57 protein-coding genes (2 of these 57 only partly in view) are annotated in these 57671 nt (G+C 41.3%); 38 read left to right on the top strand and 19 right to left on the bottom strand.

Features of this window, described 5'->3' with window-relative positions; translation table 11 throughout:
• A protein-coding gene (gene ctpA, locus V7L01_RS18115; protein ID WP_335036993.1) for a carboxyl-terminal processing protease CtpA crosses the window boundary here: on the bottom strand, positions 1 to 21 show its start. It extends 1224 nt beyond the left edge of the window; only the first 21 of its 1245 coding nucleotides appear in the window; it begins with the start codon at positions 19 to 21; its stop codon lies beyond the left edge, outside the window.
• A gap of 458 nt (positions 22 to 479) precedes the next feature.
• Here ctpA and petB point away from each other — a divergent pair, with 458 nt between their 5' ends.
• The 6 genes from petB (at position 480) to V7L01_RS18085 (ending at position 6077) form a co-directional block, all read left to right on the top strand.
• Positions 480 to 1127, top strand: a complete 648-nt coding sequence (petB, locus tag V7L01_RS18110) for a cytochrome b6 (RefSeq protein ID WP_094332660.1) — start codon at positions 480 to 482, stop codon at positions 1125 to 1127.
• Positions 1128 to 1385: 258 nt separating this feature from the next.
• A complete protein-coding gene (gene petD, locus V7L01_RS18105; protein WP_334708485.1) occupies positions 1386 to 1868 on the top strand; it encodes a cytochrome b6-f complex subunit IV in 483 nt (160 codons plus the stop codon).
• A gap of 588 nt (positions 1869 to 2456) precedes the next feature.
• Complete coding sequence (locus V7L01_RS18100) at positions 2457 to 2900, top strand: ATP-binding protein (protein WP_335036991.1); 444 nt, start codon at positions 2457 to 2459, stop codon at positions 2898 to 2900.
• A gap of 532 nt (positions 2901 to 3432) precedes the next feature.
• Positions 3433 to 4446 carry a GDP-mannose 4,6-dehydratase gene (locus V7L01_RS18095; RefSeq protein WP_335036989.1) on the top strand — a complete coding sequence of 338 codons (1014 nt, stop codon included), beginning with the start codon at positions 3433 to 3435 and terminating at the stop codon, positions 4444 to 4446.
• Positions 4447 to 4456: 10 nt separating this feature from the next.
• Positions 4457 to 5647: a glycosyltransferase family 4 protein gene (locus tag V7L01_RS18090; RefSeq protein ID WP_335036987.1), complete on the top strand. Its 1191-nt coding sequence runs from the start codon at positions 4457 to 4459 to the stop codon at positions 5645 to 5647.
• Positions 5648 to 5705: 58 nt separating this feature from the next.
• Positions 5706 to 6077: a hypothetical protein gene (locus V7L01_RS18085; RefSeq protein WP_100900598.1), complete on the top strand. Its 372-nt coding sequence runs from the start codon at positions 5706 to 5708 to the stop codon at positions 6075 to 6077.
• Between the two features lie 32 nt (positions 6078 to 6109).
• On the opposite strand, the gene V7L01_RS18080 is transcribed toward V7L01_RS18085, so the two are convergent.
• Entirely contained in the window at positions 6110 to 6541 is a 432-nt protein-coding gene (locus V7L01_RS18080; protein ID WP_335036985.1) for a hypothetical protein, read from the bottom strand.
• A gap of 390 nt (positions 6542 to 6931) precedes the next feature.
• Between V7L01_RS18080 and V7L01_RS18075 the strand changes: the two genes are divergently transcribed.
• The 10 genes from V7L01_RS18075 (at position 6932) to proB (ending at position 16167) form a co-directional block, all read left to right on the top strand.
• On the top strand, positions 6932 to 7276 hold the full coding sequence (locus V7L01_RS18075; protein WP_335036983.1) for a hypothetical protein: 345 nt from the start codon (positions 6932 to 6934) through the stop codon (positions 7274 to 7276).
• A gap of 182 nt (positions 7277 to 7458) precedes the next feature.
• Positions 7459 to 9618, top strand: coding sequence for a pentapeptide repeat-containing protein (locus V7L01_RS18070; protein WP_335036982.1), 2160 nt, complete (start codon positions 7459 to 7461; stop codon positions 9616 to 9618).
• Between the two features lie 201 nt (positions 9619 to 9819).
• Positions 9820 to 10311, top strand: a complete 492-nt coding sequence (locus V7L01_RS18065) for a hypothetical protein (RefSeq protein WP_335036980.1) — start codon at positions 9820 to 9822, stop codon at positions 10309 to 10311.
• A 145-nt stretch (positions 10312 to 10456) separates the two neighbouring features.
• Positions 10457 to 10663 (top strand): hypothetical protein, encoded by a 207-nt coding sequence (locus V7L01_RS18060; RefSeq protein WP_335037015.1) that lies wholly within the window; start codon positions 10457 to 10459, stop codon positions 10661 to 10663.
• 223 nt (positions 10664 to 10886) lie between these two features.
• Positions 10887 to 12125 (top strand): GNAT family N-acetyltransferase, encoded by a 1239-nt coding sequence (locus tag V7L01_RS18055; RefSeq protein ID WP_335036979.1) that lies wholly within the window; start codon positions 10887 to 10889, stop codon positions 12123 to 12125.
• A 2-nt stretch (positions 12126 to 12127) separates the two neighbouring features.
• Complete coding sequence (gene ruvX / locus V7L01_RS18050; RefSeq protein ID WP_335036977.1) at positions 12128 to 12604, top strand: Holliday junction resolvase RuvX; 477 nt, start codon at positions 12128 to 12130, stop codon at positions 12602 to 12604.
• Between the two features lie 140 nt (positions 12605 to 12744).
• Entirely contained in the window at positions 12745 to 13317 is a 573-nt protein-coding gene (locus tag V7L01_RS18045; RefSeq protein ID WP_335036975.1) for a DUF3727 domain-containing protein, read from the top strand.
• Between the two features lie 225 nt (positions 13318 to 13542).
• Positions 13543 to 14169: a hypothetical protein gene (locus V7L01_RS18040; RefSeq protein WP_335036973.1), complete on the top strand. Its 627-nt coding sequence runs from the start codon at positions 13543 to 13545 to the stop codon at positions 14167 to 14169.
• A gap of 54 nt (positions 14170 to 14223) precedes the next feature.
• Positions 14224 to 14763, top strand: coding sequence for a YqeG family HAD IIIA-type phosphatase (locus tag V7L01_RS18035; protein WP_335037013.1), 540 nt, complete (start codon positions 14224 to 14226; stop codon positions 14761 to 14763).
• A 294-nt stretch (positions 14764 to 15057) separates the two neighbouring features.
• Complete coding sequence (gene proB / locus V7L01_RS18030) at positions 15058 to 16167, top strand: glutamate 5-kinase (RefSeq protein WP_335036971.1); 1110 nt, start codon at positions 15058 to 15060, stop codon at positions 16165 to 16167.
• A 154-nt stretch (positions 16168 to 16321) separates the two neighbouring features.
• On the opposite strand, the gene V7L01_RS18025 is transcribed toward proB, so the two are convergent.
• Entirely contained in the window at positions 16322 to 16498 is a 177-nt protein-coding gene (locus tag V7L01_RS18025) for a hypothetical protein (RefSeq protein ID WP_335036969.1), read from the bottom strand.
• 110 nt (positions 16499 to 16608) lie between these two features.
• On the opposite strand from V7L01_RS18025, the gene V7L01_RS18020 reads away from it, so the two are divergent.
• Positions 16609 to 16830 carry a hypothetical protein gene (locus V7L01_RS18020; protein ID WP_335036968.1) on the top strand — a complete coding sequence of 74 codons (222 nt, stop codon included), beginning with the start codon at positions 16609 to 16611 and terminating at the stop codon, positions 16828 to 16830.
• Positions 16831 to 16847: 17 nt separating this feature from the next.
• Here the strand turns inward: V7L01_RS18020 and V7L01_RS18015 are convergent, their stop codons facing one another.
• On the bottom strand, positions 16848 to 17600 hold the full coding sequence (locus tag V7L01_RS18015) for a Mut7-C RNAse domain-containing protein (RefSeq protein WP_335036966.1): 753 nt from the start codon (positions 17598 to 17600) through the stop codon (positions 16848 to 16850).
• Positions 17601 to 18039: 439 nt separating this feature from the next.
• Between V7L01_RS18015 and V7L01_RS18010 the strand changes: the two genes are divergently transcribed.
• Both V7L01_RS18010 and V7L01_RS18005 read left to right on the top strand, forming a co-directional pair.
• Positions 18040 to 18366, top strand: a complete 327-nt coding sequence (locus tag V7L01_RS18010) for a hypothetical protein (protein WP_335036964.1) — start codon at positions 18040 to 18042, stop codon at positions 18364 to 18366.
• A 332-nt stretch (positions 18367 to 18698) separates the two neighbouring features.
• Positions 18699 to 19676 (top strand): sucrase ferredoxin, encoded by a 978-nt coding sequence (locus V7L01_RS18005; RefSeq protein WP_335036962.1) that lies wholly within the window; start codon positions 18699 to 18701, stop codon positions 19674 to 19676.
• Between the two features lie 288 nt (positions 19677 to 19964).
• Here V7L01_RS18005 and V7L01_RS18000 read toward each other — a convergent pair whose 3' ends face one another.
• On the bottom strand, positions 19965 to 21554 hold the full coding sequence (locus V7L01_RS18000) for a helix-turn-helix domain-containing protein (protein WP_335037011.1): 1590 nt from the start codon (positions 21552 to 21554) through the stop codon (positions 19965 to 19967).
• Positions 21555 to 22650: 1096 nt separating this feature from the next.
• Between V7L01_RS18000 and fdxB the strand changes: the two genes are divergently transcribed.
• From fdxB to V7L01_RS17955, 9 genes are all read left to right on the top strand, one after another.
• A complete protein-coding gene (gene fdxB, locus V7L01_RS17995) occupies positions 22651 to 22944 on the top strand; it encodes a ferredoxin III, nif-specific (protein WP_335037009.1) in 294 nt (97 codons plus the stop codon).
• Positions 22945 to 23429: 485 nt separating this feature from the next.
• Positions 23430 to 24449: a cytochrome c oxidase subunit II gene (locus V7L01_RS17990; protein ID WP_335036960.1), complete on the top strand. Its 1020-nt coding sequence runs from the start codon at positions 23430 to 23432 to the stop codon at positions 24447 to 24449.
• A 95-nt stretch (positions 24450 to 24544) separates the two neighbouring features.
• Positions 24545 to 26233, top strand: coding sequence for a cytochrome c oxidase subunit I (gene ctaD / locus V7L01_RS17985; protein ID WP_335036958.1), 1689 nt, complete (start codon positions 24545 to 24547; stop codon positions 26231 to 26233).
• 240 nt (positions 26234 to 26473) lie between these two features.
• Complete coding sequence (locus V7L01_RS17980) at positions 26474 to 27073, top strand: cytochrome c oxidase subunit 3 (protein WP_335037007.1); 600 nt, start codon at positions 26474 to 26476, stop codon at positions 27071 to 27073.
• A gap of 142 nt (positions 27074 to 27215) precedes the next feature.
• Entirely contained in the window at positions 27216 to 27698 is a 483-nt protein-coding gene (locus V7L01_RS17975; protein WP_335036956.1) for a hypothetical protein, read from the top strand.
• Between the two features lie 202 nt (positions 27699 to 27900).
• Entirely contained in the window at positions 27901 to 28512 is a 612-nt protein-coding gene (locus tag V7L01_RS17970; protein ID WP_335036954.1) for a cupin, read from the top strand.
• 56 nt (positions 28513 to 28568) lie between these two features.
• A complete protein-coding gene (locus V7L01_RS17965; RefSeq protein ID WP_335036953.1) occupies positions 28569 to 29054 on the top strand; it encodes an ArsC/Spx/MgsR family protein in 486 nt (161 codons plus the stop codon).
• Positions 29055 to 29392: 338 nt separating this feature from the next.
• Positions 29393 to 34891: a trifunctional serine/threonine-protein kinase/ATP-binding protein/sensor histidine kinase gene (locus V7L01_RS17960; RefSeq protein WP_335036952.1), complete on the top strand. Its 5499-nt coding sequence runs from the start codon at positions 29393 to 29395 to the stop codon at positions 34889 to 34891.
• Positions 34892 to 34980: 89 nt separating this feature from the next.
• Positions 34981 to 35691, top strand: coding sequence for an HAD family hydrolase (locus tag V7L01_RS17955; protein WP_335036951.1), 711 nt, complete (start codon positions 34981 to 34983; stop codon positions 35689 to 35691).
• A 64-nt stretch (positions 35692 to 35755) separates the two neighbouring features.
• On the opposite strand, the gene cysK is transcribed toward V7L01_RS17955, so the two are convergent.
• Complete coding sequence (cysK, locus tag V7L01_RS17950; protein WP_335036950.1) at positions 35756 to 36715, bottom strand: cysteine synthase A; 960 nt, start codon at positions 36713 to 36715, stop codon at positions 35756 to 35758.
• Positions 36716 to 37735: 1020 nt separating this feature from the next.
• On the opposite strand from cysK, the gene V7L01_RS17945 reads away from it, so the two are divergent.
• The 6 genes from V7L01_RS17945 to V7L01_RS17920 all read left to right on the top strand — a co-directional run bounded on the left by V7L01_RS17945 (position 37736) and on the right by V7L01_RS17920 (position 41234).
• A complete protein-coding gene (locus tag V7L01_RS17945) occupies positions 37736 to 38158 on the top strand; it encodes a hypothetical protein (RefSeq protein WP_335036949.1) in 423 nt (140 codons plus the stop codon).
• A gap of 39 nt (positions 38159 to 38197) precedes the next feature.
• Positions 38198 to 38479, top strand: a complete 282-nt coding sequence (locus V7L01_RS17940) for a hypothetical protein (protein ID WP_335036948.1) — start codon at positions 38198 to 38200, stop codon at positions 38477 to 38479.
• A 2-nt stretch (positions 38480 to 38481) separates the two neighbouring features.
• On the top strand, positions 38482 to 38793 hold the full coding sequence (locus V7L01_RS17935; protein ID WP_335036947.1) for a hypothetical protein: 312 nt from the start codon (positions 38482 to 38484) through the stop codon (positions 38791 to 38793).
• Between the two features lie 570 nt (positions 38794 to 39363).
• Complete coding sequence (locus V7L01_RS17930) at positions 39364 to 39726, top strand: hypothetical protein (protein WP_167407650.1); 363 nt, start codon at positions 39364 to 39366, stop codon at positions 39724 to 39726.
• A gap of 136 nt (positions 39727 to 39862) precedes the next feature.
• A complete protein-coding gene (locus tag V7L01_RS17925; RefSeq protein ID WP_335036946.1) occupies positions 39863 to 40870 on the top strand; it encodes an LLM class flavin-dependent oxidoreductase in 1008 nt (335 codons plus the stop codon).
• Positions 40860 to 41234 (top strand): hypothetical protein, encoded by a 375-nt coding sequence (locus V7L01_RS17920; protein ID WP_335036945.1) that lies wholly within the window; start codon positions 40860 to 40862, stop codon positions 41232 to 41234. Before V7L01_RS17925 ends, V7L01_RS17920 begins: the two co-directional genes overlap by 11 nt.
• A 388-nt stretch (positions 41235 to 41622) precedes the next feature.
• Here the strand turns inward: V7L01_RS17920 and hypB are convergent, their stop codons facing one another.
• From hypB to V7L01_RS17885, 7 genes are all read right to left on the bottom strand, one after another.
• Positions 41623 to 42453, bottom strand: a complete 831-nt coding sequence (gene hypB, locus V7L01_RS17915) for a hydrogenase nickel incorporation protein HypB (protein WP_335036944.1) — start codon at positions 42451 to 42453, stop codon at positions 41623 to 41625.
• A complete protein-coding gene (gene hypA / locus V7L01_RS17910; RefSeq protein WP_190940092.1) occupies positions 42444 to 42785 on the bottom strand; it encodes a hydrogenase maturation nickel metallochaperone HypA in 342 nt (113 codons plus the stop codon). Before hypA ends, hypB begins: the two co-directional genes overlap by 10 nt.
• Positions 42786 to 42798: 13 nt before the next feature.
• Positions 42799 to 43902 (bottom strand): hydrogenase expression/formation protein HypE, encoded by a 1104-nt coding sequence (gene hypE / locus V7L01_RS17905; RefSeq protein WP_335036943.1) that lies wholly within the window; start codon positions 43900 to 43902, stop codon positions 42799 to 42801.
• 59 nt (positions 43903 to 43961) lie between these two features.
• The gene (hypD, locus tag V7L01_RS17900) at positions 43962 to 45140 is read right to left on the bottom strand and encodes a hydrogenase formation protein HypD (RefSeq protein WP_335036942.1); all 1179 of its coding nucleotides are present in this window, start codon (positions 45138 to 45140) and stop codon (positions 43962 to 43964) included.
• A gap of 188 nt (positions 45141 to 45328) precedes the next feature.
• Positions 45329 to 45589, bottom strand: a complete 261-nt coding sequence (locus tag V7L01_RS17895) for a HypC/HybG/HupF family hydrogenase formation chaperone (RefSeq protein WP_335036940.1) — start codon at positions 45587 to 45589, stop codon at positions 45329 to 45331.
• A 78-nt stretch (positions 45590 to 45667) separates the two neighbouring features.
• Positions 45668 to 48016 carry a carbamoyltransferase HypF gene (gene hypF / locus V7L01_RS17890; protein WP_335036939.1) on the bottom strand — a complete coding sequence of 783 codons (2349 nt, stop codon included), beginning with the start codon at positions 48014 to 48016 and terminating at the stop codon, positions 45668 to 45670.
• The gene (locus tag V7L01_RS17885) at positions 48006 to 49223 is read right to left on the bottom strand and encodes a hypothetical protein (protein WP_335036938.1); all 1218 of its coding nucleotides are present in this window, start codon (positions 49221 to 49223) and stop codon (positions 48006 to 48008) included. The genes hypF and V7L01_RS17885 overlap by 11 nt, the downstream gene beginning before the upstream one ends.
• Positions 49224 to 49422: 199 nt before the next feature.
• On the opposite strand from V7L01_RS17885, the gene V7L01_RS17880 reads away from it, so the two are divergent.
• Positions 49423 to 49665: a hypothetical protein gene (locus V7L01_RS17880; protein WP_335036937.1), complete on the top strand. Its 243-nt coding sequence runs from the start codon at positions 49423 to 49425 to the stop codon at positions 49663 to 49665.
• Positions 49666 to 49827: 162 nt separating this feature from the next.
• On the opposite strand, the gene V7L01_RS17875 is transcribed toward V7L01_RS17880, so the two are convergent.
• The 4 genes from V7L01_RS17875 to V7L01_RS17860 all read right to left on the bottom strand — a co-directional run bounded on the left by V7L01_RS17875 (position 49828) and on the right by V7L01_RS17860 (position 52242).
• A complete protein-coding gene (locus V7L01_RS17875) occupies positions 49828 to 50673 on the bottom strand; it encodes a NifU family protein (RefSeq protein WP_335036935.1) in 846 nt (281 codons plus the stop codon).
• A 35-nt stretch (positions 50674 to 50708) separates the two neighbouring features.
• On the bottom strand, positions 50709 to 50933 hold the full coding sequence (locus V7L01_RS17870) for a hypothetical protein (RefSeq protein ID WP_335036933.1): 225 nt from the start codon (positions 50931 to 50933) through the stop codon (positions 50709 to 50711).
• A gap of 8 nt (positions 50934 to 50941) precedes the next feature.
• Positions 50942 to 51208, bottom strand: a complete 267-nt coding sequence (locus V7L01_RS17865; protein ID WP_335036931.1) for a hypothetical protein — start codon at positions 51206 to 51208, stop codon at positions 50942 to 50944.
• Positions 51209 to 51273: 65 nt separating this feature from the next.
• Positions 51274 to 52242 (bottom strand): hypothetical protein, encoded by a 969-nt coding sequence (locus V7L01_RS17860; RefSeq protein WP_335036929.1) that lies wholly within the window; start codon positions 52240 to 52242, stop codon positions 51274 to 51276.
• Positions 52243 to 52684: 442 nt separating this feature from the next.
• Between V7L01_RS17860 and V7L01_RS17855 the strand changes: the two genes are divergently transcribed.
• The 3 genes from V7L01_RS17855 to V7L01_RS17845 all read left to right on the top strand — a co-directional run bounded on the left by V7L01_RS17855 (position 52685) and on the right by V7L01_RS17845 (position 56666).
• The gene (locus V7L01_RS17855) at positions 52685 to 53464 is read left to right on the top strand and encodes an Rpn family recombination-promoting nuclease/putative transposase (protein ID WP_335036927.1); all 780 of its coding nucleotides are present in this window, start codon (positions 52685 to 52687) and stop codon (positions 53462 to 53464) included.
• A 459-nt stretch (positions 53465 to 53923) separates the two neighbouring features.
• Positions 53924 to 54886 carry a hydrogenase small subunit gene (locus V7L01_RS17850; protein WP_335036925.1) on the top strand — a complete coding sequence of 321 codons (963 nt, stop codon included), beginning with the start codon at positions 53924 to 53926 and terminating at the stop codon, positions 54884 to 54886.
• A 184-nt stretch (positions 54887 to 55070) separates the two neighbouring features.
• Complete coding sequence (locus tag V7L01_RS17845) at positions 55071 to 56666, top strand: nickel-dependent hydrogenase large subunit (RefSeq protein WP_335036923.1); 1596 nt, start codon at positions 55071 to 55073, stop codon at positions 56664 to 56666.
• A gap of 267 nt (positions 56667 to 56933) precedes the next feature.
• Here V7L01_RS17845 and V7L01_RS17840 read toward each other — a convergent pair whose 3' ends face one another.
• Positions 56934 to 57515, bottom strand: a complete 582-nt coding sequence (locus tag V7L01_RS17840; RefSeq protein WP_335036921.1) for a hypothetical protein — start codon at positions 57513 to 57515, stop codon at positions 56934 to 56936.
• Positions 57516 to 57604: 89 nt separating this feature from the next.
• Positions 57605 to 57671 carry the final stretch of a type II toxin-antitoxin system HicB family antitoxin gene (locus tag V7L01_RS17835; protein ID WP_335036919.1) on the bottom strand. Its footprint extends 143 nt past the window's final position, so only the last 67 of its 210 coding nucleotides appear in the window; its start codon lies beyond the right edge, outside the window; its stop codon occupies positions 57605 to 57607.

Here is a 57671-nt window from a genome sequence, read left to right as displayed (position 1 = left end):
TTGTTTGTTCATGAACCCCATTATCAATTCCACCTCAACCCAAATTGCCTAGAAATGCTCAGTTCCCCTGTTGTTGATGAAATCTCTCTCTCGATTATGTTACTTTTTTTATAGAAGTGGTGCATTTTTCTCATCAAGTTGTTCAGTCAACTGATGCATCGTATCCACTCACCAAAGGATAAAATCTACTTTGTGTCCACCATTTTCATGTAGGGGCGTAAAGAGATCGCAATATATTCCATCTTTACAGAGTGTAAAGTTTCTGAACTCTCTTAGCACGCTGAAAGCTGACAAGTAAACAAAAAACTCCCCTTTATTAAAATCCCAAAATTGCTAATTGGGAGAGAAGTCTGAGCGAAGGAGAGACAGCGTTGCCGGAGGGTTTCCTCCACAGGTGACTGCGAACCCGAAAGGGCTTCTGCCGATTCAGAACTTCGGGATTTATCAACCGCAACCGACTTTTAGGAACTTGAGATTGTATGGCCAACGTTTCCGACTGGTTTGAGGAACGCCTAGAGATTCAGGCACTCGCTGAAGACGTCACTAGTAAGTACGTCCCTCCCCACGTCAATATCTTTTACTGCTTGGGTGGAATTACCCTGGTTTGCTTTCTCATCCAGTTTGCTACTGGATTTGCCATGACGTTCTACTACAGGCCAACAGTCACTGAAGCTTTCTCCTCAGTGGAGTACATCATGAATGAAGTAAACTTCGGTTGGCTAATTCGCTCCATCCATCGCTGGTCTGCCAGCATGATGGTATTGATGATGATTTTACACACCTTCCGGGTTTATCTGACTGGTGGTTTCAAAAAGCCCCGCGAACTGACCTGGATAAGTGGTGTCATTCTAGCTGTGATTACAGTTTCCTTTGGAGTCACCGGCTATTCCCTACCTTGGGACCAAGTTGGCTACTGGGCTGTGAAAATCGTTAGCGGCGTACCAGAAGCAATTCCCGTAGTTGGCGTTCTGATTTCCGACTTGCTGCGCGGCGGTTCGAGTGTTGGTCAAGCAACACTAACTCGTTACTACAGCGCACACACCTTTGTCCTGCCTTGGTTGATTGCAGTCTTCATGCTGTTTCACTTCTTGATGATCCGCAAGCAAGGCATTTCCGGGCCTTTGTAATCTCAGCTATTAGCGAAAGGCAATGTTTGTCAGTTTTCAGATGAAGTTGTTTGTTCTAAACTTATGAAACACAAGAAATTAATTGTACATAAGTTCCAAAAAACAAACACTTGTATCTGAAGCCTAAAGCTGTAGAAACTCTCCAGGCGGCTGACCGTAAATAGACAAATGCTGTTTGCCGCCTGCTGAGAGTTGCCTAGTAGCTGATAGCTTTCACAAATGCTTTAATTTAACTTAAGCAGGAGAGCACATTTCAAAATGGCAACGCAAAAAAAACCTGACCTGAGCGATCCTCAGTTAAGAGCCAAACTAGCTAAAGGCATGGGTCACAACTACTACGGTGAACCCGCTTGGCCTAATGACCTACTTTACGTCTTTCCAATCGTGATCATGGGTTCCTTCGCTGCGATTGTGGCTCTAGCTGTGCTAGATCCCGCAATGACCGGTGAACCAGCAAATCCTTTCGCCACACCATTGGAAATTTTGCCGGAGTGGTATTTGTATCCAGTCTTCCAGATTTTGCGATCGCTTCCTAACAAACTTTTAGGAGTGCTAGCGATGGGTTCCGTACCAGTAGGGCTAATCCTCGTTCCCTTTATTGAGAACGTCAACAAGTTCCAAAACCCCTTCCGTCGTCCAGTTGCAACCACAGTATTCCTCTTTGGTACCCTTGTCACCCTGTGGCTGGGTATTGGTGCTGCCTTGCCATTGGATAAGTCTTTGACCTTGGGACTATTCTAAATTAGTCACCACAAAGTGCTTTGACGCCTGTGAGTTTCAAGAGCATATGCAAATGTGCTTTTGAAATAAATTTACAGGCGTCAATTTTAACAATAATCCATTAGCGCAGCCTCTTCTAGTCATCATTCAAGGGCGATCGCGCAGCCTCTTCTAGTCTTTCAGCGTCACCCTTACCCCGACGGGGAAGCAAGCTACGCCTAGTGAAGGACTTCGGAATAAACGGTACAACACCACGCTAAATTTAAAATTTGGTGCAAAATAATTTAGTGGCGGGTCTAAGTCCTCTACTAAAAGATTGCTCAGTTCTAAATTTTTTTTAATAGTCCAGCTTGGATTTTGGATTTGAAGTTTTGAATTGAAAAGCTATTCCAAAATCTAAAATCATCATAAGTCACCAAATACAAACATTTTTCATTTACTTAACGTAAGTTGCTAGTTACAACCCTCGGAATGCCAAAATAGTTGATGTTTTGTATTTCGGTACAGAGAATATCTCAATTGAGATTTTTCTATGTCAGAGAAATTTTGCTAATAGTGCAAAATTTAATAAATAGCAACTTGGATTTACTTATATTTAAGTTACAGTTAATGCTTACCATAGTGCAGCAAGACCATCTGACGGTTAAGAGCGAACTCAGTCTCCTAAACCAGGTGCAAGAATGGTTCGAGCAATTTTGTCTGCAACATTTGTCTCAACTTGGTTGGTCAAAAACTCAACTCGATCGCCTCAATTTAGCACTAGCAGAAGGCTTTACCAACGCTGTTCGTCACGCTCATCATGCTTTACCCCCGGAAACAACCATTGAAATTAACGTTTTTCTGTGGGTTGACCGACTAGAGATTAGAATTTGGGATTATGGAAAACCTTTCAATCCTGATGCGATCGCAGAGCCAGAGCCAGGTACACTGCAAGTAGGCGGGTATGGATGGTTTCTCCTCCGGCGGTTGGCTGACCGTGTTGTATACGAACGTGGTGCAGATGGTAGAAATTGCCTCCTGATCGTCAAATACTCTGTAGAAGCACAAAAGTAGGTAAAGGAAGGTAAGAATACTTCTAGAAGCCAATTTTGGGTTTTGAGCAAAGGCATAGCGTAGGGAAGAAGTATCGGCAGGTTGCGAAGGCTTGTCTTCTCTACGAAACGTTGCACGTAGCTTGATTATAATTAGGAGTACAACAAACAAAACTTCTCCTATAGTCGCCGCGCAAGGGATGAAAATTTTGCCCAAAAAAGTTTAACAACTCATTTCAAAACAGAAGCACGAGCGAAAGTAATCTCTGCCCAAATATCTAGTCATTTGATTGACAAAAGTATACTCCGTTTTCAATATTATTAAGATTGGAGTAATATATTTTTTACGTAAAATTGCTTATGTATTATGATTTTTTTGTAAAGGCTCAAATAATACTATTGTATAAAAAGATTTACTGAATACAGTAAAGATAACATTCGAGTTATACTAGCTGCCTTGTTAAGATTTGTCAGCAGTGTTGAGAACCTTATTTTTTGTTCTCCAATAAGTGCCATTTTGTGCTGAAAGAGATAGAGGAAATAGGGGACAAAATATGACTAAGACAGCCCTAATTACAGGAATTACTGGTCAAGATGGCTACTATCTCAGCCATTTGCTCCTCAATCGGGGTTACCGAGTTGTAGGATTAGTACCCCCGAATCGACAACCTAATTTGACAAAACTGGGAACACTGGCAAATCAGGTAGAAATTTTTACGGTTGACTTGAAAGATAATGCAGCACTGTTGACCGCAGTTGAACAACTGCGTCCCCAAGAAATTTACAATTTGGCGGCTCCCAGTTTTGTACCGGACTCTTGGAACGACCCATTGGGAACACTGGATTTAATAACTGGTACGGCTACCAGGCTTTTGGAAGCAGTACGACAGGTTGGTTTGTCTACCAGGTTTTATCAAGCCAGTAGTTCAGAAATGTTTGGTGATGTATTTATTTCGCCTCAAGATGAGGAAACTCCTTTTCGTCCTAAAAATCCCTATGCTGCGGCCAAGATGCACGCCCACTGGACGATGGTGCATCACAGACAGCGCTATGGGCTATTTGCCTGTAGTGGAATCTTATATAACCATGAGTCTCCTCTACGGGCACCTCAGTTTGTTACACGCAAAGTTTCTTTGGCAGTGGCATCGATTAAATTGGGTTTAACTGACACCTTAGAAATGGGTAACCTAGATGCCAAACGCGATTGGGGTTTTGCGGGAGATTACGCAGAAGCAATGTGGTTAATGTTGCAAGTCGATGAACCAGAAGAATATGTGATTGGTACAGGGAAACTGCACAGTGTTAGGGATTTAGTTGCCACAGCCTTTGAGTCTGTGGGATTGGATTGGACGCAACATGTAGTATTAAATACTAACTTATTGCGGCAAGACGAGCATTTTCAACTAGTAGCTAACCCCAGTAAAGCTAAAAGAAACCTCGGCTGGGAACCTCAAGTGAGCTTTGAGGAACTTTTAGAAAAAATGGTAAAAACAGATTTAGAGCGGTTACAGAACGGTGCGTTGGATGCAGCCCTTGCCGCAGGCATCGCGCCCTTACCGCGAGTGTAAATAACCTAACATGCACATTACTACAGTGACAGAAAACCTAAAGTTAGGTGATAAAGTTAACAAAAAAACTAACCATGTCTTCGTGTTTTTAGAAATTTTTGCTCACGAAGGTGGTATTCAATCATATATAAAAGATATTTTTCGCGCCTATCTGGGATTGAGCCAAGTTTACAAAGCAGAAGTCTTTTTGCTGCGAGATAGCCCTGATAGCTTAAATCAGTTTGAAGACGAGAACTTAAAATTTCATTACTTTAAAAATCAGTCTCCCTATTTGGGAAGACTGCAAATGGCCGCAGCTTTACTCAAGTGTCTGTTGCAAAGCCGTCCGCAGCAAGTTTTCTGCGGGCATATTAACTTAGCAGTATTAGTACAAACTCTTTGTCAGCCGTTGGGGATTCCTTACACCGTCCTCACTTACGGCAAAGAAGTCTGGGAACCGCTTAAAAATCAAGAACGTCGCGCCCTGACATCAGCAGATAGAATTTGGACAATTAGTCGCTACAGCCGCGATCGCGCTTGTCTTGCTAATGGTCTAAACCCCAAAATGGTACAGATGATGCCTTGTGCAATTGATGGGGATAAATTCACCCCTGGTTCCAAGCAGCCAGAATTAGTCCAGAAGTATGGCTTAACTGGTGCTAAGGTGTTAATGACAGTAGCCCGGTTGTGGTCAGGGGATATTTACAAAGGTGTAGATGTAACGATTCGGGCATTACCACAAATCGCTCAAGTTTTCCCCGAAGTGAAATATTTGGTAATTGGTCGCGGCGATGACCAACCGCGATTAGCTATGCTAGCAAAAGATTTAGGTGTGAGCGATCGCGTCGTGTTTGCTGGTTTCGTTGCTACAGAAGCATTAATGGAACATTACCGCCTTGCTGATGCCTACATTATGCCTTCGCAAGAAGGCTTTGGCATTGTTTATCTAGAGGCAATGGCTTGTGGAGTACCTGTATTATCCGGTGACGACGATGGTTCAGCTGACCCCTTGCAGGATGGTAAACTGGGATGGCGAGTACCACACCGCAGTCCTGATGCTGTAGCAGCAGCTTGTATAGAAATGCTTCGAGGGGATGACCAGCGATGCGATCGAGAGTGGCTCCGAGAACAGGCGATCGCTCTGTTTGGCATAGATGCCTTCCAACAGCACTTGCAAAAAATGCTTCTATCCCCAGTTTTGAGTCAATTTAAGTCCAAATGACTAATGACCAATGACTAAAATCGCTATCCTAGAAGGAGAGCAGGACGACATTTAAAAAATGAGCTTTAAGTCATTTCAATTGAACCTTTTAAATCTCCGCCCCTGGCTCACCCTGCTGGCAGTTATTTGGTTGCTGGCATCACTGGGCTTGGGTTGGTTGGTTAATTCGTTGCTAATTATTGTCGGGTTGCTGTTTTTGGCACCCATTGTGGCTTTTTTTGGTTTTCGTTGGTGGCTGCAACGCAACTTGGTTGCTGACCAGTGTCCCGTCTGTCGATATGAATTTACAGGTTTAAATAACAGTCAATTGCAGTGCCCTAACTGTGGAGAGTCGTTGTTAGTACAAAATAGTCATTTTCAGCGTTTTACACCAGAAGGCACAATTGATGTCAAAGCTGTGGAAGTCCCAGCCAAATCACTGGAAGATTAGTCATGAGTCATTAGCACAGGACAAATGACTATTTATTTTGTTTGTTTCGAGATTGAGAGGGTGTAGCTATTCTGTCCTTGGGATAGTTCGCCCACATACACTGAGTATTTTCCTGCCTGCCAGTAACCAGAAAGTTCTGGCTTACTTCCAGAGTAACTATCTGGCATTACACAAAAGCGCCCTCCAGGCCCGTCTATCAACAGTGTTGGCTTCCCTTGGCTCTCTACTGTTAATCGCAAGTAAGGTAGTGACTCTGTAACCTGGATAACTTGATTGGGTTCAGTTGTAATATTGCCACAATTACTTTTGACAGTTCCCCCAGACTTTCCCTTCAAAACCAGTGGATCTGGTTGGGAATTCCGATCCATTTGAATTGTTGCTGTCTGTGCCAAAATAGTCTGGGCGAAAACCAAACTCATCGCCAAAGCTGTGGGAACAATTGTCAGTAGCCTAAGCGTTTTCATTTTAATTAGTGCTCCAAATTTTTTCTAGAGCAATATTGTTATATCGTCTGATTTAATAGACGACAGCAATCCGTCTTAGTTCCAAAAAAGGTCGTATAAAGAAATACTATTTACTTAAAGATTCTTTGTGAAGATTTGACGGGTGTAGAGACCATCCATCGTGCAAATTATCTATATTCTGTGGCGCTTTTGCACCCAAATATTTCGCCCTACATGCCGCACTTCAATCTTTAACACGCTAATATTCTAAAAATCATCATAATTTTTTTTATCTGCCCAGAAAGTTCTTGCACGCACAGACATTAGCTAAAATCACTAAGACAACCACCAAAAATAGAATTTGGTTGGTCTATTGTTGAATAAGTGTGCTAGCTGAGGTAGAAAAAATTGATGAATCCTCAACCAGAAGAAGACTTACAGCGTCGCCTCGATAAGCTAGAGGCAGACATTAATACCCCACCTGGGGTGGTTTCCCAACCACAAGAGCAAAAACAAACACCTCAGTCTGTTTTTGCTAACTTGAACTTGCAACTGGAACGATTTCAGATTTGGTTCAACAGCTTATCTGGAACGAAAAAGCTGGTAGTTTCGGGTGTGGCGGTATTAGTAGGCTTGGCGATGTTGCAAGCAGTGTTTAAACTAGTTGCATCTGTAATCACCCTGGCACTTTTGGCAGTGTTGGTGTATGTTGGATACAAATTTTTTGTGTCTAGTAGCTTTCAACGTAAGCAATAAGTTGAGATGCATTTACTTTACACTCTGCCCGGAGTTATGAGAGTCAGGAGCCAGAAGACAAAAGGCTCCTGACTGATGACTCCTAAATTCTATTTCAATATGCTTTTCTTTTTGTCGATTAGCTTAGTCTATTTTAATTCTGCCGATCGCGGCGTAAAAATAATGTCAAAGGGAATTATGCGATGACGACACCAATTGTCAGGAGAACTAGTAACCAATCTGGTCAGTCAAAAGAACCGGAAAAAGCCAATTCGCTGTTGCTAGCAAGTAGGCGTTTTGCTGCTTGGGCAGTTGAAATCACACTAGTGGTTACTAGTGGGTTGATTCCCTTCGGCATTGGTGTGTATGCCAATTCTAGAAGCGATCTGAACCGAGTGCCGCTGAACCCCGTGTTGGTAGTCACAGAAAGAGCGATCGCTAGACCCCTAGCTCTACCTGTGAGCTATGGCATTCGTAACGTAGCATGGCCAACCAATATTTTGTGGACAATTGCCCTGTTAGCGCCTGTAACTCTCTCGTGGTGGCAATTGTATTTACTGGCTAAGACTGGTAGCACAATTCCTAAACGTTGGTTAAAAGTGCGGGTTGTCAACGGGCAAGGGAAGCCGCCTGGTTTAAAGGCAGTTGTGATTCGGGAAGGAGTTGGGCGTTGGACTGTACCCATTTCCATCGCCTATTTGCTGTGGCGCTACAGCTTTGCTTTTCCGAATTTAGGATTATTTACATTTTTGTCTTTGTTAATGATTGTGGGTGAAGGGATAGGCTTACCGTCGCGCCGGGGGCGTCGCTCGCTGCACGATCGACTTGCAGGCACTTATACAATAGATGCGACTCGCCCCTTACAATCCTCACTCTTAGCTAGCAACAGACAAGCTCAGTCTGCTGATGGTAATGATGAAGCAGAAGAATGGCAAGAGGGAGAAGAATTAGCGGCAGCCGAAACCCACCAGTCCTCTAATCTATGGCGGCGGATACAGCAAAATCCTAATCTAACTTTGTTTGGGGTAGGGCTTACGAGTATGACTGCTGTGTTGGCAACATTAATAGGCACTCAAGTTTATATCCAAATTCAACAATCCCAGCGAGCAACTGAGAAAATCAACAGGCAACAGTTCGACGAATTTCGCAACCAATTGAATCCCAACTCTGGGGCAACTAATGAGCAACGCCAAAGTGCAATTCTGGCAATGGGTGGTATTAATGACCCACAGTCCATCAAATTTCTGGCGGGTTTATTAGTTAGTGAAACCAATCCCAGCCTCTTGGATACGATTCAGCAAGCGTTGACAACTGTCGGGCCCAAAGCCATCCCGGAATTAAAAAATAAGAATCAGTTTTTGGTTAGCGAACTGGAGTCTATGGGTAGCACTGCAAGCCAAGAACGGGAATTACGACAAGGGCGGCTACAAAGAAACCAGCGGACAATCAACAAGATTCTCTCTGCTTATAGCGGTAAAATCGATGGCGTTGACCTTAGTAGCACCCAATTAGGTCAAAGTGGTACTCCAGGAAGTTCCTTCTTCAACTTGGTACTAGACAACCTTGATTTATCAGGAGTGAAGTTTAAATCTGCAAATCTTAACCAAGCCAGTTTGAAGGGTAGCCGCTTTCGGGGCGTGGGTGAAGATGGACGCTGGGATACCTACGACGATGTGATGGCCGATTTAAGCCAAGCTCAGTTGCAGCAAGCCAATCTTACTGATGCTAATCTCAGCCGCGTCTTGATGAACCGGATCGATTTGAGCCGCGCCACTCTCAATAGAGCCAACTTATCCAACGCGCGTCTGTTTGAGGCTAAACTCAATAGCACTCAACTAGTAGGAGCCGATCTGCGAAACGCAGTTTTAGAAAGAGCTAGCTTGACTGGAGCAGATTTAGGCGATGCCAAATTGAACGAAGCCAATTTGTACGCTGCGCGTTTAGGTCGCGCCACTGCCATAGGTACGCAATTATCTTTTGCCAACTTAACTAACACTGATTGGCAAGGGGCAGATTTATCAGGAGCCTATTTAGATCGTGCTAATCTCAGCAATGCTAACCTCAGCGCCACTCGTCTAACTGGTGCTGTTTTGCGTTCTGCCCAGATGGAAAATGCTAACTTGCAAAATGCCGATCTGAGCCTTGCAGATTTACGGGGGGCAAATGTCGCAGGAGCAGATTTTAAGGGGGCAATTCTCGCCCCTACCAAACAAGATCCAGCAGATCAATTTGTAGAAACCCCAGATTTAGGCTCAGTATCTGCTGTAGTCCAAGGTGTTGATTTTTCTAAAGCCAAAAATTTAGATCCCAAGCAAATAGCATACATTTGTACTCAAGGAGGTATTCATTCTAGTTGCCCGTAGAATGAGAGGGGAGCAAAGGGGCAGGGAGCAGGGAGCAGGGGGAGCAGGGGAGGCAGGGGAGGATGAGGGAGACAAGGCGAATAATAACCAATGCCCAATACTTCGACTTACCTCGGCTTCGCTCGGCACAAGTCGCTCACTACAAGTGCCCAATGACTAATGACTAATGACTAATGACTAATTGGTGTGAGGATCTGGGTTATGAAATATATTCCATATTTAGTTTCAATTTTGGGTGCTGGCTTGGTCTTGAGTCTGGCGAGTCCGAAACCAGCGCAAGCTCAAGTAGCTTATGGCAGTTATGTCGGTATAGGCCCCGCTATTGGTTTTACCGATGGTATCCAAATCGGGGGGGTTATAGCGGGCCGCTACAAGCTTTTGGAAGCACCGATTTCACTGCGTGCCCAAGTGTTAATTGGCAATAATACGGCAGTTGTGCCAACGGTTTCTTACGATTTCCCCCTTAACTGGCAAGCTGATGCCTACCTGGGTGCTGGGTTAGTGTTGGCCGGTGGTGGTGACTCTTCTCCTGTGGGCGACAAAATTAGTTTTGCTTTACAACCGGGCATTGATTATATGATCCCAAATAGCAATACTGTCCTTTTTGGCAACGCCATTATCGCTTTTGATGCCTACCGTGATAGCGGTGGTACAGCTATCTCTGTACAAGGGGGTGTTGGTTTTAGATTTTAATGGGCAGAAAAAAACTCTGTTGCGATCGCTATCCCGCTATAAGCGTTAAACTTCATTGCGAATTAACAAGTTAGTCCAAACAACGTGATAATTTTTGGTCATGAAGAGAGACAGCACAGGATTAGCACAGGAGAACACAGTGGCAATGGAATCAAATTTATTAACGGATGCGGGCGCAGATGAAATGAATCAAGATTTCAGTGAATATGTCGCCAACCTGCAACTTCACATGACTCTGCAAGCTCGCAATCTTGTTCCAAGCCTGAAGCAAACACTGGTAGATAGTCGCCAGCAATTACTCCATCAAACCCAAGCCCACTTTGAAAAGCTAGTTTCTCGACAAGGGCTATAAATATATACAAATTTTAATCAAAATTCAAATAAAATAAAGGCAGATGTTGTTGGGTCAATGCCAATGGTGTTCTCACAAGGTCTGCTTTTTCTGCTTTTTTAAGTATTAAGTTACTAAAATCACCCTTTTGGCGCAATAGTAAGGGGCAGAAAGTAGTTAATATTATTGCAGCAGTTCCTTTGAAGAGCAGTTAGTTAAGGCTAAATGGCGGCTCGAAATTAAAATGACTTCATTACTTCCCCGAAACCTCAGCGTTGTTATCCGACCAGTCCAATACCGGGATCTGGACGGAATTGAGCGCATAACTCAAGAGTCATTCGCGGCCCTCACTCCCAAGGGAGCAGGTTTTGCCATCAGCCAGATGCTCATACTGCGTCGCTGGTATGGATTACTCAAATTTTTGAGTTGGTTTCCTAACCCGCTCCAGTATCGCCTCTGTGCCTATGTGGCAGAGCAAGGGCGGATACTTCTAGGGATGATTCAAGTGTCACCTTTTAACCGGACACGCAGCACTTGGCGGATCGATCGGGTGCTGTTGGAGCGTGGTGTCGATAAACAAGGAATTGGTTCGCAACTTTTGCGTCATTGCTTTGAATCGATTCTGGAAGCTCGGACTTGGCTACTGGAAGTTAACATCAATGACATTGAGGCGCTGGCACTATATCGACAAAATGGATTTCAGCGTCTGGCAGAAATGACATACTGGGAAATTGAACCAGAATTACTGGCTGAATTGGCACAAGCAGAGCCAGATTTGCCCAATCTTTTGCCAGTGAGCAATGCTGATGCCCAGTTGCTATATCAACTAGATACGGCATCGATGCCACCTCTAGTACGTCAGGTTTTTGACCGCAATACCCGCGACTTTAAAACTAGTTTATTTGGTGCTTTAACTGATGCAGTAATGCAATGGGCGAGCAAAACAGAAGTAGTCAGCGGTTACGTATTTGAACCACAACGCAAAGCTGCGATCGGTTATTTTCAGGTGCAACTCGACCGTAAGGGCGAAGTCCCCCACGTTGCAACGCTGACAGTTCATCCTGCTTATACCTGGCTGTATCCAGAATTACTATCTCAACTGGCTCGCATTGCCCAAGATTTTCCCCAGCAAGGGTTACAACTAGCTTCCTCAGACTATCAGGCAGAGCGAGAAGAGTATTTGGAGCGAATTGGGGCAAAACGCATAGAACATACATTAGTTATGTCTCGCTCTGTGTGGCATAAGCTACGGGAGTCTAAATTTGTCTCCTTAGAAGGAATCCAGTGGACTGATATGCTGCAAGGTTTACAACCGTCACGTAAACCTATACCAGGTGGAATGTCATGGATACAACCAGGAAAACTGCCATCGTCAGATAAACCACTGCAAAGCTTGTCAGAACCAATTAACTTTTCGACCAAAAACCCTAGCATGGAAGCATTGCCGATTCCTGAATCAGCAGATGCACAGCAGGAGAATTAATTGTGATATCCCAAGAGCAACCAAAACCGTTTATTTCAGCTTTGGGGCTAGATTTTGGCCGCAAGCGCATTGGAGTGGCCGGGTGCGATCGCACGGGTTTAATTGCCACGGGGATAACCACAATTGAGCGCACATCTTTTGAGCAGGATGTCGAGCAAATCCGACAAATAGTTAATGAACGCGAGGTGCAAGTTCTAGTTATGGGCTTGCCTTATTCAATGGATGGCTCAATAGGATTTCAGGCGCGTCAAGTTCAGAAATTTACTACAAGACTAGCGAAAGTTCTGAAACTGCCTGTGGAATATGTGGATGAGCGATTAACTTCATTTCAAGCAGAGCAACTGCTGATAGCTGAGAACCGCTCCCCGTCACGCCATAAAGGTTTGATTGACCGCAAGGCAGCCGCTTTGATTTTGCAGCAATGGCTGGATGTTAAGCGTTCCAACTCCCGCAGTTCAGTGGTGGGTATTGAGTATTGATACCTTTTAACATGATATTCTGAAAACGATTCCCCAGCAGTTGTATCTATGTTTAAATCTATTTGCTTGACATATATGTCATTTAATAGTTTAGCGATTTCCAAACTTGCTGGTATTTATTAAATTTCTACATTTCGGCTATGTTTTCCTCTCCATTTCCTGAAGAAAATGATAACGCTCATGCGGGTTCCATCACTTTAACCGATGACAAAGGGCGATCGCTCGACTGTTACATAGAGCATTCCCTGGAAGTAGATGGGCAAGAATACGTTTTACTTCTTCCTGTAGATTCACCTGTAGAAATTTTTTCTTGGGAAGGTGACGGTGAGGAAGAAGAAGCAGTTCTAGTAGAAGACGACAGCATCATTGAGCAAATTTTTGCTACTGCCCAAGCTGTACTATCTGAGCAGAACCTGATACTGAAGAATACAGCCTATGCTCTGACAGTTGCAGGTGATTTACCACCAGTTGAAGAATCAGAACTCTTCACCTTAGAAATAGAAGACGAAGAAGCAGATTTAGAGCCTGAGCAATTACAGCTACTTGCAAGCTTCTATGATGAAGATCAGGAGTATGCAATTTATACACCTCTCGATCCCCTGTTGTTTTTTGCACGCATATCAAAAACAGGTGAACCGGAATTACTTTCTCCAGAGGAATTTCGCAAAGTGCAGCCTCTGTTAGAAGAACATCTTTTTAATGAAGTGGAATAAGATTAAAAATTCAAAATGTTAAATTTTCATTTTGAATTTTTTAATTAGGAATTTTCATTCTCAGCACAATCTACTTAAACTTTTTTCCATGTCCCATTAAATGTGGAAGTAATGAAACATGAACAAGAAATTGGGACAATTAGTATTGTTTAAAATCCTGAAAAAAGCATTTTAGTTGGTAGAGATTTTCAATCAAAAATCAAAAATTAGTATGAGGTGCTGAAAATGGCTTATAGCGATTTTACATTAAGTAAATTTAAAAAGTCATTCAGCATCCATGTTGATGAAGAAACTGATTTATGTGCCGACATAGAACCTTTACAGCCAAGCGAGAAACTCATAAATTCTTTAGAAGAAACGACAGAACTGGCTTTAGCAATTAATACTGAAAAAGCTCGTTCAGAAATGATTATCACTCCGATTTTGTTGGAGGTAAGACGCAGGGCTAATTATCTAATTAGTTTATTTTCAGGAACAGATTTTAATGTAGATGCCGAAAAAGGTCTAAATGGCTATTGTGATTTTATCATCAGCCGTGCTAAAGAGCAATTAACAATTAATGTGCCTGTGGTGGTTATTATTGAAGCTAAAAATGAAAATATTAAAGCTGGATTAGGTCAATGTGCAGCAGCAATGTTGGCAGTACAATTGTTTAATCAACAAGAAGGAAATGAAATTAGGAAAATTTATGGGGCGGTAACAACAGGGGATATTTGGAAGTTTTTAAAGTTAGAAGAAAACAATATTTTTATTGATTTGAGTAATTATTACATTAAAGAGATAGATAAAATTTTAGGGATTTTATCTCAAAGTGTTCAAAGAGATATTCCAGGATGGAGTTCGACTAACTAAACTATATTGAGTTATGCTCATTTGTCTGAAGTTACTTAAATTTGACTGTTGACTATGATCTGGAACAATCTTTTACAGCCTGACTTGATTTTAGAAGGTTCAGTGTTGAACCTAACACCAGATATTATCCAAAAATACGGGCTGAAGGGGCTGGTATTGGATGTAGATGAAACTTTGGTACCCTTTACGGTAGGGATAGCTTCCCCAGAACTACGGCAGTGGGTGGAGAAAATCCGCGCTTGTACTGCACTGTGTTTAGTCAGTAACAACCTCAGTGAAGCGCGAATTGGTGGAATTGCCCGATCGCTTAATCTGCCTTACTACTTAGGTGCAGCCAAGCCTTCCCGACGTAAAATTAGAGCAGCAGTTAGGGGAATGGATCTGCCAGTGCATCAAGTAGGGATGGTAGGCGATCGCTTGTTTACCGATGTCATTGCAGGTAATCGCCTGGGAATGTTTACCATTTTAGTCGAGCCGATTGTTCATGCAGATGAAGCCCTCCGCTCTCATCCTGTCCGCAACTTTGAAGTTTGGATATCTGAAATTCTGGGAGCCTCTATTACTCCCAAGAAAAAGAAGATTCACAAAAGTTGAGAAATCGTCAGGAAAGTAAATCTAAAGAAATAATTAAGGAATCTTAATGTGATTCAAAAATCGGGGATCATAAGTATTAATAACATGGGGTCAGCCAAAAAAGACCCTAACTCATACTAAGTAAATATACTTCCGTAAAGCGTCAACCTTCACTATAGAGGGATTGGCGCTTTACAATTTCTTTAGTCATTTGTCCTTTGTCATTTATCCTTTGTCATTCGTCAGTTACTAATGAACAATGATTAATGACTAATGACCAATGACCAATGACTAATGACTAATGACTAATGACCAATGACCAAAACAATTGTTGTCAAAATCGGTACTTCTAGCCTAACTCAACCAGAAACGGGACAATTAGCACTTTCTACCATCGCTACCTTGGCGGAGACACTCTGCAATTTGAAACGCCAAGGACATCGGGTGATTTTGGTTTCTTCTGGGGCTGTGGGCGTGGGTTGTGCGCGGTTGGGTTTAACTGAACGTCCTAAAGCGATCGCACTAAAACAGGCTGTAGCAGCAGTTGGACAAGGCAGGTTAATTCGGATATACGATGATTTATTTACTACCTTACAGCAGGCGATCGCTCAAGTATTATTGACTCGCAGCGACTTGGTACAGCGCAGCCGCTATCTTAACGTCTACAACACTTTTCAGGAACTATTAAGACTGGGAGCGATCCCCATAGTTAATGAAAATGATACTGTAGCAATAGACGAACTAAAATTTGGTGATAATGACACGCTTTCGGCATTGGTTGCCAGCCTAGTAGAAGCAGATTGGCTATTTTTGCTTACCGATGTCGATCGGCTGTATTCAGCCGATCCCCGTTCCGTACCCGATGCCCGGCCGATCGCTTTAGTGAGTAGCATTAAGGAATTAGCTCAATTACAAATACAAACAGGTACCCAAGGTTCTCGGTGGGGTACTGGCGGCATGGTGACAAAAATTTCGGCTGCGAGGATTGCGATCGCGGCGGGAGTCCGTACCGTAATTACCCAAGGGCGATTTCCTCGGAATATCGAAAAAATTATCCAAGGTGAACTGATTGGGACACATTTTGAACCGCAACCCGAACCAACTTCGGCGCGTAAACGTTGGATAGCTTACGGACTTGTACCTGCGGGTAAATTGTATTTAGATGAAGGTGCGATCGCGGCAATTTCTCTAGCGGGAAAATCGTTATTAGCTGCTGGAATTAAGGTAGTAGAAGGAGAGTTTGGCACACAGGAAGCAGTGCAATTGTGTGACACCAACGGTAACGAAATTGCTAGAGGACTTGTGAATTACAACAGCGATGAATTACAAAAGATTCGTGGCTGTCATTCGCGGGAAATTTCCACAATTTTAGGCTACGCGGGTGTAGAAACCGTAATTCATCGGGATAATTTGGTTTTAATTTAGGATGGAAATAAGATAAATCTCGTGACTACTAACTGGGAGAGTAAAAATATTATGACTCAAACGTTAGAAAATGCTGTTAACTTTCCAGAAGAACAACACTTCTTTAAACGTGGATTAAGCCGATAAGATAGTTGCACCGTCCCTATAGAAGCGTCTACAGGGCCGCACAGCGATCGCAGCAGGTTTTGTGTCTTATAGCAGCGAGTAAATGAGCGATCGCAAATTTCCAAGTCAGTACTAGCATTTGCATTCGCTGCTTTCTAGAATCGAGATTTACCAATGCTGTTGCTAGTTTAGTTCCGCCAAAATCGAGAGCTAAAATTAGTGCCATAGTTTTTATGCCTCTTTTGAATTATTACAACACGTGCTTTCTTTCTCAAGAAAGATGTTTGCAGGCAAAATAAATTCAACACTAAAGAAGACTGTATAATTTAGCAACTTATGACTTCCGATCCATCCAATCCACTTATCGATTTCTCTAACGCCAAAGAGCCTCCTCGCTCTCTTGATACCGATAATGCTCAAGAGACAGATCCCATTGAACCAGAAGAAGTTACTGGAGAGAGTAAGCAAAACCCCACTCCTGATGATTTAAATCCCGAAGATGAAGATCCTAGAATCGGGGGTAGTCAAATAATTAGTGCCAATATTTCAGGTAGCTAAATATTGCCATTACTAAGTTACTCACCTCTTTGTGAGTTAAGAACTCCATCAATAAACTGTTGTAATCGTTCATAATGCGAACCTTTCCAATAAATGCGATCGCAGTCTTGGCAACGCTGGAATTCATCAACCTGCGAACGCACATTTTCTGGCAGTTGGTGAATGATAGTTTGCTTATCTACAACTTCTAATAATCCATTGCAACGCAAACACCGTTTAAATGGTGAGATTAATTTAAACAAGTCGAAGCGTTGCAGCACTTCTATGATTTGCTGTTGAGGGTTAGTGTTTCTAACGTAATATCCATGCGTTACTAAACTACGCATCAATAGACCTTTATCACGAGTCAAGAGAATCCGCTCTTGGCTGGAGGATATTTGGGCTAATTTTTCATCCTCGTAGTCATTGCGGTATAAAGTATCAAAACCTAAAAGTCGTAGAGATGTCGCAAGCTTTCCCAAATGAATATCTACAACAAAGCGGATAATACTGAGCGGTTCTGACAGAAGAGAAACGCTTGCTATAATAGTACGCCTAGCTGAAATTGGATAAACATTGATAATATCTCCATCCGAAACAATGTAAGAAAAGTTTACATATTCACCATTAACATTTATAAAATCAACTTCTGGATGAGGGACGCCCAAAGACTCAATCATGTCCTTAATTGAGGATTTCTCCTCGAAAAAATGGGGAATTTTCACCTGCTTGTGATGCCGTGGTAAAAAATGATTCAATTCTGCATGAAAATAGAAATATGCGATCGCCATAGCTACAGATATTTGGATTACCCTACTGGCAACAATTTGTCACAATTGCAAAACTTTATCTATTGTATGGAAAGAATAAATACTTGTTCAAGTGAGCTATCTTCACTATAAAATGCTCATCCACCTTGATTTAAGCAACCTTTTAGACGCATTAAACGATCGAGAAATTGTAAAGATTCTTAAATACTTGCATTTATTATTGAGTTCAGTTACAGTCAAGGCAGATACATATAATCAAACCCTGACATAGGCTTCAGGAAGTTAGATTAAGTAAAAGGGTAAATAACAGGTTTGCTAATGTTGATGTCAGTGACGTGGTTGATAATTAGTCACTAGTTTTGAACATTAACTTATCGCGCATAAAATACGGGGCGTTAAAGCATTTACCCCTAATTTAATTGTTTTTATTTTTCCATTTTAATTGAGAATTATTTTCAATATGATGAATGAATCAATAGATATATTAAAAGCAGATAGTGTGGAAAAAATTTTAAACCAGTACTGGTTTCCGAGAAAAATACTTGTTTATCAAGTTTTTCCGCATCTATCTTTAGGAATATGTTCCTTACAAGAACAACAAGGAATTATATTGTTATATCTAAAAATAGGATTTGTAACTAGCTATGTAAATAATTTCAGCAAAACTTTAAATAAGTACGTTGCTGCTAGCAATGTTTTTGATTGTAGTATCAGCTACATTGATATTGTAAGCAACTTAATCGTCCGTAACTCTGAAAGTTACTTTGCGTCTATGTACAACGTTTAATATATTTGATTTTGCCAAAGAAAGGAAGTTCAGAAAAGCCGAGTTTCAGCAAGTGAAATTTAATGAAATACCAAATAACAATAAAACTAGATACAAAATTAACGCCGCTCATACGGAAAAATATCTCTTGACACTATTTCTCTCTATTGTGGAGAATTTATTAACCGGAAAGACCTGGAGTAATAATGATGTTATAAAGTGGCTACCTAGTTTTAACTGGGAAATGAATATTGTTCTTTTTTATCTCCTCTAGCAAAGGATATTGTAGCTAAGAACACAATTGTATTTTGTAATACCTTTTGTCCATAAAATACGCTAATGAGTACAGCGAGATGAATACTTTTTTTTGTTCTGATGATTCACAGCAAGTAGGAGAAGATGTTATTGGTAGCGCCACCAATTATCAAACTTATATTTTAGTTGAGTGCCCTTTACCTTGGACATCAGAAGCCTTTAGTTCCAAATGGGTGCCCCAGAATTTGAGGATTTTGGTAGAGGAAGTAAAGCGTGCTAAACTACCGATTAGATTTCTTTTAATTGCTAATGATGTATCACATAAGGTAAATCACACTACGCTTCTGATTTATCAAAAAGAAGAGGGACTAAGTAGTGGATACCATAAGCAAGAGTTTAAGCTAGGAAATATTGAGCAAGTAGCAGCAGTTGTCCAAAAATGGTTATGGGGTATCAATTCTAATTCTGAGGTAGAAACTAGTACAACTAGAGATATCTTAGTTTGTACCCACGGTAGCCATGATAAGTGTTGTGCTAGATATGGCGCTCCTTTTTACTTCAATGTTATAGCGACTAATGCTGATTTGGGCTTAGATAATGTGCGAATTTGGAAATCATCGCACTTTGGTGGACATCGCTTTGCACCTACAGTCATAGATTTACCAGAAGGAAGATACTATGGTCGTCTAGAACGAGATTCATTTAGATCGATCTTGACTCGTAGTGGCGATATTCAATGCTTAAATAAAGTTTATCGAGGCTGGGGAATTCTGCCTGCTGCACTTCAAGTTTTGGAAAGAGAACTAATTCTTTGCAACGGATGGGATTGGTTTAACTACAAAGTTGCAGGCAAAATTTTAGAGCAAAGTTTAGACAATAATACTATTTTAGCTGAACTGAGTTTTGAACAACCTTCTGGTTCTCTCTCCACTTACCAGGCTAAACTCGTGAAAGATGAAACTAAAACTCAACAACTAAAGAGTTCATGCAATGCTACACGAGAGTTGGTAGTTACTAAATATGCTGTAGGTAGTTTCTGGCTTACATCTAATAAAGTAATGACTTATAGTACATAAAAGCGGAGGCTTTTTAGACGCAAAGGAACGCAAAGATCGGTACAAATAACCCAGAAGATTACTAAATTTACTTCGCTACGAATTAATGAAATGCTGTATTTAGTATAACGCTAGACAAATTCGTAATAAAATCTCTGTGCCACTTTGCGCTTACCTCTGCGCGACGGCAGTCGCTACAACGGGGAGGCACTGCGGTGGACGGGTTCCCCGGCATAAAGCAAGTGGCGTGGGAACCCCCGCAACGCGCTTCCTCCCCTTTGCGTTTAAATTCCAAAGCCAAAATCAAGATTAAGCCATATTTAAAACTTTCCTTAACAGAGCTTGATCCTCTATTTTGGCTTTTAAACGACCATTTTCGATATCTCGAATCCAGCTTTGGCTTTTACCTGTAAGCTTTGCCAACTCCCTTTGGGAGAGATTCAAATTTTTTCGCGCCTGCAAAATCTGTTCGCCCAGCAAATCGCTTGTAGCTTTGGGCTTCCTTTTGGCTTTAGCAGTTCTTGTTTTCTTTTTTTCTGATTCTGAAATTTGCTGTTCCCATTCTGGTGGGAGTTCAAAAGCCAAAATCCGCGCATTCATTAGCAAATTCCACTTACCACGGGGGCCTGTGTCTGTGAGGCGAGTTTCAGCACCACCGTCATTAGTCCAAAATTCTAATGCTTCATCTGGGTCTTCAGGAAGATCGACTAACTTCGCCCATAAAGGTTGAATTTCTGGTGGGTAGGTAATTGGGTCGAAAAGTGGTTTCATTCCATAGTGATTGAGAATTTCTAAATCGCTTTCAAAAGTTCGCAGCAGACGTTTGCGTTCTTCCCGTTGTCTGGATGCGAGGGCGACTTTTTCTTCACCGTAAGCAATACGCAGCAAGGTAGGAATGGTAATGCGTTGTTCCTTGCCCATTTTGGTTTTAAACAGCAACCACAACATTAATCGGACTGCGCCTTCATGTTGTTGCCAAATGCTCATGACTGTGGTTAAGAGCGTTTTCGGGAGGCTGCCGTATTGATAGAATGCAGTTCGCTCTTTACACGCTTGTTTGTTTAAGAAATATTGTGCCCAAATGCCTGCTTTTACTTTAAAAGTTAGCCCAATAAGATATTTGCATCCAAGATTGTCTTCTTGAAAGTGGTGCTGAATGTCCACCAAGTGCCATAAACGGCTGCCTGTAACAGAGAATCCGTTAATTCGACCTTGTTGGGGCCAGTCAATGGAGATAATCAGAGAGCAAGCTTGCTGGACAATATTTTTCATTAAAGCTAGCTTGGCAGCTTTGCTCAAATCTTTGCGTTTCTCCATTCCTAAATATTTCTCAATTTGTCGCTCATCGATCGCAAATTCTTGCTCCCAAGGTTGCTCTAAGGCTGTGGCATAACCTGCAAAAATCAGATGTATGCAAGCGGCTCTGATGTCAAGCCCTTCAATTGCTGCTATATCGGTGGCTTTGTCATTAACTTGGAATGGATCTTGGATGTGAAACGCGATCGCACCTCGCCCTTGATTGACTTGTCGGCTATAACATAGGTAGCCTTCTTCATCAGTTTCCCAATGTAGGGATGTGCGTTGCGCCAGTACATTACAAGCTTCCCAAATAGCGATCGCAGAAGCAAATGGGTTATTCTTGCCATTAGAAAACAAGTCTAAGCTGGTAACATCTCTCGGTTCAACTTTGCATCTCCCCTTTTTGGATTGCCAGGGGATGGGAGAATTAGTTGGACAAGCTATTACACATTGCGGTTCTGAATAATAACCCTCACAATTATTACAAAGACCAGGATCGATCCAGTATTCATTGTCCTCTATTCTGATTGCACCCGTAGGACATTGGGGGCGGCAGTTGTCACATCCAACGCAACTGTTGTTAGGAATTGTATAAGGCATATGGCTCTTTTCCCACTCTAATCGTTGAGATGTCTGGCTCAGGTCTCCCCTGGATGAGTCCTGTTTATTCATGACTCGCTACGCATTATTTTTCTGGCGAGAATAATACTTTCTCACCACATTCACTCCCCACATTCATATTTTGACTTTCCATCCAATTGGAAGCTATTTAAGGCTTTTAAACTGAGCCGGATAAAACTTCTTTATTATCTATACATTTCATATAAAAATTCCTTAGTTTGTTCGTACTGAGCTTAGAAAAAAAACTTAACATTAATTTAACTAGGTACTTAATGAACATTTTAACTTTGACCATAGAGCTTTATTTCAAGGATTTTTAGAAAATATTTAAGCCTGTTACGATTGCGCTCTATCTGATTTATTAATAATTTTAATATTTTATGCATAATAATATTCTGCCATTAAATTTACAGTTCCTTCATAAATTTACTTGATTTCTTCACATGAAATAATAATATCCCTTTTACTAGCATTTGTTTAAATATTTTCATCAAAGCTAAACTGAAGAATGTTGCTTTACAAAATACATATTGCATATATAAAATTGTAACTAATGAACATTTATTTTTGTATGTATACTGTTTGTCTAGATTTATTTCCCTATAGATGAATATATTTGAAAAAGAATATCAACACTCTTAGAGATATAGTTAAATCGGTGGTTAGAAACTGCATCTACACGAGGCTTTAACTACCTCTATGGGTTTTAAAGCCTCAATTTTTCCTTCTCTCGTTCCCATGCTCTGGATGGAATGGCTGATTACGGGCTACTGCCTCTAATCAGCCATTAAGTCAGAGACTCAATGATTGCATTCCGGGAACGAGGACAAAGCTATGTGCTCCTACGAAAGGCTTAGATGCAATAGGAAACCACTATGGATGCTAAAGTTTATAATATTTATTGGCAATGATTTTCATCTATAAATTGGAATAAAAAGCACTTTTTATTGTGTTCAAAGTCATCAAACTTTAATGAGCTAAAAGTAAGTTTTGAATACAAAAAAAGAAAATATTAGGATAATATGATGATTAATGCACAAACAGATTGACAGGCAAAATTGCCGAGGAATTATTCATGGCGCAGCTAACAGGTTTGACATTTGGCGGTAACGCTTGGACACCAAAGTTCGCTCAAGAGATTGACAAAGATAAATGTATCGGCTGTGGCAGATGCGTGAAAGTATGCGGATACAATGTGCTAGGTTTGAAGGCACTCAATGAAGAAGGCGAATTTGTAGAAGATGAAGATGATGAAGAAATTGAACGGAAAGTAATGGCAGTTACTTCTCCAGAAAACTGTATTGGTTGTGAAGCTTGTTCGCGGATTTGCCCCAAGAATTGCTACACCCATGTTGCATTAAACAATTAAGATTTTTGGAGTTAGTCAAAATTGTTGTTCATTTAAGGAGGCACTGTTTGTATAAAGCGCCAATGCGCTAGGCAAGGTAACTTGAGGGGAATGCTAAATATTTACTGGAGCTAGATAAAAAGTTCACAGTAAACAAATCCGTAAATCGCAAAATGTCAGTTATTAACAAATTTAAACTTGCTGCTAATATAGCCTAATCAATATTAGGTCTAACAGTGCCCTCTTGGAACAACTAGCTTTTCTGGGAGCAGGGGGCTACCTTTTTCATAGGAGTTGAAATATAAATTGTAAGTTTTTGGGGGAAAGATATGGAAAAAATCTGGAAGTTTCCCCCATTTTTGATGGCTGCACGTTAGAAAGTTAATAAGTGAAAAAGGAATGGGGAATAGGGAATGGGGAATGGGGAATAGATAAAAATGCCCAGCGCCTAAATACCTAATACCAGAAAATCACACCTTTAAAGACTGTTTACACAGGTAGCATGTATGCAACAAGTTCCTGTTTCACTATGGACTCTGGTTGCTGGGATAGTAGTTACAGCAATCAGCATTTGGATTGGTCAAAACCACACTCTGATGCCGGTGCAAGCATCGTTACAAGCGCCTTTGGTAGACGGGTTTTTCAACGTTATGTTTACCATTGCGATCGCACTCTTCTTAGTGGTAGAAGGAACAATTGTACTTTTTTTGATTCAGTTTCGTCGTCGTCGCGGTGACGATACCGATGGCGTGCGAGTGGAAGGCAACGTTCCCTTAGAAATCTTCTGGACAGCAATTCCAACAGTGATTGTCCTCTGTTTGGGCATCTACAGTGTAGATGTTTTTAACCGGATGGGCGGCTTTGAGCCTGCGGGTCATCCTCATTCAGCAGCTCATGTTGCTCATAAGTCGGGAACCGCGATGCCTACGGCGGGCTACGCCTACGCAGCTACATTAAGCGATACTGAAGCAACAGCTGCTCCAGCGATCGCTCCAACAATCGGTATTGGCGCGTCTCCTCAAACCCTAAACAAACCAGCTGATTTAGTTGTTGATGTCAAAGGCATACAGTATGCCTGGATATTTAATTACCCCGATAGTGGCATTACCTCTGGGGAATTGCACATACCCGTCGGTGCTGATGTCCAACTCAACCTTTCAGCACAAGATGTAATTCACTCATTCTGGGTGCCAAACTTCCGCTTGAAACAAGATGCACTTCCCGGTATTCCTACCGAACTACGATTTGTTGCCACTAAACCAGGTACATATCCCGTAGTTTGTGCTGAGTTGTGCGGTGGTTATCACGGTTCAATGCGGACACAGGTAATTGTCCACACACCAGAAGAATATGATAACTGGCGGACAGAAAACCAAATTGCTCAAAAGGAAAACCTAAATCAAGTCGTTGCGGTTAATCCAGCCGACTTATCAACATCAGAGTTTCTCGCTCCTCACACCCATGATATGGGAATTAGTGCAGCAACTTTAGAGTCATTGGTCATTGGTCAGGAGAGACGCGATTAATCGATCAGGAGAGACGCGATTAATCGCGTCTGTACAAAAGTCAAATTTAATTATTTTGGACGTTTGACCCTGGACTTTGCATAAGGGTAAAAAATATGACGCAGGTAGAATTTCCCCGGAATACTCCACCAGAAGAAAAGAAACCGGAAATGGTGGCTGGCCATACATCCCACCCGAAGGCGTGGAAATGGCAGGACTATTTTACATTTAATGTTGACCACAAGGTTATTGGTATTCAATACCTGGTGACGGCGTTCGTCTTCTATCTCATCGGCGGGCTGATGGCGATCGCTCTGCGGGTGGAATTAGCAACACCAGATTCAGATGTACTCGACCCCAATCTGTATAACGCTTTCATGACCAATCACGGGACGATCATGATCTTCCTGTGGATTGTTCCTAGCGCTATTGGGGGATTTGGTAACTATTTAGTGCCGTTGATGGTTGGTGCTAGGGATATGGCGTTTCCGAAGCTAAACGCGATCGCCTTTTGGTTAAACCCACCAGCCGGAGCGCTCATTTTAGGTAGTTTCATTTTTGGCGGTTCGCAATCGGGTTGGACAGCTTACCCACCTTTGAGTTTGGTGACAGCACCAATTGCTCAAACAATGTGGATACTTGCGATCGTTTTGGTAGGAACTTCTTCAATTTTGGGTTCACTGAACTTTGTGATCACCATTTTGATGATGAAGGTTCCGAGCATGAAATGGGATCAAGTACCCCTATTTTGCTGGGCAATCTTGGCAACCTCCCTGCTAGCACTTCTCTCCACACCTGTATTAGCAGCTGGTTTAGTTCTGTTGTTATTTGACCTCAACTTTGGCACCTCCTTCTTTAAACCAGATGCAGGCGGTAACGTTGTAATTTATCAACACTTATTCTGGTTTTATTCTCACCCGGCAGTATATTTAATGATTCTGCCCATCTTCGGCATCATGTCGGAGGTAATTCCAGTTCACTCCCGCAAGCCAATCTTTGGTTATAAAGCGATCGCTTATTCCAGTGTGGCAATCTGCGTTGTCGGTTTGTTCGTCTGGGTACACCACATGTTTACCAGTGGCACACCCGGCTGGATGCGGATGTTCTTCACTATCTCCACTCTCATAGTTGCAGTTCCCACTGGCGTGAAGATTTTTGCCTGGGTTGCTACCCTTTGGGGTGGTAAAATCCGCTTCACAGGTGCAATGCTTTTCGCCATTGGCTTGTTGTCCATGTTTGTCATGGGCGGCTTAAGTGGTGTGACGATGGGAACAGCCCCCTTTGATGTACACGTCCACGACACATATTATGTTGTCGGACATTTCCACTACGTTCTGTTTGGCGGTTCCGTATTTGGTATCTACGCCGGTATTTATCACTGGTTCCCCAAAATGACCGGACGAATGTTGAATGAAAGCTTAGGACGGATTCATTTCGCTCTCACCTTCATCGGCACAAATCTGACCTTTTTACCCATGCACGAGTTGGGTTTAAAAGGAATGCCCCGAAGAGTGGCAATGTATGACCCCCAATTTATCGACCTCAATCAAATTTGTACCTTTGGTTCAATTGTTTTGGGTATATCGGTAATTCCTTTCGCCATCAACATGATTTACAGTTGGTTGAAAGGGCCTTTGGCTGGTGATAATCCTTGGCAAGCTTTGACTTTAGAATGGACAACTAGCTCACCACCTGCAATTGAAAACTGGGAAGTGTTGCCGATTGTGACTCATGGCCCTTATGACTACGGTCATGATAACACTCTGGAAATACAGCCATCTGCAACGCCGTCAGCTAATGCTTAGTTAGTGGAGTAGCCCTTTCAAGGTGACTAGTAAAATCTTTTTTTCTCTCAGCGCTCTCTGCGCCTCTGCGGTTAAATAAATTACTTTTAAACCACAGAGACGCAGAGAACACAGAGTAAAGAGATTAAAGATTGGTTAAACAAGGATTTTGGATGAAGAATGAAAATTTTGCCGCTTCAGACTTCATTCTTCATTCAAGCTTCCACAACAGACGCAGCGCATAATATTGTCAAAAAATCTATGACTATAGCTACAACAACGAGCGAAGCTCACAGCGCAGGGCATGAAGAACATCCAGATTTAAGAGTTTGGGGATTGTTGACGTTCCTCGCCTCTGAATCCCTAATGTTTGGCGGATTTTTTGCCACTTATTTGTTTTTCCGTGGTACTACAGCAGTTTGGCCTCCAGAAGGAAGCGAAGTAGAACTACTTGTGCCGACAATTAACACCATTATTCTGGTGTCTAGTAGTTTCGTCATTCACTTCGGTGATACGGCGATTAAAAAGAATAACGTCAAGGGAATGCAACTATGGTACGCAATTACCGCAATCATGGGGGCAATTTTCTTGGCTGGTCAGGTTTATGAGTATTCAACTTTAGGATACGGACTGACTACCAACGTCTTCGCCAATTGCTTTTATATCATGACTGGGTTCCACGGTTTGCACGTTTTTGTGGGACTGTTATTGATATTACGTGCATTGTGGCGATCGCGTCTTCCCGGTGAATATTCTGCAACCAATCATACTTTCATTGAAATGACAGAAATTTACTGGCACTTCGTAGATATTATCTGGATTGTTTTATTCACCTTAGTCTACGTTCTCACGTTGTTTTAAATTGGGTATGGGGTATGAGCACTTTAATTTTTGATTTTGGATTTTAAATTTTGGATTATTCAATCTAAAATCCAAAATCTAAACTTCTTGCTCCCCCAGTCCCTAATCCCCAGTCCGCAGTCCCTAATCCCCAGTTACCAATATGCAAGCTAATACAAACAAATTTACATGGTTCCAGGTTCCAGAGGACATCAAAAATTTATTAATTTTAGCTACACAAACCTGGGAGAACACATCAGAGTCGGAAAAATATATTCAACAAGCTTTAGCCCAAACTGGCGATAATACAGATGTCTTGGTAGCAGCATATAGATTTTTCTATTATAAAAATAATTATTCTCTTGCATTACAAACAACAGTCAAATTATTAGATAAAATTAAAGAAATAGAAAAACTGCCTGACGACTGGGAGCAACTTAAGCCTATATTAGTCAATCGCAAAGAAGATCCACAAATTCGATTGTACTTAAATGCTTATGCTGCTTCTGGATTAGTACTAGCAAACTTAGGAGAAATTGAGCAAGCAAAAGAAATCAGCGCCAAAGTCAAAGAGATAGACGAAAAGAATGATTTTGGAGCCGGTATTCTCCTAGATATTTTGACACGTCCAGCAGAAGAAGATTAATTATTCAAGAATCAGGGCGAACAATCATGAACAATTGGTTATCTACTAGATCGTATTCCTCTTACTCGCTATTGGGAGCGGCGACTGATAGTAACTCTATCTTTCCTGCGATTACTATCCCGACTAAACTTCCGGCGGGTAACATTCCTAACATCTCTCCGATCCTCATCATTCAATCTTCTCAGCTATCAATTTAAAAGTTATGAAAGGTAGGGATTGGCTGCTAACGGGGGACGGTCAGCATCAAGCCTGTAAATCTGTGAGAGCATGGGATTTATTGAGAGAGAATTATCGCGTTTATCGGTTTTTAACTGAGATCGAAGATGTTCTCAATAGTGTGGATGATGAAGCCAACTGTCTGCCCGAAATTCGGATGCTCGTAAGGCGCTTGATCGTAAATTCCTACTGGGTGCGAAGTCAATATTTAGAGCCTTCGCCCAAAACGGGAACGTCTGTTTTACTCCTATACGATGAATTGGGTTTTCCGTTGACTGTGCAAACAGTAACATTTGCACCAGGAACCCGTTCAAACATTCATAATCATGGAACGTGGGGAATCGTGGCGGTGCTAAAAGGCCAAGAAAAAAATAATTTTTGGCGACGCACCAATAGCCTAGAATTTCAGGACAAGATTGAAGCAACGGGAGAGGTAACTCTCTTACCGGGAGATATTATTAGCTTTACTCCCGATGCAATTCACAGTGTAGAAGCAGTGGGTGATGAACCAACTGTGACTTTTAATATTTATGGCGAAACCGATCCGAATGAGAGGTTTGAGTTTGACTTAGCTAGCCATAAAGCTAAGAATTTTTAATTTCATCGGTTCGTAGTTGGCGCTTTAGCGCTAAAGAGTAATTAGGAGATAATTGAATGGCAAAGGTAATTTTCTATAGCAAACCAGGCTGTAAAGGTGGTGTTAAGCAAAAAGTTTTGCTAACAGCTGCCGGTCATGAGGTGATACCACAGAACTTGCTAACAGAAGCTTGGACAGCTGAACGGTTGCGCTCATTTTTTGGCGATCGCCCCGTAGCCGAATGGTTTAATCTTTCCGCCCCCAAGATAAAATCTGGTGAGGTGGTTCCTGAAAAAGTGGATGAACAAACCGCTTTGGCGCTGATGCTGAAAGAACCACTGTTAATTCGCCGTCCTTTATTAGAAGTAGGCGAACAGCGCGAGTTAGGATTTGATGTCCAAAAGATTGATGCTTGGATTGGCTTACAAGCTGTGGATGAATCCTTGCAAGAAATCAGCGACAAGCTTTTGAAGCAAGATTTGCAAAACTGTTCCCACGGTAAAGATCATCATCACGGTCAAGGTTCTCAACAACACCAAAAGCAAGGCAACTGTAAACATTAGTACAGGATTTTTGCACTGAGGTAATCTGTTAAAACCTGAGTTATTGAGTTTGAGATGTCTAATGCTCTCAAACTCAGTAGATAAATTGGGAGTGAATTAGTATAGCGGTTCTTATTTGGATGCAATACACTTTGGCCTCTCTCCTTTTAGGAGAGAGGCTTTGAATCTTACTCCCCTTCCCTTATAGGGAAGGGGCTGGGGGTTAGGTCTGTATTGCACTCAACAGAGAAGCGCTATATTTGTAACATATCGTGAAATTATACTTACTTTAGTGACAAATGTTACAAGGCTAAACTTGCATGGGCATATTAAGAATGCTTATATTGCAAGAAAAAACAATGAGAGCTACTTTATCTGGTTATCAACTCCTCGAAACCCTTCACTCCGGTAGTAAAACCGTCATTTATCGTGGACGGCGAGAAACTGATAACGCCTCTGTCATTGTCAAAACTCTCCTGTGCGAACATCCGCTCTTAGAAGACATAGCTAGACTGCGCCACGAATATCAAATCATTGAGACTCTGGAAATTCCTGGCATTGTTAAAGCTTACGAGTTAAAGAATTATCAGCATGGACTGGCTTTAATTTTAGAAGACATTCCGGGTTGCTTACTCCAAGAACTAATTGCAACTCAAACAACCACCTTGATTACTTTCCTCAAGGTGGGGATTAATCTGGCACAAATTTTAGGAGAATTGCACGCCCAACAAATTATTCATAAAGATATTAAGCCGCACAATATTTTAATTGACCCCGATTCTGGCGAAGCCAAACTGATTGACTTTAGTATCTCCTCACGTCTTGATAAAGAAAATCCCACTTTAAGCAATCCGAATTTGCTCGAAGGTACGCTTGCTTATATGTCGCCTGAGCAGACGGGTAGAATGAACCGAGCGGTTGACTATCGCACCGATTTCTATTCGCTGGGTGTCACCTTGTATGAAATGCTGACGGGTGTTTTGCCCTTTCAAGCTGTTGACGCGATGGAGTTGATTCACTGTCACATTGCCAAAACACCAGCCGCACCCTGTAGCGAAACCGTGTGCCGCGTCTTGGGAGATGTGCCAGAAGCGATTAGTGCAGTTATTTTAAAATTATTAGCGAAAACAGCAGAGGAGCGTTATCAAAGCGCTTGGGGACTGAAAGCGGATTTAGAGGAATGTTTGTTTCAACTGCAAACAACTGGAAAGATTGAAAACTTTGTACCGGGAAGACAGGACAAATCTGGGTATTTTTTGATTCCGCAAAAGCTATACGGACGCAAAGCAGAAGTAGCAACATTGATGGCTGCGTTTGGGCGTGTGGCAGGTGGTAGCAGCGAACTTATGCTCGTCTCTGGTTATTCGGGAATTGGCAAGACGAGTGTCGTTAATGAAGTTCATAAACCAATTGTGGGAGCAAGGGGTTATTTCATTGCAGGTAAGTTTGACCAGTTCAAGCGCAATATTCCTTATGCATCGTTGATTCAGGCGTTCCAATCTTTAATTGGGCAATTACTTACCGAAAGCGAAGCCCAAATCCGAGTGTGGAAAGAGAAACTCTTAACTGCGTTGGGAGAGAATGGGCAAGTCATTATTGATGTGATTCCACAAGTCGAACTAATTATTGGAACTGTGCCACCTGTAACACAACTGGGTGCGGCTGAATCTCAAAATCGTTTCAATCGCGTTTTTGGACAATTTATTGGCGTATTCACCACCCAAGACCATCCCTTGGTTGTGTTTCTCGATGACTTGCAGTGGGCAGATTCGGCATCGCTGAACTTCATTGAGCTATTGATGACGGATAGCGAGCGCAAGTATTTATTGTTAGTCGGCGCGTATCGAGATAATGAAGTGTCGCCCACCCATCCACTTATGCTGAGTTTGGACAAGATTCAATCCTCTGGTGCGGTGGTAGATAACATCGTCTTGGCACCATTGCAGTTAACTGATGTGGAAGCATTAATTAGCGATACGTTGAATGACACAGAAGCCAGCAAGCCATTAGCAGAATTACTGTTCCACAAAACTGGAGGAAACCCTTTCTTCTTAACGCAACTGCTGAAAACTCTACATCAAGAAGACTTGTTAACGTATGACTTCCAGTCTGGAGTTTGGCAGTGGGATATCCAACATATTCAAGCGATCGGTCTTACCGATCTGAATGTGGTGGAATTGACGGCAAGAAACATTCGCAAACTGTCTCTAGAAACGCAGTCAGTACTCAAACTGGCTGCTTGTATTGGTAATACATTCAATCTGGATATATTAGCGATCGTTAACGAAGCATCTTCTTTAACGACTGCGGCGCAATTGTGGTCAGCCCTGCAAGCCGGGTTAATTTTGCCGTTAAATCAGGATTACAAAATTCCCTTAGCATTTAGTCAGGAAGAATCAGGTGGGATTGCTTTAACAGATGTCAAGGTTGATTACAAGTTTTTACATGACAGAGTACAGCAAGCAGCGTATTCTCTGATTCCCGATCAGCAGAAGAAAGCAACGCATCTGAAAATTGGTCAATTACTGCTACAAAATACGACACCAGAAGAACGCAAAGAAAATATATTTGCTTTAGTTAATCAACTTAATTACGGTACCGATCTACTGATATCTGAAACAGAAAAATATCAATTTGCAGAACTAAACCTCATCGCCGGTCAGAGAGCAAAAGCAGCCACAGCGCACGATTCCGCCATCAAATATTTGCAAGTTGGTTTGGGACTGTTAGTAGAAGAAAGCTGGAAGTGTGAATATGAACTGACATTAACACTGCACTCAGAAGCAGCAGAGGCAGCTTTTTTGAGCGGTGATTTTGCAGAAATGCAGAGATTGTTTGAGATAGTACAAAACTCTGCTGTGACGCTACTGGACAAAATTAAAGTGTATGAAGTCCAGATGCAAGCTTATATGGCGCAGAACAGGCTACTAGAAGCGGTTAACACAGCACTGCAAGTTTTAAAGCTGTTAGGGGTGGAGTTTCCTCAAGAAGCGAACGCGTCAGATATTGGGCAAGGTCTGGCGGACACTGCGGCAATTTTGAGTGGAACGCGAATTGAGGATTTAATTGACCTGCCTCAAATGAGCGATCGCTATAAATTAGCAGCCATTAGACTTTTGTCAAGTATCTTTGCTCCTGCATATATTGCTGCTCCTGCACTGTTGCCCTTGACGGTGTGCAAACAAGTACAATTATCCGTCGAATATGGTAATGCTGCCGTTTCTCCCTTTGCTTATGCCAATTATGGTTTTCTTCTTTGTGCCATTGTGGGAGATATTGATTCAGGCTATAAATTTGGTCAGTTGGCTTTAAATCTAGTGTCGAAGTTAAATGCTCAAGAAATCAAAGCCAAGACAGTTTTCATCGTAAATCTATTTATCCGACATTGGAAAGAGCATCTGAGAGAAACCTTAGAGCCTTTGCTGTCAAGTTACTCTAGCGGAATGGAGACAGGAGATTTAGAATATGCAGGCTATTGTTTACTACAGTACTCCTGTTTAGCTTACTTTAGCGGTAAAGAACTGACTGTCCTTGAAAAAGAGATCGCAAGAAACAGAGATGCTATTCATAAAATTAAGCAAAAAACAACGCTTAATTATATAGAAATCTATTGGCAGGCTACCTTAAATCTACTGGGAAAAAATGAAAATCCCTGCCTGATCAAGGGTGAAGCCTGTGATGAACAGATAAGGTTGCCACTACACCAGCAAGCAAACGACTATGCGGGAGTTGGCTACATATATTTGAACAAATTTTTGCTTTGTTATTGGTTTGAAAATTACTCGGAAGCGATTGAGAATCTCGCTATAGCAGAGAAGTATTTAGATGCAGTAATAGGAATGCCCTTTGTTCCTGTATTTAATTTTTACGATTCTTTAGTACGGCTAGCGGTGTATGGCGATCGCTCAGAGTCAGAGCAAAAGGCCATCCTCGATCGCGTCCAAGCTAATCAAGAAAAAATGCAAAAATGGGCAGATTATGCCCCAATGAATCATTTACACAAATTCTATTTAGTAGAGGCAGAACGGCATCGAGTTTTAGGCGAAAAAATCGAAGCGATCGAGATGTACGATAAGGCGATCGCACTTGCCAAAGAAAACGAGTACATCAACGAAGAAGCCCTCGCCCACGAACTCGCTGCCAAATTCTATTTGTCATGGGGTAAACAAGCGATCGCCCAAACATACATGACAAATGCTTACTACACCTACAGCCATTGGGGAGCGATCGCTAAAGTCAAAGACTTAGAAGCACGCTATCCCCGATTGATTGTGCAATCAAACACAGAAAAACTAGAAACGAAGTACCTGCCAACTATTGAAACAAGCTCTACGACTACTGGAGGCAGCGAAATTCTCGACTTGCTCACGGTGATGAAAGCTTCACAAGTCTTGTCAGAAGAAATGGTGCTGAGTCGCTTGCTCGAAAAATTGATGAAAAATGTCATCGAAAATGCTGGCGCTCAACAAGGTTACTTTATTGCTAAACACGAGAATCAATGGATGCTAGAAGCATCGGGAATGCTTGAAGGTAAGAACATTAATGTTGTTGTTAACGGACAGGATGAGACTGATTCACCTTTACTCCCGATTGCCTTATTCAATTATGTTGAAAGAACCAGAGAGAACCTGGTTTTAAACGATGCTGTTAAAGACTCCCGTTTTGCTGCTGATGCTTATATCACCACTTACCAATCTAAATCCATTTTGTGTTTACCATTGATTCACTCTGGCAAGTTTACTGGTATTCTTTACCTGGAAAATAAGCTCATTTCAGGTGCTTTTACTTCAGAACGAGTGAATGTACTAAGTCTGTTGACAGCACAAATTTCGATTGCGATCGAGAACGCCCGTCTCTACACCAACCTACAAGCTTACTCCCAACAACTGGAAGCTAAATCACAAGAACTCGAAGCTAATAATGAAGCTTTGCAAGCATCCGAAACGCGAGAGCGAGAAAAAGCGAAACAACTCGAAAAATCTTTGCATAAATTGCAACAAGCTCAGGCTCATCTTGTGCAGACTGAGAAAATGTCAAGCTTAGGACAACTAGTAGCTGGCGTTGCCCACGAAATCAACAATCCAGTCAATTTTATCTTTGGCAATCTAACTCATGCCAACACTTACACCCAAGAGGTGCTGGGACTGCTGGAACTTTACCAGAAACATTACCCATCTCCCCATCTAGAGATTCAGGAAGAAGCGGAGGCGATCGATCTAGAATTTTTGCTGGAAGACTTGCCCAAGCTACTGTCTTCTATGTGGGTTGGGGCAGACCGAATTCGTCAAATTGTCGCTTCCTTGCGAACCTTCTCACGCATGGACGAAGCCGAGATTAAAGCCGTTAATATTCATGATGGCATTGACAGTACCTTAATGATTCTGCAACATCGCCTGAAAGCAAAGTCGGATCGTCTCGGTATTGAGCTTGTTAAACACTACGGCAACCTGCCCGAAGTGGAATGCTATGCAGGGCAGCTCAATCAAGTGTTTATGAATGTGTTGAGTAATGCAATCGATGCTTTGGATGAGTCATTAACGAGCAATCAAGGAGAAATAACAACTCCAACTATTACTATTTACACTGAACAAATTGATGCTCATCAAATCGAAATCCGGATTGCAGACAATGGTCTAGGTATACCAGAGTCTTTTCGGCAACGCCTGTTCGATCCTTTCTTCACCACAAAACCTGTGGGCAAAGGGACAGGTATGGGCTTGTCGATTAGCTACCAAATTGTCGCCGAAAAACATGGTGGTTCGCTCTCTTGCACCTCAGAACTCGGCAAGGGAGCGGAGTTTCAAATCCGCATTCCAATTTGCCAGGAAGTTAGCAAGAAGGTTGCTGTTGCTGTCTAGAGGCTGAAATACGGCTTGCGATCGCTTGAGTTTTAAGACAGTTGCTACACTTTTTAGTAGTTGTGGCTTAATACATAGTTAGCTTGGCAATGAAAACTGTCCTGTTTGATTTAGACGATACTCTCATCCGCCATAACGCTGCGATTAGAGGTGCTTCTGAGGAACTGTTCGTGCAGGTTTTGCCTGGACGAAGCCAAGACTGTAACAAATTTGTAGAGAAATGGATATCAGCTAACGCTTCGTGGTATCGCAAATTCTACGATGGTCAGGTAAGTTTTCAGGAGTCAGGACGGGGGAAGTTGCAAGAGTCGTTTAGTGAATATGGATATGTATTTTCTGATAGGACGGCTGATGCTCTGCTGTTGGAGTATTGGAAGCGTTATGTTGGGTTGTGCCAGTTGTTCGATGATGTCCTGGAATGCCTTGGGAAATTAGACGAGTACAAGGTTGGAGTTATAACAAATGGTCAAGAGGCTCAACAGATTAACAAACTCAAACACTGTGGTATTTTTTCAAAATTCGATGTTGTTGTCACATCCCAAAGAGCAGGAGCGGCGAAACCATCGGCAGAGATATTTGTATACGCGTGTGAGGAGCTTAGAGAATCTCCATCAGATTGCATCTACATTGGGGATAACTTGAAGTTGGATGCGATCGCTGCGACAAAAGCTGGAATGCTGGGAGTTTGGCTCGATCGCGAACAGAAGGCTTCCGGGATTGACTTCTATGATGGGGACAAGATTAATAGTCTTTCACAAGTACCTGCGCTATTGGCAAAGCTAACAAGGGACTTGCACTGAGTGAAGTCCTAGAGTCAAATGAGAAGGACAGAGAGATTCGTTACTCTCTTGTCCCCCTGTCTCCTTAACGCACCCCAGCAGTTTCTAAAGACAAGTCTTGAAACATGGGTGTGCTGAGGTAACGTTCCCCAAAGGAAGGCTGAATCATCACGATTAAACGTCCAGCATTTTCTGGGCGTTTTCCTACTTGAATTGCGGCACACAAAGCTGCACCAGAGGATATCCCAGATAATAAGCCTTCTTCTTTTGCTAAACGTCGCCCGTAAGCGATCGCTTGTTCATCGCTGACTCTAATTACTTCATCAACCAATTCTAGGCGGAGAACATCGGGGATAAATCCGGCACCAATACCTTGAATTTTGTGTGGCCCGGCTTCACCGCCTGAGAGAACTGGGCTGTTGCTGGGTTCAACTGCGATCGCTTTAAAAGTCTGCTTGCGCTGTTTGAGTACTTCTGCAATCCCAGTAATCGTTCCCCCAGTCCCTACCCCAGCAATGACGATATCTACTTCTCCGTCTGTATCTGCCCAAATTTCTTCTGCGGTGGTTTCTTGGTGAACTTTGGGATTGGCAGGGTTGCGGAACTGTTGCAGCATAAAAGCATCGTTTGTATTAGCCACAATTTCTTCGGCTTTGCGAATAGCTCCCCGCATTCCCTCTGCGCCTGGTGTCAACTCCAAAGAAGCACCATAAGCTCTGAGCATAGCCCGTCGTTCTTGGCTCATCGTCTCTGGCATTGTCAAAATCAAACGGTAGCCACGCGCTGCTGCTACCATCGCTAGAGCAATTCCTGTATTACCGGAAGTCGGCTCAACTAAGATGGTTTTTCCGGGGGAAATTGAGCCAGCCGCTTCTGCTGAGAGTACCATACTTAAACCAATGCGGTCTTTCACCGAAGCCGCTGGGTTCATGCCTTCTAATTTGACAACTATCCTTGCTACTACTCCCTCAGCTTGAGGAATCTTGTTCAGTTGAACTAAAGGAGTTCTTCCAATCAGTTCTGTTACGTCTTGAGCAATCCGCATTATTTAACTCCTACAATTCTAAATCTTAGTACAGAGTATTTACTTATAACAATCAGCTTTTGTGTATGAATTTGCCGTTTATTGTAAATGAGTGCATATACTATGTATTCTAACTAAATTCCAACATATGAAAGTTTAGGAAGAACTTTTATCAGATGTTCTGATTAATGATCGCTTCAGCAGACGGCCAGCTTGCCATATTTATATTTTACCATTTGAAATTGCTAACTATCACTTCTTGGGCTGAGATTCAATTTCTCTAATTCTGTATATATGAATAACTTTTAACATTTTTGTCTATTTGTTATGGAAATATAATTTAATTTCAAAACATTTAATTGCTTTTCCTAATTTATTGGTCTATCTTTATCAAAAGACATTGATATTTTCTTTTGAGTGCAGATTTTGTTTGCCCAAAATTGCATCAAAAACAGTCCTTAACCATTGCCTACATTGGATTGAGCTTGAGTGCAAAAACACCAGAACCCCACCTCAAAAATACTAGAACCCTGTTCCAAAAACACTAGCACCCATACCCCAATTAATTTTTATAATACTTATCGGGTGAGGATTTCAGGCTTTGAGTACTATTCTAATGAATTTAATAATCTTAACGGGGCTAGGGTAAACTGTTTTGTGGAGAGCGGCTGATATAAATCGTATAGGATTTACGCAGAGATTCCCCTCTACCCCCCAACATTCCTGAGCGAAAGCTTAGTGAACTAGGGGGGACTTCTTAATCTCTCTTTTGGGAGTAGGTTGAAACCACGTTCTCTGAATCTGAGTGCGTTATTTCTGACTCAATAATCCTACGTTTTCTGAAAAGCTTGGTAAATTTTCAGTGGTCAGTGGTCAGTGGTAATTAGAACAATAACTGACAACTAACGATTGTAAAAATTATCGATTACACATATTTTAATATCAAAACTGTTTAAGAGGTAGAAGTATATAGCTACTTTAGATAAACAGCAAAAGATATTTTCTTACTGGGTGCATACTACCTAGCAAGGGAGAGCCAAGATGAAAGCCAAACTTTTAAGTGTTCTCACAGTTTGCGTAGTTACTTTAGTAGTGCTTTCTCCAGGAGTAGTAGTATTTGGCATAATCTGGGAGCGACATCTAGAGTTAGTAAAATCCCAGAATTTAGCCTACGAAGTCAACAATACTAGTAGAGATGCTCCCGCTTTGGCTCCCCAGATAGAAGGTACACATTCCCCTCAGACTAGCATCCAATCTTCTGACCGTAATGTGGTTCATCAAATGCTGACTGTTGCTGAACAATATAAATTTGCCACTATCCTACAATGGTTCTTCTTGTTAACCCCTATTTGTATTGGATTAGGGATTCTCTTTTACGACAGATATCTTGTTCATCGCGCGGCTGTTTTAAAAGAACAAGTTGAAATGTTGGAAAGGCTGTGGCAGCAAAGTATCGAACAGTAACCAATTCACAATTTACTCACTCAACTCAACAAAAGTACCATGACAGAACAACGCCAACAACTCTATTTTAATCTGATTGATGAGTTACTAAAATGCCCTAATGGTCATGAACCAGAAATTTTAGAATCTAAACCAGAATTGATTGATTCTGGCTTTGTAGAAACAATGTTACAAGTAGCTACTATGTTTGCTCATGAAGGCAATCAAGATGGTGCTAAGTTTTTATTTTTTGTTGCACGCGAGCTAGCTAAAGAATTGGGTTTATACCCAGAAATTCCCAATACTGAAGTTACCAATCCTGAAGCTGCAAATAAGGAGTAAAAATGCTGTTGACTTCAACGGATGCGGGACAAATAGCTTTAGAACTGCTGATGGCAGATTGGAATATCTCAGAAGAAAATAGAGATTGGTTCACAATCTTTAACTCTCGTCTGATTGGCGAGAGTTGGTACACTGTGGAATTAGGTGTAGAAGGATTTCCAGATAGGTGGTTTATTCAAGTATATGACAATGGAGTGTGTGACCCAAACTACACATTTATATCGCCAATCCGTGGTTCTGAAGGATTTACGGACTTTGGAAATGTGCCTGATATTGTAGCAGAGGTCTTAGTTTGCGAACGCAATGCTCGATAATAATTAAAAAGACAAAATTGAGAATTCAATATTAAGATATGCTATTTAAATGCATTTTCTTTGAATTCATAATTTTTGATATGAGAGTATTTGGGTGCATCTTACCTTTGCAAATATATATGCTGAGAAAATCATTGTTTGGTGTTGCTTTGCCGTCCTGCAATAAATTGAGTGTTCATAGCTAAAATGTGTTGAAATGCACTAAACTTAAAGAAATTAAAATTGATTTGAACTGATGAATTAAATTATCTATTAATTCGCCAACAGTCTCATTCTATTCGTCAAGGCTAGGGGTATTAAAACCAATACTTTGATGATATCAGGCTAATTAAAACCCATCCCTTGCGATGCCCTGAGCAAGCCCTTGGCTGGGCGTGTTTTCTCTTAGACTAATGACTAATGAATCTGGTGTTGAAGTTTGATATTTAAATATAAATATGCTTTACGCAAATCTGAGGTAATACTAAACAATGTATGCCTCTTTTTTTTGTAATATTTAATATTTTATTTAAGCTTGTTAGGCTATTTTGTCATGTTTAATTGATAAAATTATGTTATATTAATAGCGTGATGGACGCTACAGAAATATCAGTTCCAATGATTGCTGAAGATATCTTAGCCAAAGAATTCACAAGAGTCCTCAATGACTACTACCCAAAAGTTGGAGAATTACTAGACGGGTGTTATGTGAAAGTCATCACCTGTTTTTGGGGACGACCTGCTAGACGCTTGCAATATATAGGAATTTATTGCTCTGACGAAATGATTTCCTGTGTGCAAGCCCATAAAGAAATACTCAGGGAAGTAGCAGACAACATGGGTCTAGTACAGGTAGTCTGCATGAATGCCAAACGATTATTGCGCGACCCGATGTCGAACATCAAACACAATAACCCACGTCTATGGTTGGAGTTGCAGTGGGTTGCAAATTAGTGTTCGATCGCATTAATGGAGAGGAGTAAAGGTGTTTGTAGTGAAGACTTTAGTCCTCAAATCTTTAAGCACGCTTAGTGCCTACTACGAACCTATCGACCGCTAAAATAGCCAGCACAAAGTATTAACGCAAGTAATGAAAACTGGAATTTTCTGCAATTACGATAATCATCACCAAGATGCTCGTCGTGCCATTTTTGAGCAAGTCGCGCTGGTAAAACAGGCAGAAAGTTTAGGTTTTGAAGAAGCCTGGGTGAGCGAACATCATTTTAGTGAATCCAATCTCAGTCCGTCCATGTTGGTGTTAATGGCACATTTGGCAGGGCTGACTTCAACTATCCAATTAGGCACTGCGGCGGTGTTACTGCCATTCCATAATCCGATTCGGGTAGCGGAAGATATTGCCACTTTGGATAACCTGTGCAATGGACGATTATTATTTGGGGTTGCTAAAGGCGGCCCCTTTCCCCAACAAAACAAGCATTTTGCGACCCTAGCAAGTGAATCCCGTCCCAAGATGCTAGAGGCGATCGCATTGATTCAAAAGCTCTTATATGAAACTGATGTATCATTTAATGGGCAATATTATCAATGCGATCGCCTGACAATTTACCCAAAACCATTGCAGAGTCAAATCCCTGTGTATGTTGCCACTGGCGGTGATGAGGGTATCGAGTTTGCTGCTAAACATTCCTTCAGCTTGATGGGTGGGCCCCCATTTTCCCTAGAGAGATTGAAGGATACTGTTAGCAAATATCGAGCCTTAAATTCTAGTGGTGCGGATAAGTTCGTGTTGGCACGCTTCTTTTTTGTTGGCAAAACATCTGATGAGGCAGTGAGTGAAGCGTTACCTTTCATTCGCCAATTTAGCAAGAAAATGACAGCTAATTCGGCTGAAATATCACAGAATAGTGCCAATCCCAACCAAAAACCATTCGATCGCACAAATATTTGTTTCGATGAAGACTATTTGATTGAGAACTCAATTATCGGTGATGTGGAGACTTGTCGAGACAAAATCAAGAAATTTCAGGATGAATTAGATTTAGGTACGCTAGCACTCAAACCCTCATCTACGGATATGCAAAAAAACCTGGATAGTTTGACGCGCTACAACCAAGAGGTGCGAAATTATGTCTTCTAAACTATATCTGCTTCCTCCCGATGATTTACCTCCCGCTGAGGTAACAAAAGAGGATGGAATGCTGCAAATGGAGCTAGAACAGTCTGCTGGCAGATGCTTTTTTTTAGCATGCGATCGCATTACGCGAGTCTTGTTATCTAATTGTCAGTGGTATCTCACAACAAATGCTAGCATTCTAACATTAATTATTGATTGCCCTGACTTAGTATCTTACTGGCATATCGTCAGCAATATTCCCCAGTTGGGTAATAGGTTAGAGCGGTTTGCTACGAATGGTAAAATCCGCGTTTATCCGCCATTTGGTAAGGGGATGCCATTTGAAATCAGCGTAAATGAAATATCAGCTTATCGAGATTGGCTTTGAGGTAAATAGAAACTGGGAATCACACAAAATATAGCTGTTTTACACCCTGTACTCCTAAGTGCAGGGTGTTGCAATTGGGAGCATCTCACTTTCGTAAAAATATATCTAGCCCTGGCGAATAGAATTCACGGCTATACAGACAAAACCCACCTCCGTGGGTTTCCAATTTCTTGAGTCCGCGCAGGCGAACTTGGTTTGTATAGCCGCGATTTCTAATCGCCAAGTATATTTGCAAGGGATTCAGTAAATCAATGACTTAATTTTGTGATGATAGACTTTAAAATTACCTATCTCTTCCTTCTCTTCCTTTGCGTCCTTCGCGGTAGCCTGCGGCAAGCCGCTCCGCGTCTACGTAAAAAAAATTAGATACTCGTCAAGCGGTAAGAAATTAATGCTGACAAGTTTTTAAGTTTTCAATTAGCCACGCATACCACTTTTCTAAGCCAGTACTAGAAGTTGCAGAAATCTGAAAAATCTGAATTTGGGGATTTATTTCTTTAGCATAATCTATGCACTTTTGAACATCAAAATCTACATAAGGTAGTAAATCAATTTTGGTGAGAATCATGATGTTACTAGCACGGAATATATGCGGATATTTTAGCGGCTTATCTTCTCCTTCTGTAACAGAAAGAATTACTACTTTTGTCTGTTCTCCCAAATCAAATAAGGCTGGACAAACCAAATTTCCGACATTTTCAATCATCACAACTGAGTTTAATGGCGGATTCAGTTGTTGTAAACCCCTCTCTATCATTGATGCATCTAAATGACAGCCTGTTCCGGTGTTGATTTGGATGACTTTAGAACCTGTTTCTTTTATTTTTTTAGCATCGTTAGCCGTTTCTTGGTCGCCTTCAATGACACTAATAGATAATTGCTGCTTTAAATCATTGATAGTTTGCGTCAAAAGAGTTGTTTTGCCAGCACCGGGAGAACTCATTAAATTTAAAGCAAGAATATTTCGCCCTTTAAACCATCCCCGATTTTGGGCAGCTAGCAGATTATTTTTTGCTAAAATATCCTTTTCTAAAGATATTGTTGTATTGTGTATTTTGGCATGAATTTGAGGTGCTTCTATATGAGTATCATGACTGTGGGAATGAGTGATAACACTACCATCTGGTAAAGTGTGAGTATGATGATGTTCAGCTTCATCTGTTTCTAAATTGATAATTTTAGTTTCACCATCATCAGAACAACCGCAGGTTATACACATAATTCCTCTATTTCTATTTCTTTAATTTTCAGTTCTTCACCAGTAATTAAATCTAATTGCACGCTACCACAGCTACAAATACCAAATGGTTTATCTAAATAAATTTCTGCACCACATTGGCGACATCGCCCTAAGCCAGGAATTTCCAAAATTTCTAACGTCGCCCCTTCTAAAACTGTGCCTTGAGTGCAAATATCAAAACAAAATCGGATAGCATCGGGCATGATAGCTGAAAGTTTGCCAATTTCTAATAAAACTCGCTGTACTTTTGCGCCTTTAGCGTGTTCAGTCACAATTGCCACAATATTTTGCGTAATTCCAAGTTCGTGCATACTATAAAATTTATTAACAAATTCGTGGTAATTGGTCGCCTACCAACATATCAACAATTCTTTCAGCACCAAAAACTGTTTTTAATAATACGATACCTGGGGGTGAAGGAATAACTTCGCCAATAATACAAGCATCTTTGCCTGCTGGATGTAATTTCATAGCTGATAAAACGTTTTCAGCATTCTTTTTTGGAACCACTACAACTAACTTACCTTCATTTGCTAAATATAATGGGTCTAAACCGAGAATTTCGCAAACTCCGTTGACTTCTTCCCGCACTGGGATAGATTCTTCGTACAGACGAATTCCCACATTTGAACTGAGAGCAAATTCATTTAATACTGTAGCTAAACCACCGCGTGTAGCATCTCGCATAGCATGAACTTGGGGACATACATAGAGAATGTTTTCTACTAAGCTATGCAACGGCTGACAATCACTTTCAATATTAGTATCTAAGGCTAACTCGCCACGGGCAATTAAAATCGCTGTCCCATGATTGCCTATTTCACCATTAATTATTATTGCATCCCCAGGTTGAATATTGTGGGCGGAAATACTAATTCCTCGTGGGATGATACCAATACCAGCAGTATTAATAAAGAGTTTATCGGCAGCACCACGATGTACAACTTTTGTGTCACCAGTGACAATTTGAATACCAGCTTCTTTTGCGGCTGCTTTCATACTGGCTGCAACACGGCGCAAGGTTTCTACAGGTAATCCTTCTTCTAAAATTACGCTACAAGTTAGATATAAAGGTATCGCACCACTGACAGCTAAATCATTAACTGTGCCGTTTATAGCTAATTCTCCTATATCACTTCCGGGAAAAAATAATGGGTCTACAACGTATGAATCTGTTGTAAATGCGAGTCTGTCTCCTTGTTGGAGGAGAGGGGTTAGGTTGAAGCTGGCTTGGTCTTCTAGTTGGGAGAGAATTGGGTTATCAAAATTGCTGACAAAGATATCGTCGATTAAATCACGCATGGCTTTACCACCGCTGCCATGTGCGAGAGTTATATGAGTGTCTTGCACTTTACTTTTGCGGCGGCGGACTTGTTCTATTTTTTGGAATAGGGGATTTTTTATTGGGTTTGTGGGGGGGAAATTCATATTAAATTTTTTTTAAACGCAAAGGAACGCAAAGGGAAGCGCGGAGGTACGCGGAGTATTTAGTCTGAGGAGAAGCCGCAGGCGGGGAGAGGTTCTTGAGTTATTTTTGGTTTTTGGGTGATTGTTCTTTTGGCAATTGTGGAGAGTCGCCCGTATTTGTAATAGGCTGCACAAGCACCTTCGGAAGATACCATGCAAGTACCGATTGGTGTTTCTGGTGTGCAAGCTGTACCGAATACTTTGCACTCCCAAGGCTTTAAGACTCCTTTGAGAATTTCTCCACATTTACAAGCTTTATGGTCGGCTACTTTGAGGTTAGGAATGGTAAATTTAAGTTCGGCATCAAATTGGGCATATTCAGGTTGAATTTTTAATCCTGAATAGGGGATGTCACCTAAGCCGCGCCAATCAAAACTATCTCGCACTGCGAAAACTTTATTTATGGCTTGGAGGGCTACTGTGTTTCCAGCTTTTTGGACAATTCGGTTATATTGATTTTCGACTTCGCAACGATTTTCTACTAGCTGTTGCAATAGCATCCAAATTGATTGGAGAATATCTAAGGGTTCAAATCCTGAGACGACTATTGGCTTATTATATTGTTGGGAAATAAATTGATAAGGGTCAGTGCCAATTACCATGCTGACATGGCCAGGCCCAACAAATCCATCTAGTTGTAAGTCGGGATTATCTAATAGTGCTTTGAGGGCGGGAATCACGAGAACGTGATTGGAAAACATACTAAAGTTATGAATTTTTTCGGCTGCTGCTTGCAGAATGGTGAAGGCGGTGCTGGGGGCTGTGGTTTCAAAGCCTAAGGCGAAGAAGACTACTTGTTTGTCGGGGTTATCTCTGGCAATTTGCAGGCTATCTAGGGGAGAGTACACCATACGGATGTCTGCACCTTGTGCCCTGGCTTGCAGTAATGTGGTGTTGGAACCGGGAACTCGCATGGCATCGCCAAAGGTGGCAAAAATGACGTTATGATTTTGGGAGATTGCGATCGCATCATCTAATCTCCCTTTTGGCATCACGCATACTGGACAACCAGGCCCATGAATTAGTTCGATGGTTTGGGGTAATATTTCTTCGATGCCGTATTTAAATATGGAATGGGTATGTCCGCCACATACTTCCATGATTTTGATGGGTTTTTCTAGCTGGTGGGATAATTTAGCGATTTCGCGGCGGATGGCTTCAGCTTTTTCTGGTTCGCGGAATTCGTCAACATATTTCATAGGGATTGAGAAATAGTTTTTGGATATCAGTTAATTTCGCTTTCTTTACGGGGTATTTTTTTAACGAACCGCAAAGGCGCAAAGGGCGCGAAGAAAGAAAGAAAGAAAGAAAGAAAGAAAGAAAGAAAGAAAGAAATTAAACTCTTTTTCTGCACCTCTACGTGAGACAGATAAGAAAAGTCTATTATTTAAGTACTAATCCCTGCTTGTACTGCTGCTAGTTCTTGGAAGAGTTGTAATGTTTCTGCTGCTTCTTGTTCGTTAATTCGATTCATGGCAAAGCCAACATGTACTAATACCCAATCACCGACACAAGCTTGGGGGGGATGTTGTTCATCTACGATACAAGCAATATTTACTTCGCGCTTGACACCACCAATGTTAACTATGGCTAATTTATGGTTAACGTTGGTTATTTCTATAATTTGTCCGGGGATTCCTAAGCACATTTTTTTTTTAGGATAAATTGACCACAGAGGCGCGGAGAACACAGAGAGAATTATTTGTGAGAAAAAGATTGTCAAATATCAACACTCATGTATTAATTGTGCGGCTGCAATCACTGCTTGTCCTAAAGATAAGCCACCGTCGTTAGCTGGAACTAAGCTGTGAGTCAGTACTTTTATTCCCAATGTTTGTAATCTTTTGGTAACTTGCTCTAACAATATACAATTTTGAAAGACTCCTCCTGTTAGCGCTACCGGAGAAATCAGATTTTCTTGAGAAAGATATTTAACCATCTCCACAATTGCATTAGCTAAACCTTTGTGAAATTTGGCAGCCATAACTGGTTGTGGAATCTGCTGCTGTAAGTCATTGAGCAAAGCTTGCCACATTGGACGCGGGTCTATATAATAAATCCTATCTGAAAAGCTAAAGTTAAAAGGATATATTAGCGTTTCTTTATCATTATTTAAGCTACTAACATCTACTATAGCTTCCATTGCGATCGCAGCTTGTCCTTCATAGCTACATTCATCTCGATAAATACCGATAGCCGCTGCCACTGCATCGAACAACCGCCCCACAGAAGATGCTGAAGGAGAGTTAATTCTTTTCTCTATAAGTTGATTGAGTAGCTTAAGTGGCTTGTTTTTCAAAAATTTAAATATTTCTAAATCAGTATATTTTTGTTTGCAATCATCCCAAAGATTAGCAGCTATCAATTGGGCATAAGTATTACGCCAAGGCTGATATATAGCTTGTTCGCCACCAATCATTGGCACTGGTTTAAATGTTGCTAGTCGCTGAAATGTACGGTAATCTGCTAAAAGAAATTCTCCGCCCCAGAGTGTACCATCATCACCATAACCTAAACCATCTAAAGCAATGCCTAATACTGGAGGCGAATCTAAAGGAATGCCATTTTCTGCCATACAAGCGGCAATGTGCGCGTGATGATGTTGGATTTGATAAATTTTGATTTGATTTTTCTCTGCAAGTTCCTTACCAAGTTTGCTTGAGAGATATTCAGGATGTTTATCAATGGCAATTATTTCTGGTTTATGTTCAAATAAATTTAAGTATAAATTCAAAGTTTCTTGGTAAGCATTGAAAGCCGCAGCATTTTCTAAATCTCCCATGTGTTGAGAGAGAATTGCTTCTCCTTCACGCAATAAACAAAAGGTATTTTTTAACTCACTACCCATTGCTAAAATTTGCGGTACATTGTCAAATCCCGGTGGTAAGCTAATTGGTGCTGGTGCATATCCTCTAGCACGACGAACTGTTTGCACGTTATCGCCGACAACACGCACAACTGAATCATCTACCCGATTAATAATCTCTCGATTGTGAAAGAGAAAATAATCAGCGATTGTCCCTAATTTTTCTCTTGCTTCTTCATTATTAATACATTGTGGTTCATCGGCTAGATTGCCGCTTGTTAAAACAATTGGGCGATTCATCCGCCGCAAAATTAAGTGATGTAAGGGCGTATAAGGTAGCATGAAACCAAGGGTATTTTGCCCCGATGCTATCGATGCTGCTACTACTTTTTTACCTGTGGCTTGTAGTAAAACAATTGGTGCAGCAGAACTTGTCAATAATTCTTTTTCTTTAGCGTTGATAGTGCAATATTCTTCAATTATCTCAATATCTCGCGCCATTAAAGCAAAAGGTTTATGATAGCGCTTTTTGCGCTGACGCAGTTTTTGTACAGCAGTTTCCTGAGTTGCATCGCAAGCGAGATGAATACCACCTAAGCCCTTAATTGCCACAATCTCACCCTTTTGCAACAAGGTACAAACGGCATCAACATCATCCAACATGGAGAACATAGAAGCAGTAACCGATTTACCATCAGCGCGTTCTAACCAAGCTGAAGGGCCGCAAGCATGACAAGCTACAGGTTGGGCGTGAAAACGGCGGTTTTCGACATCGTGGTATTCCTTTGCACATTCTGAACACATGGCAAACGCAGACATACTGGTATTGCATCTGTCATAAGGAATCACACGAATAATACTCAGACGGGGGCCGCAATGAGTACAGTTAGTAAAAGGGTAGCGATAAAAGCGGCTAAAAGGGTCGAATATTTCTTGTTGACATTGCGGACAAGTGGCTGCATCAGAAGTAATTTCTGTTTTAATGGCATTACTGACACTTGTAGAAATCACAAAATTATCAAATTTAAATTCACCTTGATAAATAACTCTTGTTAGTTGATTAATTCTTGCTAACGGTGGAGATTCTGTTTGCAATCTGGCGACAAATTCTGTTATTGCTTCCTCACTACCAGATACTCTAATTAAAACACCTTGGCCATCATTACAAACATCGCCACGTAAACCGCAAGCTTTAGCAAGACGATATACAGTAGGGCGAAAACCTACTCCTTGAACAGTACCATTAACTCTAATTTCTTCAGTCGGCATAGTTAAACTGCCACAGCAAAATTCGGTTATTTCCAGAATCAGCTATTATCGCCGTATTGCCACAAATTTTTATGCCATAACACCAATTTAAGCTATCTCGTTTTGGCAGTCCGAAATTACGATTTTCACCTTTACTTTGAAAATTGATTTGTCCTGCCAACCCATCTGCTGCTGCACCTTGCAGTGATAAAATTGATTCTGGCTTTCTCCATCCTAACAAACGAGAATTAGCAGTATCTGAAACTACTAACCAATCGTCAGCCACTCCCACACCATAAGGCATACTCAAACTACTAGCACTTGGCAAATAAACTCCTTGATTCATTTCCACAAAATCAAAGCTTTTTTGTCCTAAAATTACTGCACAAGGGGCATTATTTTCTGTGGGTATTCCCTGCCAAATCATTACCCGGTGATTACCTGCATCGCTGACAACTAGATTTTCTCCCCAAAAGGCGATATCGTGACACCAACGCATACTCGCTGCGGTTGGAGAATTACCGCCGTTTTCATTGCGAGATATCATATCTGGTTGTCCCAAAACTAAATCAGCAGGTTGACCATTTTCTATTGGTAATTGATGCCAAATTAATACTCTTCTATTACCAGTGTCAGCAATAAATAGGCGTCCTTGATGATAGAAAACACCATAGGGCCAGTGCATTGTACTAGCAGATGCTGTTTGATTTCCTCGATTTGGTTCATTATCAGTAAAATTAACTTGCCCTAACACCAAATCTGCTGGAACATTGTTATCTTCTGGTAAGTTTTTCCAAATCAAAACCCGATGATTCCAAGCATCTGCTACAGCTAATCCTTCGCCGCAAGCGCAAATTCCTGTAGGTACACTTAGGGTTGCCCTCCCCGGTATCTTTTTGGCATTTTGTCCTTCATGATAAAAATCAGGTTGTCCAATTACCCAATCAGCCGATTGACTATCTCTGGTGGGTAAATTTTGCCATCCCAATAATCGATGATGTCCTGTATCTGATACCCACAAAGGGCCAGTTTCTGATAACAAACAAGCAGCACGAGGCCCAAACATTGTTATCGGGCTGGGTGCTACAGGTATTACTAATTGCTGTGGTTCAATAATGTTGCCTAAAATTACCTCTGCACCTTGAGGCGATAGAGGTAAATGTTGAGAAATTTCTGTTGCTTCTGGCGGTAATTCTGATATGGGATTAATTTTGATTGGGATATCCATGAACCGCAGATAGACGCTAATAATTATTTAAAATCATTAATGTTGATAGGCATGTAACGACAATCACAATTTTGCATTATGTTATTTTCCATAAAACCTTTAAAAAACTTCCCTATTAATTAATCTTAAAAAGTCACAGCAAGCCTTCAGTTACTTTTGCTACACAGCGATATTTGTAATGAGTGCGCGATGTACTGAAATGAGAAAGCAATCAAGCATTTTGAGTAAGCAATATGCCTTTTTACTTGCTGAATCTACCGAAATGCTTGCTGAATTTACTGAAATGAGAAAGCAATCAAGGATTTTGAGTAAGCAAACAGCCATTTTACCTGCTGAATCTACTGAAATGAGAAAGCAATCAAGGATTTTGAGTAAGCAAACAGTCATTTCGAGAAAGCAATCAGCCATTTTGCTTTCTCAAAACACTAAAATGACTAACTGAATTACACAAATGAGAAATAATTCAGGTATATTGAGAAAGTAATCTGCCTTATTGCTTGCATCAAAGGCTAAAATGAATGTGCGAACTACTGAAATTAAAAAGCAAAGTAGGCGTTATTTACTAATAGCACGGTATCTTTGCTGAGATGTTACCTTCGCATCATCATTTTTGCAGTTTTACAAAAATCTTATCATCTTTAATCTTTACTAGATACGGCTGAAGTGAAATATCAGGTGCAGTTAAGCATTTACCTGTCTCTAAACTGTACTGAAATCCGTGAGAAGGACAGGTAATAATCCCATTTTCAACTTTACCTTTTTCTAAGGAAGATCCTAGATGAGTGCAAGCATTACGGTAACATGTTACCATAACACCTTGACGATATAAAATGAGTGAAGTACCAGCAAGTTGTACTGCCAATACACTAAATTCAGGAACTCGATCGATTGTCGCTGCTTTGATCCAAGTAGAAGTTATTTTTGAAGAGAATGGACTGATTAAACCAGAATTCGCGTTGTTAACTGTGAGGTTGTTAGTGACTGCAACTATTTTGGTAATTTCGGGACAATGTTTTTTGATTGCTTGTTCTACTCCCTGAGATAAAGTCAAAGTAGAAGTCGGACAACTGCTGCAAGTTCCTATTAGTCTGACTTCAACTGTATCTGGTGGCTTAATTGCCACTAGTTCTACATCTCCATTATGGCTTTGTAAACCTGGGCGAATTTCTTCAAAGGCTATCTGAATGCGCTGTGCTAATGGCGGTTTTGGTGGTTTAACTAGTTCGTGATAAAGCAGCACTGCATATACTACTTCATCAGCAACGGCATGACGTAAAGCTGACATTGATTCTTGCTTTAAACTTTTAATCAAATTAGTCAATGCAGCTTTATGCAAAGCTTCTATTGCTCTTTTTAGACCTACTGCTACACACCGTTGGCTTTCATCCCACTCGGATATAATCGCCTCAAAGCGGTTAATTTCCTGAACTAATTCTTCAAGGTTTGTCATTTGTCATTTGTCATTGGTTATTTATCAATGGCTAATCACTTCATTTTGAAATCCTTGAGAAGAAATGGCATAATTATGCCCGTTACTAAGCTAGATAATATTATTGGTAGGTATAAGGGAATTGGGGCTTGTGCGAGTAACACTAGCAGTAAGAAACCTACAGCAATACCAATAGTAGTTTGCTTGACAAAATATATTGGGTCGCGTAGTAGCTTTCCTTTAAAAAATAACTTGGCTGAAAACCACCCTATCTCTAACATGTTTTCTCCTAATAATTTGTCAATAAATTTAAGGCGGCAAGCCCTAAGATGATGGCGGGAATTACACCCGCAGGGGCAAATAATGCACCAAGCAATGCTGAAAACTGATAGCCTATATCTTTACCAGCTAACAGCATTCCTCCAATTGCACCACCAACCATAGACAAGACTGTAGCTATGATTACCCATACAAACTCTGTTGCTATGTTTAGGTCACCATCTGCTAAACTTGTGATAAAATTCATCACATTTGGGGTTGTGAAAATATCTCTCATACTGTTTTGTCCTGATTATTAAACTGAAGAGTGAAGAGTTAGAAATAATATTAGATCCATAACCTCTAACCATTCATTTCTGCTTCTACATCTTGTAGGGCTTGGGCTACTACCTCTGCTTGTGCAGTTTGTTGGTATTTCGTAAATATTTCTAAAGCATCTTGATAGTAAATTCGCGCTTGCAAAAGATTTTGAGGATTACCAGCTTCTGGTTTTTCGCGGTCATCTGGTAAGTTGAATAGGGCGTTAGCTTTGTTAGAAATTGTGTTAGCGTACTCTAGGGGTGTATCTTTGGCGTTACGCACTTTCAGCGCTTCGTCATAAGCTGCGATCGCTCTTAAATTATTCTCCACAGGATGGGAACTCACTAGATATTGCAAAGCGTTACCCAAATTATTTTGCAACATCGCATATTCTCTGGGATGGTCAATCAAATTAATATGCTTTAGTGCGACCTCAAATGACTGCACTGCTAACCCTTGACGCAAGTATTCTCGTTCTGATGCTAAGGGCATAGAAAGGTAAGCGATCGCAATATTGTTATACAAAATCGCGTATTCCTGGGGAAAATCCTCCCAAGTAAACACCCGCAAAGCCTCGTGATAAGCTTGGATGCTGTCTGTTATCCGCGCCAAATTGAACGGTACAAGCGACTGCAACACCAGCCCAAAATTCATCTGTGTCTCTGCCACTTCCTGAGGCGTTGCTAATTCTTGTAAAATCGGCAACGCCTCTTCATAACCTGTTTTCGCTTGCAGCAGCAGTTGGTAATCAGCATCCGGTATTGCTTGTAACGTCCCTGCCATGCCCACTTGGGCCCTAGCTTTCAGCAAGGGATACTCCTCACCACACATTTCATAGGCCCGGTAATATAACCCAACTGCATTTCGCAAGTCTTGGGCAGCTTTGGGCTTTTTTTGAAAGCCTTGCGCTATCTCGATCAGCATCTGGATTTTTTCCTCTGCTGAGGCTGACTCCGATGCAACAGCTGCGATCGCAGCCTTCACCGCTGAATCTGTAATGCTGGGGGTCATAACTCTGCCGTACTCTAGCCTATTGGGAATTGAATCTGTCAACGCCCACGAACGATAGAGACACGCTTTATGTGTCTAAATCACGGGCCATACTGATTTACGCAGGCTTCGAGTCCTTTAGGCGGAATTCCCCTTTTTTGTCTGATACTAGGATTAGGGGCTAGGGAAACAGTTTACCCCATGCCCAATCAATTTTTTTACTATAAAACACCCTATTTCTAAAATTCTACGGGGGAATTGCTAATATTAATGTCAGCTTTAAACACCTAATATTTTTAAAATAGTTTTTGTATCATCACCTAACATAATCCAAATATTCTTTATTGAATTGTTGACATACATAATATGTAGTATCTTAACAGCCAATTTTTGTATACTCCAAATAGTCGCCACGGGATCGTCGAAGTGTAAAATATACTCATCAACTGTAAAACAAGCTACCTTGAAAACAGACAGTATCTTCTATCGGATCTTTCAGAGTATCCCCAGCACTTTCTTTGAATTGATTAACCAACCGCCCCAACTAGCTAGTGTTTACCAATTTTCTTCAGTCGAAGTTAAACAACTAGCGTTTAGAATCGATGGCGTTTTCCTCCCAAATGCAGCAGAACTACCCATTTATTTTGCCGAAGTGCAATTTCAACCAGATAAAAAGTTCTACTCGCGTTTATTTACCGAAATCTTTAACTATCTCGACAAAACCGAATTAACCAACAATTGGCGTGGTGTTGTCATCTTCCCCAACCAGAGCGTTGATACCGGAGATACCGAAAGATATACAGAACTACTCAACTCACAACGAGTGACTCGCGTCTATCTTGACGAATTAAGCTCAATTGAGGCATCATCAATCGGCATAGAGACAGTTAAACTCATTATTGAACCCGAATCAACTGCAACAACAAAAGCTATAGAAATAGTCAACAGCGCCCGACAGCAAATTCCAGATGTCGCTACTATTAGGGAAATTATACAATTAATAGAGACGATATTAATCTACAAGTTGCCGCGATTGAGCCAGGAGGAGATAGGGAAAATGTTTGGATCGAATGAGTTAAAGCAAACTAGATTTTACCAAGATGTTTTTGCAGAAGGTAAAGAAGAAGGTAAGTTAGAAACAATACCCCAGTTATTAAGATTGGGTTTAAGTATTGAGCAGATAGCTCAAGCGTTAGGCTTGGAGGAAGAAGTTGTTAGGCAAGCTGCACAACCAAAATCCTAAAACAATAAGGTGCTAGATCGGGGCACAAAACCTTACGCCCCGATATTTGCAGTATTTGACTCAGTTATCACAAAGAATTCAGGAGTCAGGAGCAAAGCCGGAGACGCTCCGCCAAGGGGTCAGAATTTAGAATTGGATTACGATCGAGAAAGTGGATGATTGAAGAAGAATTATAGAATTGTAGTCGAGGTTGTTTAACGTCAGTACTTAAAAACAAAAGCTAATTTTATTTTTACTTTTATTTAGTTTTTAAATTTGTTACATACATAACAGACATAATAAGTTAAAATTATCTTCATTAAATTTCAGCTATTGTTAATGATTAATTCTTTTTTAATGAAAGTGAATTAAACAAAAAAATATCTTAAAATTAAAAAATAAATATTGATAACCAGGTGAGACTTTACAAGCATTATCACCTACATCATGCATGGTAAACAATAGAAAAATGCATAGCCGATGACTAACGTACTATGGCTACAAGGTGGTGCTTGTTCGGGCAACACCATGTCATTTCTCAATGCCGAAGAACCGACAGTCTGCGATTTAATTGCCGACTTTGGCATCAATTTACTTTGGCATCCTTCCTTGGGATTGGAACTAGGCAACAACTTACAAACACTGCTACGGGATTGCATTTCTGGCACAATTCCTTTAGATATCTTGGTATTTGAAGGCAGCGTTGTTAATGCCCCCAACGGCACCGGCGAATGGAATCGGTTTGCCGATCGCGCCATGAAAGATTGGTTAGCAGACCTTGCCAAAGTTGCTCAATTTATTGTCGCCGTGGGAGACTGTGCCACATGGGGAGGAATTCCTGCCATGTCGCCCAACCCCAGCGAATCGGAAGGTTTGCAATTTCTCAAGCGTCAAGAAGGCGGTTTTTTAGGTAAAGACTTTCTTTCACAAGCCGGATTACCTGTAATCAATATTCCCGGATGTCCCGCCCATCCCGATTGGATTACGCAGATATTAGTTGCGATCGCTACTGGACGCATAGCAGACATTGCTTTCGATGAACTAAATCGTCCCCAAACTTTCTTCAACACCTATACCCAAACAGGTTGTACCCGCAACGTTCACTTTGCCTACAAAGCCTCAACTGCCGAATTTGGACAGCGCAAAGGCTGCCTATTTTACGACTTGGGTTGTCGCGGCCCCATGACCCATTCTTCCTGCAACCGCATCTTATGGAATCGCGTCTCTTCCAAAACTCGCGTCGGGATGCCTTGTTTAGGTTGCACAGAACCAGAATTTCCCTTCTTTGATCTCAAACCCGGAACCGTATTTAAAACCCAAACAGTAATGGGGGTTCCCAAAGAATTACCACCAGGGGTGAACAAAAAAGACTACGCCTTACTCACAATGGTTGCCAAAGATGCAGCACCACCTTGGGCAGAAGAAGACTTTTTTACAGTTTAGTCATTAGTCATTGGTCATTAGTCATTTGTCCTTTGTGATTTGACCAATGACTATAACCTTTCACACTCACCTCAATGATAAATCAAGGGTTTCGACCATTTTACAGAGAGGCGAGTGAATAATTACCAATGACGAATGACAAACGACAAATGACAAATAACAAATGACAAAGGACAAATGACAAATGACAATTCAATCATTAGACATTTCGCCCGTTGGTAGAGTTGAAGGCGATTTAGATGTCCGAGTCGATATTGAGAATGGGCGGGTAGTCAACGCTTGGACACACGCTGAACTATTTCGCGGATTTGAAGTTATCCTACGCGGTAAAGATCCGCAAGCCGGATTAATAGTCACACCTCGCATTTGCGGAATTTGCGGCGGTTCTCACCTGACTTGTGCATCTTGGGCATTAGATACAGCTTGGGAAACAGAAGTTCCCCGCAATGCAATTTTGGCGAGAAATCTCGGTCAAATTGTCGAGACAATTCAAAGCATCCCCCGCTATTTTTATGGACTGTTTGCTATTGATTTAACAAATAGAAAATACCGCAATAGTCGTTATTATGAGGAAGCTGTTAAACGCTTTGCTGCTTTCACTGGCAAATCTTACGAACTAGGCATAACAATTTCCGCTAAACCCGTAGAAATTTATGCATTGTTGGGCGGACAATGGCCCCACAGCAGTTATATGGTGCCTGGTGGCGTGATGTGCGCCCCCACATTAACGGACATTACCCGTGCTTGGGCGCTTCTCGAATATTTCCGCACCAATTGGTTAGAACCAGTGTGGTTGGGTTGTTCTTTAGAACGCTACGAACAAATTCAAACTTATGATGACTTTAGAGATTGGTTGGATGAAGACCGAAATCATCGAGATTCCGACTTAGGTTTTTATTGGCGCATGGGTTTAGATATCGGTCTAGATAGATATGGTGCTGGTGTTGGTAAATATGTGACTTGGGGATATTTAGCCCATGAAGATAAATACCAAAAGCCGACTATTGAAGGGCGAAATGCGGCGATGATTATGAAAAGTGGAGTGTATGACAGTTTCGCACACACTCACACCTTAATGGATCAGTCATTTACCCGCGAGAATACAACTCACTCTTGGTACGATGAAGGGAAAGAGGATATTCACCCTAGCGATCGCACCACTAAACCCACTGCAATCAATACCAAAGACTTCGATAACGCCTACTCTTGGTCGAGTGCAGTCCTGCACAAAGATTTCGGACGCTTAGAAACTGGCCCCTTAGCGCGGCAATTAGTAGCTGGTGGTAAACATGGCGAATCTTGGCAACATTACGACCCCTTCATCCTCGATGTATTCAAGGAGATGGGCGGTGCTAGTATTCATGTGCGTCAGTTAGCACGAGTTCACGAAATTGTCAAGTTATATCGTCAAGCTGAACACTGCTTACGCGAATTCAAATTAAACGACCCTTGGTATATCAAACCCACAGAAAAAGATGGTCGCGGTTGGGGTGCAACGGAAGCAGCACGTGGTTCCTTGTCTCACTGGGTGGAAGTGGAGGGCGGTAAGATTAAGAATTACCAGGTGATTGCCCCAGGTACTTGGAATATTGGCCCTCGTGATGGTGAAGGAATTCGCGGCCCCATTGAAGAAGCTTTAATTGGCACACCCATTTACGATTCTAGCGATCCGGTAGAAGTTGGTCATGTGGCGCGATCGTTTGATTCATGTTTGGTGTGTACCGTTCACGCCCATGATGCTAAGACTGGTGAAGAGTTGGCGCGTTTTCGGACTGCTTAGAGAATGTAATAGCTAATGGCTGATTATTATTTGGTTAGTCATTAGCTCATCACTATTGCATTTGCTGAAACTCTAACACCATAATCTCATGCTTTAGAATCGCCATAAAGCGGTAATAATCACACTAGACGTATGATGTAAATATAAATAGTTGGTATACTATTTTACATATCTTTAAACATCAAAACACTTTCACAATTCTTCAAGTCTAGAAATACGTCACGTTGAACGGTTCCTATTTCGTGATGTCATACAGTTATTAACTGTTTAATGGAGCCAAAAAAGAATTCTAATTTCTCTGGGATTTCCTAACTTAAGTAATTCTTGAATAAAGTAGTCTACACAACCGACGTATTCTCGATAACTCTCTACCCATGAAACTTCAGTTGTATTGTCTTTTTTCGTCATATAAATAGGTTCATCGTCTGGTAAATCATCTGGAAAAGGAGCCAAACTAGAGAACAAAGAGGCATACTGATGATTTACATAACCCTTACATGGTGGAAATTTTCTATCCCAATCATAGTCAATAATCTCTTGAACCATAAACCAAGTAAAGTGGTGTTCTATTCCCATACGATTGTTTTTAAAATAATCCTTATAAATAACATTCATGTCTTCAGGTAATCCACGCGGTTCCAAAACTGGAACTATTTTCTCTGTATGCCAGTGATAGTAGCTAAGAGAGTTATGATAATAACCGACAAGAGCAGCGTATAGTTCGTATGGTGTACCGAGACTCAGGTAACACACTGGTACTCTTTTGCCTTTTGACCACTTTGCTTCAGGGATTGGCTCCCATTGATTATTTCTCCAAATTTCTGCGTAAAGGCTGCTTGTTGTACTCATATTCCTCAAGTAGCGTCTGCTAGAAACGATCGCACAAAATAAATAACCACAGGCAATCCCTGTTTTAGAACAGGAACATTACTCATAGTCTACTGAACCACAATCTGTTGTATACCCACAAACTCTGTCTCTAATACCAGATCCTCGTCCTCTAGA

Origin of the sequence: Nostoc sp. (genome assembly GCF_036917095.1) — a bacterium.
Taxonomy (GTDB): Bacteria; Cyanobacteriota; Cyanobacteriia; order Cyanobacteriales; family Nostocaceae; genus Nostoc.
This window is presented reverse-complemented; position numbering and strand designations above follow the sequence as displayed.

Coding starts and splice junctions, on each gene's coding strand:
- V7L01_RS17880 (WP_335036937.1), top strand. CDS start 49,423: ATGAGAAAGCAATCAAGCATTTTGAGTAAGCAATATGCCTTTTTACTT.
- V7L01_RS18015 (WP_335036966.1), bottom strand. CDS start 17,600: ATGGCGATCGCATATTTCTATTTTCATGCAGAATTGAATCATTTTTTA.
- V7L01_RS18000 (WP_335037011.1), bottom strand. CDS start 21,554: ATGCCTTATACAATTCCTAACAACAGTTGCGTTGGATGTGACAACTGC.
- V7L01_RS17990 (WP_335036960.1), top strand. CDS start 23,430: ATGCAACAAGTTCCTGTTTCACTATGGACTCTGGTTGCTGGGATAGTA.
- V7L01_RS18070 (WP_335036982.1), top strand. CDS start 7,459: ATGACGACACCAATTGTCAGGAGAACTAGTAACCAATCTGGTCAGTCA.
- hypB (WP_335036944.1), bottom strand. CDS start 42,453: ATGTGTATAACCTGCGGTTGTTCTGATGATGGTGAAACTAAAATTATC.
- V7L01_RS17845 (WP_335036923.1), top strand. CDS start 55,071: ATGACAATTCAATCATTAGACATTTCGCCCGTTGGTAGAGTTGAAGGC.
- V7L01_RS17960 (WP_335036952.1), top strand. CDS start 29,393: ATGAGAGCTACTTTATCTGGTTATCAACTCCTCGAAACCCTTCACTCC.
- V7L01_RS18025 (WP_335036969.1), bottom strand. CDS start 16,498: ATGGCACTAATTTTAGCTCTCGATTTTGGCGGAACTAAACTAGCAACA.
- hypA (WP_190940092.1), bottom strand. CDS start 42,785: ATGCACGAACTTGGAATTACGCAAAATATTGTGGCAATTGTGACTGAA.
- V7L01_RS17975 (WP_335036956.1), top strand. CDS start 27,216: ATGCAAGCTAATACAAACAAATTTACATGGTTCCAGGTTCCAGAGGAC.
- V7L01_RS17875 (WP_335036935.1), bottom strand. CDS start 50,673: ATGACAAACCTTGAAGAATTAGTTCAGGAAATTAACCGCTTTGAGGCG.
- V7L01_RS17865 (WP_335036931.1), bottom strand. CDS start 51,208: ATGAGAGATATTTTCACAACCCCAAATGTGATGAATTTTATCACAAGT.
- V7L01_RS18075 (WP_335036983.1), top strand. CDS start 6,932: ATGAATCCTCAACCAGAAGAAGACTTACAGCGTCGCCTCGATAAGCTA.
- V7L01_RS18010 (WP_335036964.1), top strand. CDS start 18,040: ATGATGAATGAATCAATAGATATATTAAAAGCAGATAGTGTGGAAAAA.
- V7L01_RS17945 (WP_335036949.1), top strand. CDS start 37,736: ATGAAAGCCAAACTTTTAAGTGTTCTCACAGTTTGCGTAGTTACTTTA.
- petD (WP_334708485.1), top strand. CDS start 1,386: ATGGCAACGCAAAAAAAACCTGACCTGAGCGATCCTCAGTTAAGAGCC.
- V7L01_RS18040 (WP_335036973.1), top strand. CDS start 13,543: ATGGCTTATAGCGATTTTACATTAAGTAAATTTAAAAAGTCATTCAGC.
- V7L01_RS17935 (WP_335036947.1), top strand. CDS start 38,482: ATGCTGTTGACTTCAACGGATGCGGGACAAATAGCTTTAGAACTGCTG.
- V7L01_RS18085 (WP_100900598.1), top strand. CDS start 5,706: ATGAGCTTTAAGTCATTTCAATTGAACCTTTTAAATCTCCGCCCCTGG.
- V7L01_RS17940 (WP_335036948.1), top strand. CDS start 38,198: ATGACAGAACAACGCCAACAACTCTATTTTAATCTGATTGATGAGTTA.
- V7L01_RS18100 (WP_335036991.1), top strand. CDS start 2,457: ATGCTTACCATAGTGCAGCAAGACCATCTGACGGTTAAGAGCGAACTC.
- petB (WP_094332660.1), top strand. CDS start 480: ATGGCCAACGTTTCCGACTGGTTTGAGGAACGCCTAGAGATTCAGGCA.
- fdxB (WP_335037009.1), top strand. CDS start 22,651: ATGGCGCAGCTAACAGGTTTGACATTTGGCGGTAACGCTTGGACACCA.
- V7L01_RS17850 (WP_335036925.1), top strand. CDS start 53,924: ATGACTAACGTACTATGGCTACAAGGTGGTGCTTGTTCGGGCAACACC.
- ctaD (WP_335036958.1), top strand. CDS start 24,545: ATGACGCAGGTAGAATTTCCCCGGAATACTCCACCAGAAGAAAAGAAA.
- hypF (WP_335036939.1), bottom strand. CDS start 48,016: ATGCCGACTGAAGAAATTAGAGTTAATGGTACTGTTCAAGGAGTAGGT.
- V7L01_RS18045 (WP_335036975.1), top strand. CDS start 12,745: ATGTTTTCCTCTCCATTTCCTGAAGAAAATGATAACGCTCATGCGGGT.
- V7L01_RS18065 (WP_335036980.1), top strand. CDS start 9,820: ATGAAATATATTCCATATTTAGTTTCAATTTTGGGTGCTGGCTTGGTC.
- V7L01_RS18020 (WP_335036968.1), top strand. CDS start 16,609: ATGACTTCCGATCCATCCAATCCACTTATCGATTTCTCTAACGCCAAA.
- V7L01_RS18090 (WP_335036987.1), top strand. CDS start 4,457: ATGCACATTACTACAGTGACAGAAAACCTAAAGTTAGGTGATAAAGTT.
- proB (WP_335036971.1), top strand. CDS start 15,058: ATGACCAAAACAATTGTTGTCAAAATCGGTACTTCTAGCCTAACTCAA.
- V7L01_RS18005 (WP_335036962.1), top strand. CDS start 18,699: ATGAATACTTTTTTTTGTTCTGATGATTCACAGCAAGTAGGAGAAGAT.
- cysK (WP_335036950.1), bottom strand. CDS start 36,715: ATGCGGATTGCTCAAGACGTAACAGAACTGATTGGAAGAACTCCTTTA.
- hypE (WP_335036943.1), bottom strand. CDS start 43,902: ATGAATTTCCCCCCCACAAACCCAATAAAAAATCCCCTATTCCAAAAA.
- V7L01_RS17965 (WP_335036953.1), top strand. CDS start 28,569: ATGGCAAAGGTAATTTTCTATAGCAAACCAGGCTGTAAAGGTGGTGTT.
- V7L01_RS17870 (WP_335036933.1), bottom strand. CDS start 50,933: ATGTTAGAGATAGGGTGGTTTTCAGCCAAGTTATTTTTTAAAGGAAAG.
- V7L01_RS17920 (WP_335036945.1), top strand. CDS start 40,860: ATGTCTTCTAAACTATATCTGCTTCCTCCCGATGATTTACCTCCCGCT.
- V7L01_RS17885 (WP_335036938.1), bottom strand. CDS start 49,223: ATGGATATCCCAATCAAAATTAATCCCATATCAGAATTACCGCCAGAA.
- V7L01_RS17895 (WP_335036940.1), bottom strand. CDS start 45,589: ATGTGCTTAGGAATCCCCGGACAAATTATAGAAATAACCAACGTTAAC.
- V7L01_RS17930 (WP_167407650.1), top strand. CDS start 39,364: ATGGACGCTACAGAAATATCAGTTCCAATGATTGCTGAAGATATCTTA.
- V7L01_RS18055 (WP_335036979.1), top strand. CDS start 10,887: ATGACTTCATTACTTCCCCGAAACCTCAGCGTTGTTATCCGACCAGTC.
- V7L01_RS17840 (WP_335036921.1), bottom strand. CDS start 57,515: ATGAGTACAACAAGCAGCCTTTACGCAGAAATTTGGAGAAATAATCAA.
- V7L01_RS17860 (WP_335036929.1), bottom strand. CDS start 52,242: ATGACCCCCAGCATTACAGATTCAGCGGTGAAGGCTGCGATCGCAGCT.
- V7L01_RS18095 (WP_335036989.1), top strand. CDS start 3,433: ATGACTAAGACAGCCCTAATTACAGGAATTACTGGTCAAGATGGCTAC.
- V7L01_RS17955 (WP_335036951.1), top strand. CDS start 34,981: ATGAAAACTGTCCTGTTTGATTTAGACGATACTCTCATCCGCCATAAC.
- hypD (WP_335036942.1), bottom strand. CDS start 45,140: ATGAAATATGTTGACGAATTCCGCGAACCAGAAAAAGCTGAAGCCATC.
- V7L01_RS18060 (WP_335037015.1), top strand. CDS start 10,457: ATGGAATCAAATTTATTAACGGATGCGGGCGCAGATGAAATGAATCAA.
- V7L01_RS17980 (WP_335037007.1), top strand. CDS start 26,474: ATGACTATAGCTACAACAACGAGCGAAGCTCACAGCGCAGGGCATGAA.
- V7L01_RS18035 (WP_335037013.1), top strand. CDS start 14,224: ATGATCTGGAACAATCTTTTACAGCCTGACTTGATTTTAGAAGGTTCA.
- V7L01_RS17925 (WP_335036946.1), top strand. CDS start 39,863: ATGAAAACTGGAATTTTCTGCAATTACGATAATCATCACCAAGATGCT.
- V7L01_RS18080 (WP_335036985.1), bottom strand. CDS start 6,541: ATGAAAACGCTTAGGCTACTGACAATTGTTCCCACAGCTTTGGCGATG.
- V7L01_RS17970 (WP_335036954.1), top strand. CDS start 27,901: ATGAAAGGTAGGGATTGGCTGCTAACGGGGGACGGTCAGCATCAAGCC.